Source organism: Rahnella sp. ChDrAdgB13 (genome assembly GCF_017655185.1).
In the GTDB taxonomy this organism is placed as follows: Bacteria; Pseudomonadota; Gammaproteobacteria; order Enterobacterales; family Enterobacteriaceae; genus Rahnella; species Rahnella contaminans.
Genome location: NZ_JAEMGT010000010.1, coordinates 1 through 56,566, shown reverse-complemented (window position 1 = coordinate 56,566; position 56,566 = coordinate 1). Strand labels below are relative to the sequence as shown.

The following is a 56,566-nucleotide window of genomic DNA, read 5'->3' as shown; positions in this document are numbered from 1 at the left end:
GCCAGCCAGCGCGGCGTGAGCCTGCGCCGGTCAACATGTTGCCAGTAACGGGCAAACTGACGGCGTAAATCCAGCGGATAACCGGAACATGCCAGCCGGTGCAGTTTTGCCAGGCTCTGGCTGACGGGTTTCTGCCCCTGTGCGGAGACAAACGCCGCCTCACTGAGCGGCGTACCTGCAATCCATTCCACCAGTAACCACGGCGGTGAACTGAGTCTGACACAAGGCCCCAAAGTCTGCCGCGCAATATGCCGCAAAATGGCATGTTCACGCTGTCTTTCCACCCCGGCGTTCCGGCGTTCACCTGACTGATGACGCGCCAGCATATCGCCTGCCGGAGAAGTAATTTTCCAGCTTTCGCCCGTCAGACCGGCCACGGGTGATAAATGAAAACCGGCGGTTTTCACCGCCGGATAATGTTGCTCAATCATTTGCTGTAGCTGATTTTCAGGGCTGAGTTCAGCCTTAATTTTGAACCGCACCGCGACCTGACCAGACAATTTCGCCGCTCGGCGCTGTCAGTAAACGCATCGACATTGTCGGCGCTTTCACATCCCCGCTCACCGTGCTGTAAAGCACGTACTGCGCTTTTACGATGTTGGCCAGCCCGATGGCTTTGCTCACAGACGACAGGCTGTCATCCGGCGATAAGCCGAGAGACTGCTTGGCGGAAGCCAGTTGATCCGCAGGCACCAGCTGGAACGTTGTGTTATTAGCCAGCGCACTGCGTAAAGCATCGGTCGCTTTGGAGGTTTGCAGTGTGCCATTGGTACTGTTTTTCACGCCATCCACCAGCAGCACGCTGCCAGCCTGAACGCCATTGGCTTTGAGCATTTTCGCCAGCATCGGCTCAACGGTGGAAGTCCAGTCAATGCTGGCCAGTTTCGGCGGCTGCGGAACCGGCTGAATCTGCGGCTGCTCAGGAACCGGCGGATTGACCGGCGGCAGGGGTTGTTGCGGCTGCTGAGGTTGTTCAGGCTGCTGTGGCTGCGTTTGTTGTTGGTTTGGCAGAGTACAACCGCCCAGAATCAGTGCGGCCATCGCCACAATGAGAAAATACTTTTTCATCAACCTTCTCCGTACGGGAATTTAGAGATAAAGGTACAAACGCACACTGTGCGCATCAAGATTGCCATTGGTCGAACTGATTTCCACACTGCTGTTCGCAGGAACAGTGACAGTGCGGGATTCCGCGATCGGCAATAAATCCAGCCCCTGTTTATCATACCAATAGAACCGGTAATGCAGTGTGACAGGATGTGGCTGGTTATTATCCAGCGTACTGGTGGCTTTTTTCTGCCCGCCGGAGTCAGACACGGATGGCGAACCCGGGATGATCCCTGCCGTCAGCACGGGAGATTCCATCACCACCCGTTGCTGATTGTTCAGTGCAATGCCCGGCTTGCTGCTACAACCTATCAGCAAAACGACCGGCAATAACGCCATCAATAAACGCATGTTTACCCTTACTGACGTGACAACAATGGACCGAGCGCCCGGCCACCGACCAGATGCATGTGGATATGATAAACCTCCTGCCCTGCGTCACGGTTACAGTTGACGATCAGACGGTAGCCGCTTTCAGCAATCCCTTCCTGTTCGGCGATTTTCGCCGCGACAGTCATCATGCGCCCGAGAGCGGCTTCATGACTGGCATCAACATCGTTCATCGTGGGGATCAGGACATTCGGGATAATCAGAATATGGCTTGGCGCCTGGGGAGAAATATCGCGGAACGCCGTGACTAATTCATCCTGGTAAACCACATCGGCAGGGATTTCACGGCGAATAATTTTGCTGAAAATTGTCTCTTCGGCCATCTTAACTGTCCTTAACAAAGTAAAAAGCGTTGTACGCAGTATGGGTTAGAATTTCCATTCCTTTCAACCTGATTACGCTTTTTGATGCTTAATTGACGCAGAAAACGCCACCCGAAGGCGGCGCTGTCTTTATCCACAAACCGCAGGCATGAAAAAAGGAGGCCGGAGCCTCCTTTCTCAGAACCAGACAACGTTCACCATTAATGGTTACGCATGTACTCGTCCATGTCTGTTTTCAGGTTATCGGACTTGGTGCCGAAAATTGCCTGAACACCAGAACCTGCCACAACCACACCTGCGGCACCCAGTTTTTTCAGACCCGCCTGATCCACTTTAGAGACGTCGGCTACGCTGACGCGCAGACGCGTGATACAGGCATCGAGGTTAGTGATGTTTTCTTTACCGCCGAAAGCCTGAACCAGAGATGCTGACATTTCAGAACCCCCCTGAGCAGAAGTTTCGCTGGTAGCGTCTTCACGGCCAGGAGTTTTCAGATCCAGTTTAGCAATCAGGAATCGGAAGATGCTGTAGTAAATCACCGCATACACCGCACCAACAATTGGGAACAGCCAGATTTTGCTGCTGTTGCCGCTCAGTACGATGAAGTCGATCAGACCGTGGGAGAAGCTGGTACCGTCACGCATGCCCAACAGGATACAAATTGGGAATGCCAGACCGGCCAGAATCGCGTGGATCACATACAGGATCGGCGCCACGAACATGAAGGAGAATTCGATTGGCTCGGTAATACCGGTCAGGAACGCGGTCAGAGCAGCGGAGATCATGATGCCGCCGACTTTGGCACGGTTCTCAGGTTTCGCTGAGTGCCAGATAGCAACAGCCGCTGCTGGCAGACCGTACATTTTGAACAGGAAGCCGCCTGACAGTTTACCTGCAGTTGGGTCACCCGCCATGTAACGTGGGATATCGCCGTGGAAGACCTGACCGGCAGAGTTCACATACTCACCGATTTGCATCTGGAATGGAACGTTCCAGATGTGGTGCAGACCAAACGGAACCAGCGCACGTTCAACCACACCGTAGATACCGAACGCAACAACCGGGTTCTGATAAGCAGCCCATTGTGAGAAGGTCTGGATACCTGTACCGATTGGCGGCCAGATGAAGGACAGAACTACACCCAGAATGATGGCAGCCAGACCAGAAATGATCGGAACAAAACGTTTACCCGCGAAGAAGCCCAGATATTCAGGCAGCTTGATGCGATAGAAACGATTGAACATGTATGCCGCGATCGCACCGGAGATGATACCGCCCAGTACGCCGGTATCCGCCAAATGCTTAGCTGCGATTTCTTCAGCCGGCAAATGCAGAACCAGAGGTGCGACAACCGCCATGGTTTTCACCATGATGCCGTACGCAACAACCGATGCCAGTGCAGATACACCGTCGTTATTGGTAAAGCCTAACGCTACACCAATAGCGAAAATCAGAGGCATGTTAGCGAAGACTGAACCACCGGCTTCGGCCATAACATGGGAAACGATCATTGGCAGCCAGCTAAAGTTTGCAGAACCGACGCCCAGCAGGATACCTGCGATTGGGAGTACGGAAACTGGCAGCATTAGCGATTTACCGACCTTTTGAAGGTTTGCAAACGCGTTCTTAAACATAATTGAGTGTGCTCCTGAGTAATGATGCTTTTTGATACTTCATGCGATTTCGCTTAATGGCAAACCGCTTTGCAAAGGCTCTGAAAGCCTTTTGCAGTCGGGTGTCTAAGCACCCCTTTTAATTTTTACGCAGGGTAAAATAATTCCCTTTGTTAATGTTTGATGGCAGTCACGTTTTTCTGAAAAATGCAGTAAGAGCGTATTAAAAACCCGCACTTACCCACACAAAATCCGAAAAACGCGGCCCTGGCACCGTGAAAAACGGTGCCAAGATACCTCAATATGGCGATTAATTACGAGATGAAAAATAAATCTGGAATATATGACTTAGCGAAAGCTTAGGTGAGAGAGGATGCATCGATGTGAAATAATCGTGAAAAGTTTGCTGTTGTCACTTCAGCCAGCTGTTCGACGCTGACGCCTTTCAAAACAGCCATGTAATCGGCCACATCGCGCACGTAGGCAGGCTGGTTTTCTTTACCACGATGCGGAACCGGTGCCAGATACGGAGAATCTGTCTCTACCAGAAGACGATCTAATGGCACATAACGGGCGACTTCGCGTAAGGATTCAGCATTTCGGAAAGTCAGAATGCCGGAAAAAGAGATGTAGAAACCGAGATCTAACAGGAATTCTGCGGTCGGAATATCTTCGGTGAAGCAGTGCAGAACGCCACCGCATTCGCCAGCTTTCTCTTCTTTCAGAATATCGAGCGTATCCTGACGCGCATCGCGGGTATGGACGATCACCGGTTTGTTCAGCTCGCGGCCAGTGCGGATGTGCTCACGGAAGGAATCTTGTTGCAGTTTCAGCTGATGTGCTTCTTTCTGATAAAAATAATCCAGGCCGGTTTCACCCATCGCCACCACTTTCGGGCTGGCGGCGAGACGGTGCAGCTCGGCAAAATCGTAGCCGTCATCAATGTTCAGAGGATGTACGCCGCAGGAAAAAGCCACTTCAGGACGATCGCCAATTAACTGCGCCATGGCCTCATATCCTGGTAATGTGGTCGCAACGGCCAGCATAAATTTCACATCACGCTCGCGGGCTTTTTCCAGCACGTTATCAACGCCGGAGTGCAGCTCGTTGTAATCCAGGCTGTCGAGATGGCAGTGGGAATCGATTAAAAACATAGTATTAACTCGTTACGGTCTGTTGATGATAATTCGGTTTCAGCGTATCAGTGACGAACTGAAAAATGAGGAAGGAACGGAGCCGCGCAACATTTGCTCCCATTCCAGCAATTGCTCGGTCAGCAGCAGTTCGCGATTCACGCCCACGATGGAAAGTAACTGCTGGCGGCAGTGCATCCACGCGTTAACGGATTGTTGCAACGAAGCATTGGATTGCGTACTGGCAAGCAAGCTTACCAGGGGCTGCTGATCGTGATTAATGATGAAATGCCCGGCCTGTTGTTGCCATTTGATGGCATCAAGCAACAGCGTTGCCAGCCAGTACAGCCGGTCAGCGGCGTCGTCATGATTCAATTGCGGCAGCAACGAGAGCATATCCTGCTGCTGGCATTGGGTATAAAGCTGCTGGCACAGCGCCACACGCAGTTTCCAGCGCTCCGGCTGTAATAATTCCAGCGCAGAAAGCGGCGCGCCATTAGCCAACCGCAATGCGGTCTTAATTGCCACCGAATCCGCGCTGAGCTGGCGATTGATCCACTGTACGGATAACGCCTCTTCCGGCACCGGCAGATGCCAGTAGAAACAGCGGCTGCGGATAGTTGCCAGCAGCGCAGAAGGCTCACGGCAGCCCAGCAGGAAATAAGTCCCGGAAGGCGGCTCTTCCAGCGTTTTGAGCAAGGCGTTGGCCGCGGCTTCCGTCAGCAATTCCATCTGCGGGATCCACACAACTTTCGCACCACCCTGCTGCGAGTAATTGTAGAGCGTTTCAATGAGCTGACGAACCGGGTCGATGCCCAGCGAATTTTTGCCTTTTTCAGGCAGCAAGGTATGCCAGTCAGGATGGTTTCCGGCGATCATCAGCTGGCAGCTGTGGCATTTACCGCAACTCTTTTCCCCCTCTTTATGCTGGCAAAGCAACCAGCGGCTCAGACCATAGACCAGTGCGTCATCGCCCATTCCCGCCGCAACGTGCATCAGCAGAGAATGATGACCACGCCCGGTCTGATATTGCCCGATTAACTGGCGGTAAGGGCCGCTGAGCCACGGATACCAGCTCATGACATCAGGCCTTTTGCTGCCTGTTCGTCGAACCAGTTTTTCAGCGTCAGTTCGATGGAAGCTTTAACCTGTTCAATGGTCTGCGACGCATCAATGGTTTTGATGCGTCTGTCGGCGGCGGCAAGTTCAAGGTAACGCGCACGCGTACGCTCAAAAAATGGCAGCGCTTCCTGTTCGATACGATCCAGCTCACCGCGCGCTCGGGCGCGTTGCAGGCCAATAGCCGGTGGCAGATCGAGATAAAGCGTGAGATCAGGACGGAAATCACCCAGCACGGTGTCGCGTAATGAACTCATCAGTTTTGCATCAATACCGCGTCCGCCGCCCTGGTAGGCTTGCGACGAAAGATCATGCCGATCGCCGACAACCCAGGCACCACGCGCCAGAGCAGGCAAGATTACCGTTTCAACCAGCTGGACGCGTGCGGCATAAAGCATCAGCACTTCAGCTTTCACTGTCGGCTTTTCACCCCCGACGCCGCGCTTGAATAAATCGCGCAATTTCTCCGCCAGCGGTGTACCGCCAGGCTCGCGGGTAAACACAATTTCTTCCACACCGTGCTGGCGCAATGCATCCACCACCACGTTATGAGCGGTGGTTTTTCCCGCCCCTTCAAGGCCTTCAATCACAATGAAGTTACTTTTCATTCTTATTCTTAAGAGCCTCTATATACACACGAACCGCCTTGTTATGGTTCTCAAGGTTAGTGCTGAAAGTATGCCCGCCTTTGCCGTCAGCGACAAAATAAAGATAAGGGGTTTTTGCAGGATGTGCCGCAGCCTGGAGCGAAGCTTCGCTCGGCATGGCGATTGGCGATGGCGGCAAACCGGTAATGACGTAAGTATTGTAAGGCGTCGGCGTTTCCAAATCTTTTTTGGTGATATTACCGGTGTATTTTTCGCCCATACCGAAGATGACCGTCGGATCAGTTTGCAGACGCATGCCGATACGAAGACGGTTAATAAAGACAGAAGCCACTTCCGGGCGTTCATCTTTTACAGCGGTTTCTTTTTCGATAATCGACGCCATCGTCACCATATCGGCGGGCGTTTTATACGGCAGTGAGTCCGCGCGCCCTTTCCAGATGTCGGCAACGGTTTTTTCCATCCGCACATGCGCACGTTTGAGCAGCGAAATGTCGGTCATCCCGGCGGTGTAATGATAAGTATCGGGATAGAGCCAGCCTTCAGCATTTTTAGTGTCGGTAATGCCTAATGCCGCCGCAATCTCTTCGCCACTCTTGCCGTTCAGCTCATGCTTCAGATATTCCGACTTCTCCAGCACTTTCATCCAGTCACTCAGTTTGAAACCTTCTACAAAGCGGATGCTGAACTGCGCTTCTTTGCCACTTTTCAGTAATTCCAGCATCTGACGAACGGTCATTCCCTTCTCGAGACGATACGTCCCCGCTTTGAACTCGCTCAGTTCAGGCTCAAGACGTAATAACCACGGGAACCAGTGACTTGATTTAATCAGTTTTTTATCAATGAGCAGAGTTTCCAGTGCCACACGTCCCGTACCGGCTGGCAAGGTGAAAATGGTTTCACTGCTGACGTTGATCGGGCGGTCGGCGAACTGCTTCACTTTATGGTAACTCAACGCCGCCAGCCCAAGCAGGATCAGGACAATCAGGGCGAAAAATTTCGTTTTTTTGTTCGTCATTGTTTATTCACTTTTTAAAAGCTCTGGTGCAGGAAATTGTACAAGTGCCGCCCGGTATAATGACGGTCACAGGCTTCTGTCACCGGTAAAATGGGCATCAGTGCATTACAAATCAGGATTTCGTCAGCATCCGATAGCGTTTCGGGCGTTTCACAGACCTGATGTAAAACCCAGGGAGAGGCTGATTCAATTACGCGGATAAGATGCTGACGCATAATCCCGTCGACGCCAGACTGCGATAAATCCGGCGTAAAGACCTGATTTCCTTTGCGCCAGAATAAATTGGCCGCACAGCATTCCACCAGGCAACCTGAGGTGTCAACCACCAGCGCCTCATTGGCGTCAGTCTGGTCAAGATGCATGCGGATCATGATCTGCTCAAGACGGTTGAGATGTTTAATTCCTGCCAGCAGGGGATTTTTGCTCAGCATCACCGGGTTTAACGCAAGTTTCACGCCGCGCTCGCGCCATTTGTGATACTGCGCCGGATAAGCCGATACCGACACAATACGGGTCGGGCCGCTGCATCCGGCAGTGCTGTAACCACGCCCGCCCTGCCCGCGCGTCAAAATGGCTTTCACTACCCCTTCTTGCTCAGACTGCGCGGCCCCAACAATTTCGCGCTCCAGCGCCTGCCAGTCCACGCCCTCAATTCGTAATACGGCAACCGCACGCTGCAAACGCTGCAGATGGGCATCCAGAAACTGGATTTCGCCGTTCATCACTCTGGCCGTCGTAAAACAGCCATCGCCAAATTGCACCGAACGATCTCCTGCCGGCAATGCAGCTTGCGCCACACCGTTAATCCACATGGTTACTTCCTCCGGGCGTTAATATTCTCTGACAGAAGAGCCTGCGCGAGCGGCCCAGCTGCATCAAGTGGAGCATTCCTACTTTATCGTACCGGGCCAGGCAGAGGGCTGGAACACGCACTTTGTTGAACTGCCGTTTGGCACAAACCGGACCTTTTATACAGACAGCAAAAAGGCCCAATAACGGGCCTTTTTCAGACGGACAGGTTTTTACCGGATTCAGATCTTGCGGAATACCAGCGAACCGTTGGTGCCGCCAAACCCGAACGAATTGCACAGTGAGTAATTCAGCGCTTTTACCTGACGCGCTTCATGCGCCACAAAGTCCAGATCGCAACCTTCATCCGGATTATCCAGATTGATGGTCGGTGGAACGGCCTGATCGCGTAAAGCAAGCAAAGTAAAGATAGATTCCACTGCGCCAGCCGCGCCCAGTAAATGTCCGGTCATGGATTTGGTCGAGCTGACCAGCACTTTCTTCGCATCAGCGCCAAAGACAGACTTAACTGCCTGCGCTTCAGCTTTATCGCCAGCAGCGGTAGATGTTCCGTGCGCGTTGATATAACCAATTTCTGAAGCAGAAATACCCGCATCGCGAAGTGCATTTTCCATAGCCAGCGCTGCACCCGCGCCATCTTCCGGCGGTGAAGTCATATGGAATGCATCGCTGCTCATGCCGAAACCAACAATCTCAGCATAAATTTTTGCACCGCGTTTGCGGGCGTGTTCGTACTCTTCCAGCACCATAATACCTGCGCCATCGCCGAGGACGAAACCATCACGATCTTTATCCCACGGACGGCTTGCCGCCTGAGGATTATCGTTACGTGTGGATAACGCGCGTGCAGCACCGAAGCCACCGACACCCAGAGGCGTACTGGCTTTCTCTGCGCCGCCAGCCAGCATCACATCTGCATCGTTATAAGCAATGATACGTGCTGCATGTCCAATATTGTGCACCCCTGAAGTACAGGCTGTAGCAATAGAAATACTCGGCCCACGCAACCCAAACATAATGCTCAGATGACCGGCAATCATGTTAACGATGGTTGAGGGAACGAAGAAAGGACTAATTTTACGAGGTCCGCCGTTAACCAATGAGGAATGGTTTTCTTCAATCAGACCAAGACCGCCAATACCAGAACCAATCGCCGCACCAATACGCGTTGCATTCTCAGCATTTACTTCAAGCCCGGAGTCTTGCATCGCCTGAATACCGGCAGTAATACCATACTGTATAAAGGCGTCCATCTTGCGTGCATCTTTGCGGGAGATGAAGTCTTCACAGTTAAAATCTTTAACTAAGCCAGCAAAACGCGTTGCATAGGCACTAGTATCAAAATGGTCGATTAGGCTAATGCCACTCTGACCGGCAAGGAGAGCGTTCCAAGTGGACTCTACAGTATTGCCGACAGGAGACAGCATGCCCAGTCCAGTCACTACAACTCGACGCTTAGACACGTGTGTCCTCCAGGGAGGGAAAAAGTAGTTATACCGTGGGATATAAAAAACTTAGGCGGTCGAATGACCGCCTAACTATCTAAACTTAAAGCATGTACGCTTACTGTTGGCTAGCGTTGATAAAATCAATAGCTGCCTGAACAGTAGTGATTTTTTCAGCTTCTTCGTCAGGGATCTCGGTATCAAACTCTTCTTCCAGAGCCATAACCAGCTCAACGGTGTCGAGAGAATCAGCGCCAAGGTCGTCTACGAAAGATGCAGCATTCACTACTTCTTCCTGTTTAACACCCAGCTGTTCAACGATGATTTTCTTAACGCGTTCTTCGATAGTGCTCATACTCTTAAATTTCCTATCAAAACTCGCTTTCGCGATGGTTTTCGTAGTGTATAAAATGTTGAAAAAGATGCAACTAAACCCAGGCTGGTCAAACCACGAATTTGCTCTATTTTGCGGTTTTTACCGCAAAAAACGCAAATAATTTCGTAATTTTTAAATCATGTACATGCCGCCATTGACATGTAATGTTTCACCCGTGATGTAGCTGGCCTCGTCAGAGGCTAAAAAAGCAACGGCGCTGGCAATTTCTTTGGCATCGCCCAACCGGTTGGCTGGAACTGATGACAAAATGCCTGCGCGTTGATCATCTGTCAACGCCCTTGTCATATCCGTCTCAATAAAGCCGGGAGCGACGACGTTGACAGTAATGCCACGTGAAGCGACTTCACGTGCCAAAGACTTACTAAAACCAATCAAGCCAGCTTTAGCCGCCGCGTAGTTCGCCTGCCCTGCGTTACCCATGGTGCCAACAACGGAACCAATTGTAATAATCCGTCCACACCGTTTCTTCATCATAGCCCGCATGACAGCTTTTGACAGCCGAAACACTGAAGTCAGATTCGTGTCCAGAATATCCTGCCACTCATCATCCTTCATTCGCATGAGAAGGTTATCACGGGTAATGCCGGCATTATTAACTAAAATATCAATTTCGCCAAATTCAGCTCGAATCGTCGCCAATACTTGCTCAATAGATGCAGAATCAACCACATTGAGCATAATACCTTTGCCGTTTTCGCCTAAATATTCGCCGATTGCTTCAGCGCCTTTTTCGCTGGTCGCGGTGCCGATCACTTTTGCGCCGCCAGCAACCAGCTTTTCAGCGATTGCGCGACCAATGCCACGGCTCGCACCCGTTACCAGTGCAATTTTGCCTTCGAAGCTCATACTCATCCTCTTAATTACTGCTCAAGCGCCGCTGTCAGGCTTGCCGTGTCGTTTACCGCGGCGGCCGTCAGGGTGTCTACAATACGTTTAGTCAGACCGGTCAGAACTTTACCCGGCCCCACTTCTAATAACTGTTCAACGCCTTGTGCTGCCATAAATTCGACAGATTCAGTCCAGCGAACCGGGCTGTATAACTGACGAACCAGCGCACTGCTGATCGCTTCCGGAGACGTTTCAACTTTCACGTCTACGTTGTTCACAACGGAATATTGTGGCGCATTGAAAGTAACATTTTCCAGCGCAACGGCGAGTTTATCAGCAGCAGGCTTCATTAATGCGCAGTGTGAAGGCACGCTGACAGGCAGCGGCAGAGCACGTTTTGCGCCTGCGGCTTTACAAGCAGCACCGGCACGCTCAACGGCTTCTTTGTTACCGGCAATAACGACCTGACCCGGTGAGTTAAAGTTTACCGGCGAAACAACCTGGCCTTGCGCAGATTCTTCACACGCTTTAGCGATTGCATCGTTGTCCAGACCGATAATGGCGTACATTGCGCCGGTACCCGCAGGCACGGCTTCCTGCATCAGTTTGCCACGCAGCTCAACCAGGGAAATAGCCTGTTTGAAATCCAGCACACCCGCGCAAACAAGCGCTGAGTATTCGCCCAGGCTGTGGCCGGCCATCAGAACAGGCTGAGTGCCGTTCTGCTGCTGCCAGACACGCCAGATAGCGACGGATGCTGCCAGCAAGGCAGGCTGTGTCTGCCAGGTTTTATTCAATTCTTCAGCTGGCCCCTGCTGCACCAACTGCCATAAATCATACCCCAGCACCGAAGAAGCTTCGGCAAATGTTTCTTCAACAATCGGGTGTGCTGACGCTAAATCAGCCAGCATACCGAGCGTCTGGGAACCCTGACCAGGGAAAACAACTGCAATTTTTGTCATTTTTATCTTCCTGTTAAATCAGAAACGTACCAGCGCCGAGCCCCAGGTAAAGCCACCGCCAAATGCTTCGAGCAGCACTAACTGCCCGCGCTGAATTCTGCCGTCACGCACAGCTTCGTCAAATGCTGCTGGCACAGAAGCCGCAGAAGTATTGCCATGACGATCGAGCGTAACCACGACTTTGTCCATTCCCATACCCAGCTTTTTTGCTGTCGCACTGATAATACGCAGATTCGCCTGATGCGGAACCAGCCAGTCAAGTGCAGTACGGTCAAGATTATTTGCCGTCAGGGTTTCATCCACAATGTGCGCCAGTTCAGTCACAGCCACTTTGAAGACTTCATTACCGGCCATGGTGACATAAGCAGGTTTTTCCGGCTCAGACTGACTTGGGTAAGCCAGCGTCAGCAGGTTGCCGTAATGACCATCTGCATGCATGTGCGTGGAAATAATGCCCTGCTCTTCGGATGCCCCCAGCAGTACGGCGCCAGCACCATCGCCAAAGAGGATCACCGTACCGCGATCTTCAGGATCGAGTTTACGGGACAACACGTCAGAGCCGATCACCAGCGCATATTTCACGGCACCGTTTTTAATGTATTGATCGGCAACGCTTAGTGCGTAGGTGAAACCTGCACAAGCGGCGGCCAAATCGAAAGCTGCAGAATCCTTGATGCCCAGCATATTCTGCACCTGGCAGGCTGAACTCGGGAATGCATGTGAAGATGAGGTTGTTGCAACAATGATCAGACCCACGTCGCTTGCGCTAACGCCGGCCATTTCAAGTGCTTTCTCTGCTGCGTGCAGGCCCATTGTGGCCACAGTCTCATCCGGTGCAGCGATACGACGTTCACGAATACCTGTGCGGGTGACAATCCACTCGTCGGAGGTATCCACCATTTTTTCTAAGTCGGCATTAGTCCGAACTTGCACGGGCAAATAGCTCCCCGTACCGAGAATTTTTGTATACATGTACGATCAGTCACTCTTGGGTAATACAGCTTCAAGGCGCGCGGCAATCCGCTGAGGGACCTGCCGCTGCACCGCCTGCACAGCCTGTTCGATAGCAACAGCAAACGCACGCTGGTTTGCTCCGCCGTGGCTTTTAATAACGATGCCCCGTAATCCTAACAAACATGCGCCATTATACTGGTCGGGGTTGAGGTGGCTAAAACGCTTTAGCAACTTCTTCTGAACTATCCGTCCCAACCATTTCAACCACCAGGCCTTCTTGCCACCCTCACCGGAGGATTTTAACAGTGACAAAAACATCCTTATTACACCTTCCATGGTCTTGAGCGTAACATTCCCGACGAAGCCGTCACACACCATCACATCTGTCTTACCGGTCAGAAGGTCATTGCCTTCAAGATAGCCGATATAGTTGATTAGTGCGGTATTTTTTAAAATGGCAGCGGCTTCACGGATGTTATCCAGCCCTTTACTTTCCTCTTCACCGATATTCAGCAAGGCAACACGGGGGTTATTAATACCTACCACCTGTTCGGCCATCACTGCACCCATAACGGCAAACTGGACCAGCATTGTGCTGTCGCACTCAACGTTGGCCCCCAGATCAAGTACCACGGTTTTACTGCGCTGCTGATTGGGCAATACGCTCATCAGCGCCGGGCGCTCAATGCCATCCAGAGGCTTTACAACCAGTTTGGCTAATCCCATCAGCGCTCCGGTATTCCCGGCACTGACGCACGCCTGCGCGTCACCACTCTTGATCAGTTCCAACGCCACACGCATTGAGCTTCCTTTACTGGCACGTATAGCTTGCGATGCGCGCATATCGCTGGCTATCACTGATTCAGCAGGAATTATCCGAATTCGTTCTGTTAAAGAAGGATCGGCTTTGACTAAGAAAGGTGTGATTGCGTCGGGATCACCGACCAGAAGAAGGTCTAATTCAGAATTAGAAATCAGTGCCTGCAATGAAGCAGGCACTGTGACGGAAGGACCGAAATCCCCGCCCATTACATCTAACGCGAGGGTTAGACGAGTCAAGGTATCGCCTTGCCAGCACTTATCACGTGAATAAGTTGCAGGCAAATATCAGCCGATTACCTTGCGACCGCGGTAGAAACCGTCGGCAGTGATGTGGTGACGCAGGTGAGTTTCACCAGAAGTCTTGTCCACAGACAGAGTGGAAGTGGTCAGAGCGTCATGTGAACGACGCATGCCACGTTTAGAACGGGTTGGTTTATTCTGTTGTACGGCCATGGACCTTACTCCTTAAGTACTTTTCTTTAAACTCGCTAATACGGCAAATGGATTTGGTTTCTCCGCCTCTGCAGGCAGTTTACCAAACACCATGTCCGCGTCGGACACTTCACAGTGTTCAGATTCATGTACCGGAACGACAGGCAGAGAAAGAATAATTTCGTCTTCAATCATTGCCAGCAAATCAACTTCGCCAAAATCATCGACTTCGATCGGCTCGTACGCTTCCGGTAATGCCTCAGCCTGCTCATCATTTTGGACAGGACTAAAACAATATGTTGTGTGAACCTGATGTTCAAACGTCTTACCGCATCTCTGGCATTCCAGAGTTACAGCAACATCAGAGTGGCCGGTAATCACCGCCAGACGCTGATTGTCGATATTAAACGACAATGAGGTTTGTATATCAGAATCCACACTGACCACTGATTGGGCAACGCGCGTAACCTGATCTGCAGTATAGACACCTGTATAGTCTAAACGCTTCTGGGCAGTGCGGACCGCATCAAGGGTCAGGGGTAATTTTACTTTTTGCATAGGGCGCGCATATTAACTTTGTAACGACAGAGAGTCAAAGAAAAAGGCCTCAAAACCGCACCTTTCACCAATATTCGCTTCCACAGCGGCCGACAGTTTAAAATGTGCGATTCAATAACGCTACGCTTTGTGAAAAAAAATTATGATTATGTCTTTACCAAAATTACTTTTAGCCTCGACCTCGGTCTACCGCAGAGCGTTGCTGGAGAAAACCGGCCTGACGTTTACCTGTGCGTCACCCAATATTGATGAAACTCCAGCTCCCGGTGAGAACCCGGCTGAACTGGTGAAACGCCTGGCACAATCGAAAGCCACTGCGCTGGCCACTGCCCATCCGCATCATCTGATTATTGGCTCCGATCAGGTTTGCGTGATTAATGGAAATATCACGGGTAAACCGTACACATTTGATAATGCCTTCAAACAGTTGCAGGCAGCCAGTGGCAAAACCGTCACCTTTTATACGGGCCTGAGTGTTTATGACAGCGATACAAAATCAGCGCAGACGTTATGTGAAACGTTTGACGTCACCTTCCGTTCTTTAACCGATGAAGAAATTACCGGATATTTGCATCGTGAAAAGCCCTACGACTGTGCGGGCAGTTTTAAATGCGAAGGATTGGGGATCACGCTCTTTGACAGTCTGACGGGGCGCGACCCAAATACGTTAATCGGATTGCCATTGATCGCCCTGCTCTCCTTACTGCGAAGACACGGCATCAATCCGTTACTTGAAAACCGTTAACTGAGAGGCATAAAAAAAGGCGCAACCCGTGCGCCTCTTTACAGGCTGATTTTTTTAACGGGCGGTCGTTTTGCCGCGTAAAATTTTCAGGCAATTACGCAGTTTGGCATCCATAGGCGCTTCAATACGCAGTGTTTCACCGGTGTTCGGATGTTCAAATCGCAAAGCCGCAGCGTGTAGGAATAAACGATTCAATCCCGTGCCTGCCAGTTTTGCGTCAAAATCACGCTCGCCATAGCGGTCATCAAAAGCGATCGGATGACCTGCATGCAGGGCGTGAACACGAATCTGGTGCGTTCTGCCGGTTACCGGGCTGGCTTTTACCAGTGTCGCGAATTCATAACGCTCTTCAATTTTGAATCGCGTTTCAGAGGGTTTACCTTCTGCATTAACACGCACAACGCGCTCGCCGCTTTGCAAAATGTTTTTCAGCAAGGGGGCCTGCACGACTTTACAATGTGACGGCCATTCACCGCGCACCAGCGCCAGATAATCCTTCTGCATGCTTTTCACGCGCAGTTGTTCGTGCAGGGAACGCAATGCTGAACGTTTCTTCGCAACAAGCAATACGCCTGAGGTATCACGGTCCAGACGATGGACTAATTCCAGAAAACGCGCTTCAGGGCGAAGTGCGCGTAATCCTTCGATAACACCAAAGCTCAGGCCGCTGCCACCGTGAACAGCGGTACCAGACGGCTTATTCAGAATTAATAAGTAATCATCTTCATACAATATGCAGTCGGTTAGTGCGGCAACTTTATCCAGTTTGGCAGAAACTGGCGCTTCATCCCTTTCGGCTACGCGAACAGGTGGCACACGCACTTCGTCGCCAGCTAATAATTTATATTCTGGCTTAATTCTTTTCTTATTAACCCGGACTTCGCCCTTACGCACGATGCGATAGATCATGCTTTTCGGCACGCCTTTCAGGATTTTGAGTAAGAAGTTGTCGATGCGCTGACCGGCTTCATCTTCAGAAATGGGGATTAATTGTACAGTTGGGTTCTCAGTTTTCATGGCTCGCGATTCTAAATATCCGGCACGGTTCGCGCCACTGATTTTTATGTGCTTAACTCTTACTTTACCAGTAACCGCCGAGGAAAACCTGCCTGCTTCACCCGTTTTTTAAGAATACAAATGTTAAGACAATGCGGCACATATCTCATTGAGGTAAATATCTTACCCGCATGGGAAAAGTCACCTTGCTATCAGAGTGCCTGCAATGGAATAATGAAGTCACTTTCGGCGTTGTTTCTCTTAAGTTAGGGAAAACGCAGGAATTATAGATTTGCCTGATCGCACAAAAACGCAGCAATGGCGTAAGACGTAATGTGAAATCAAGCAATTAGCGGGCTGCGGGTTGCAGCTTGGCCGGCGAACGGAATGAGATCTGTTAACGTAAATTCAGAAGCTATTCCCCTAATAAAAGTGCTGCTTTCATAACGCTGGTGTCTTTAATACAGCAAAAGCAGACTTACCGAAATAATGCGCCCCTATGCAAGCGACAGCCGTGAGGTTGACGATTTGCGAGAAGACTCGGGGCCAACGGTTTATCCGGTCATGAGGTCATTTTGCCCGCAGCTCTGTCAATAATGGAATAATAATGAGTAAGTTAAGATGAAAAGAATGTTGATCAACGCGACTCAGCAAGAAGAGTTGCGCGTTGCCTTGGTAGATGGACAGCGACTGTATGATTTGGATATTGAAAGTCCGGGCCATGAGCAGAAAAAAGCGAACATTTACAAAGGTAAAATCACCCGCATTGAACCAAGTCTGGAAGCGGCATTCGTAGATTACGGTGCGGAAAGGCATGGTTTCCTCCCTCTGAAAGAAATTTCCCGCGAATATTTCCCAAGTAACTATTCCTCTCATGGCCGCCCGAACATCAAAGATGTTTTGCGCGAAGGCCAGGAAGTGATCGTTCAGGTTGATAAAGAAGAGCGTGGAAATAAAGGCGCAGCGCTGACGACGTTTATCAGCCTGGCCGGTAGTTACCTGGTACTGATGCCAAACAATCCACGTGCTGGGGGAATTTCCCGCCGTATTGAAGGCGACGACCGTACAGAATTGAAAGAAGCCCTGTCTTCACTGCAATTACCTGATGGCATGGGTCTGATTGTTCGTACCGCAGGCGTTGGCAAATCTGCTGAAGCTCTGCAGTGGGACCTGACTTTCCGCCTCAAGCACTGGGATGCCATCAAGAAAGCCGCTGAAGGCCGCCCTGCTCCTTTCCTGATCCATCAGGAAAGTAATGTTATCGTCCGTGCATTCCGTGATTACCTGCGCCCGGACATCGGTGAAATCCTCATCGATAACCCTAAAATTCTCGATCTGGCAAAAGAGCACATTGCTGCACTTGGCCGTCCTGATTTCAGCAGCAAAATCAAACCTTACGTTGGTGAGATCCCGCTGTTCAGCCATTATCAGATTGAATCCCAGATTGAATCTGCTTTCCAGCGTGAAGTGCGCCTGCCTTCCGGCGGTTCGATTGTTATCGACAGCACAGAAGCCTTGACGGCTATCGACATCAACTCCGCACGTGCAACCCGCGGCGGCGATATCGAAGAAACCGCATTCAATACCAACCTTGAAGCCGCCGATGAAATTGCCCGTCAGTTACGTCTGCGTGACCTCGGTGGTTTGATTGTTATCGACTTCATCGATATGACGCCAGTTCGCCACCAGCGCGAAGTGGAAAACCGTCTGCGTGATGCCGTTCGTCAGGATCGCGCGCGAATTCAAATTGGTCGCATTTCCCGCTTTGGTTTGCTGGAAATGTCCCGTCAGCGCCTCAGCCCGTCACTGGGTGAATCAACACACCACATCTGCCCACGTTGCGCAGGTACAGGTACCGTTCGTGATAACGAGTCCCTGTCGCTGTCGATTCTGCGTCTGATTGAAGAAGAAGCGCTGAAAGAAAATACCAAAGAAGTTCATGCGATCGTTCCGGTTCCTATCGCTTCTTACCTGCTGAACGAGAAACGTGAATCGGTGAATGCCATCGAAAAACGTCAGGGCGGTGTTCGTGCGGTGATCGTTCCAAACGATCAGATGCAAACCCCGCACTACCATGTTCTGCGCGTACGCAAAGGCGAAGAAATCTCTGCACTGAGCTATCTGTTGCCACAAATTCACGAAGCAGAAATGCTGCAACCTTCTGAAGAGTTGCCGACTGAGCGTCGTCGCCCTGAGCAACCGGCACTGGCTGCGTTTGCCCTGCAAAGTGAAGCGCCCCCGTCCAGCTTTGAGCAGGAAACAGCTGTTGAAGAACCGGTTAAAACCCGTACCACAACGGTTAATGCGCCAGCCGCACCAGCAGCTGAGAAATCCGGCTTTGTCAGCCGTCTGCTGAGCGGGCTGAAAAGCTTGTTCGCAGCGCAGCCACAGCAGGAAGTTAAACCTGTTGAAGCGCCGAAAGAAGCTGAAGCCGCTGATACAGAAAATCGTCGCAACAACGAACGCCGTAACCAGCGTCGTCAGGGCGGACGTCGTGATCGCAACGGTGAACGTGGCGAACGCAATGACCGCGGCAACCGTGGTGAGGGTCGTGAGAATAATCGTGATAATCGTGGCGAAAGCCGTGACAACCGCGAAAATAATCGCGAGCAGCGTGATGATCAACGCCGCAACCGTCGTAACCAGGAGCCTGTAGTTAGCGAAAGCCGCAACGAAGACGTTGAAACTGCACCGCGTGAAGAGCAGCAGCAACAACCTCGTCGTGAGCGTTCGCGTCGCCGTTCTGAAGATAAGCGCAAAACACAGACTGAAGAAAAAATTCAGGATGCTGTTGTTGTAGAGCAAATCGCCGCGCCGGTCAGTGATGAAACGGAACAAGAAGATCGTCAGCCAGCTCAGCGCCGTCAGCGTCGCCAGTTAACGCAGAAAGTTCGCTTCGAATCAGAAGAAGTTGATCACGAAGCAGAAGCTGCTGCACAGTTACTGATTACCGGTACACGCCCTGCGGCTCCGGTATTTACTGAACAGGCACCTTCTGAAGCGGAAACAGTTAATACAACTGAAGGCGAAGAAAACCTGAATGACAACAACCGTGAAAACGGTATGCCACGTCGCTCACGTCGTTCTCCGCGCCACCTGCGTGTAAGCGGTCAGCGTCGTCGCCGTTACCGTGATGAGCGTTACCCGACTCAGTCGCCAATGCCTCTGACCGGTGCGTTTGTTTCTCCGGAAATGGCGTCAGGTAAGGTCTGGATCACTTACCCGGTTGCGCAGTCATCTGAACAACAGTTTGCAGAAACTGAAGCGCCAGAAGTGCTGACACAACAGGTTGAAACCGCTCAGGCCAATACGCCGGTTCTGAATGAAACAACTGAAGTTGAAGCCGCGCCGGTTGAGCAAACTCTTGCGGTTGAAGCACTTCCGGTTACTGAAGCAGTACAGCCGGAAGCACCAGCGGAAGAAAGTGTTGTGCCTGAAATTGCACAACCTGTTGCCGAAGAACCTGTTCTGGTTGAACCTGAAACTGCAGAGCCAGTTGAAGAGACACCGCGCGTAGAAGTTGCACCACAAGCTCACGAACCGGTTGTTGTTGAACCAGTGCCTGTTGTTGCTGAACCTGAAGTTCAGGCTCCGGTAGCCGCAGAACCTGAAGTTAACGCCGAGCCTGTTGCTCCGGTACAGCACGCCGCAGAAACAACGCCAGAGGTGAAAGCCCCTGCTCATGTTGAAACTGTTGTCTCTCAAGCTGTCGTTGCTGAACCACGCTTTAAACATCATGCCACTGCACCGATGACCAAAGCGCCAGCCCCTCAGTACGTTCAGGAACCTGCCCGTCACAGCGACTGGGTTCGTCCTGAATTCGGCTTCGAAGGTAAAGGTTCTGCAGGCGGCCATGCAGCAGTAAGCACTGCAACGGCACCAGCAACCAAACCTGAAATGCCTTCTGAGTGATGCGTTGAAAATGCTCTAAAAAAACCCGCCCCGGCGGGTTTTTTATTATTAAACAATAATGACTGACTGACTGATTGATTGAGACGTTTTCAGGCCAGGGTTTTCAGACGGCGAATAGTCAGTTCTTCCAGTTTACCTTCGAGACTTTTGGCGAAATGCTGAAAATGCTCTGTTTTGTTGTGCTGCTTCAGTGCATCTTCAGAAGCCCAGCGCTCGTAAAACACGAACGTCCCTTCCTTATCAAGATCTCCGTGCAGTTCATACTGCAGACACCCAACCTCCTGACGGCTGGGTTCAATAACGTCAAGCAAAGCCTCTGTTACCTGTTTTTTAAACTCTGGTTTAGCAACAATTGTGGCAACAACTCTGATTTCCATACTGGTTCTCCTGTCGTTTTTTGTCTTGCTTCCCCAGTGTCTGGAAGCACTTTGACTAAAATCTGCGTTCACTATGAACCTTTCGATACATTGATTTCAATACGAACTTTATTTAACAGATGCAACACAACGGTTTTACGCTTATTCTTGTTCCCCGCCGTTAATGCTCCCATTACCGCACCTGATTCCCAACATCTTGTCTCTCAATGCCGGAGTTTTGCCTGATGACCGCCACACCGCAAGTTTTGAAAATCCGCCGCCCAGATGACTGGCATATTCACCTTCGTGACGATGAAATGCTCAGCACCGTGCTGCCTTTCACCAGTGAAGTCTTTGGCCGCGCGATTGTCATGCCCAACCTGACGCCTCCGGTGACGACCGTCGCAGCGGCAATTGCCTACCGCGAACGGATTATGGTTGCACTGCCGAAAGAACATAACTTCACCCCATTGCTGACCTGCTACCTGACGGATTCTCTGGATCCTGATGAGATCTCTCAGGGTTTCGAGCAAGGTGTATTCACTGCCGCAAAACTCTATCCTGCCAATGCAACAACCAACTCTCAGCACGGTGTCTCCAATGTTAAGGCAATCTATCCGGTGCTGGAGCGCATGCAAAAAATTGGCATGCCTTTGCTTATCCACGGTGAAGTTACTCACAGCGATGTGGACATTTTTGACCGTGAAGCGCGCTTTATTGATGAAGTGATGGATCCGGTACGCCGCCAGTTTCCTGAACTGAAAATCGTGTTCGAACACATCACGACCAAAGAAGCGGCGCAATACGTTCTGTCCGGCAATCAGTACCTCGGCGCGACCATTACACCTCAGCACCTGATGTTTAACCGTAACCACATGCTGGTCGGTGGCGTACGTCCTCACCTGTTCTGCCTGCCAATCCTGAAACGTAATGTTCATCAGCAAGCCCTGCGTGACGTTATTGCCAGCGGCGCTGATCGTTTCTTCCTGGGCACTGATTCTGCGCCACATACCAAAGGCCGCAAAGAATCGAGCTGCGGCTGCGCAGGCTGCTTCAACGCACCACTGGCACTTTCCGCTTACGCGACCGTTTTCGAAGAAATGGATGCACTTCAACATTTTGAAGCTTTCTGTTCCCTCAATGGCCCGCGCTTCTACGGCTTGCCGCTCAATGAAGACTTCATTGAACTGACGCGTACGCCAGTCACTCAGCCAGAAGAAATTGCGCTGGGCGATGAATGCGTTGTGCCATTCCTTGCAGGGCAGACGCTCAACTGGAAAGTGACTTCGTACTAAAATACGATTCTCTTCAACTCTGTATTGCACCGCTCGTGATTTGACTGTATAAATATACAGTCAAATCTATTCAGGAGGTCCTATGCGTGTTGAAGTCACAATCGATAAAACCAAGCCTCTGCCTGCGGGTGCCTTAGACGCCTTATCGGGTGAATTGAGTAAAAGAATTAACAAACAGTTTTCTGATCGCGAAAATAAAATTCAGGTTCGCTACGCCGGCGCAAATAGCTTGTCCGTGCTGGGTGGAGCCAAAACAGATCGTGATCTTATCGAAGAAATTCTCCAGGAAACCTGGGAAAGTGCAGATGACTGGTTTTCAAATCAGAATGATGAGTAACTGCATGAATTTTCTCAGAACGTGCTCAGATTCAATACCTTATTAATAATAATCAGGTTTATTAAAACCCGCCGTAAGGCTATTTGCGTATTTCACCGGGCGTCGCAGTCCGGTTTTTTCATTCTTTTCGCTCGTATAAAAATTACCCAAATTAAAAAGTAATTTTGGTTAAACTCCAGATTATTCTGACTCCCGGATAATCAATACAAATTATTTACAATTAAAACCCCTTAAACCTCTCCATAAATTGCATTAACTGTTTATACTGAAATAGCTCACCTGATAATGAGCCGCATTGATCCTCAGATAGTCACTCACGTCAGTCACTACAATATAAGGGGTCTATATGGACAGAAATGATGAAGTTATTCAGACACACCCGCTTGTTGGTTGGGATATCAGTACCGTCGACTCTTATGACGCCATGATGATACGTCTTCATTACCTGTCTTCAAAAGACCAGACACCCGAGGATGCTCAGGTAGACAGAACTTTATGGTTAACTACCGACGTTGCCAGGCAGCTGATCAACATTCTCGAAGCCGGTATCGAAAAGATAGAATCTAACGAGTACGAATACAGTGATCACCGAAAACACTAAGCTATACCTGCCAGTCTGAGGCACCAGCGATTTCATCCTGGTGCCTTTTTCTTTGCCTCCGCTCCCTTGCCTTCCCAGCCGTAAACTCACTATCATGCCCGTAGTGAATATGTTAAAAAATTTCGACAGTGGAGCATTTGGTTATGGATTATGATCTCATCATCGTTGGCAGCGGTTCAGTCGGGTCGGCTGCGGGCTATTACGCCACGCGTGCCGGGCTGAAAGTACTGATGATAGACAGCGCAATACCTCCTCATCAGGCAGGCAGCCATCACGGCGAAACGCGGCTTATCCGACACGCGTATGGTGAAGGTGCCCGGTACGTTCCAATGCTGCTGAGAGCACAAATGCTCTGGAATGAGTTGGCAGAGCTAAGCGGTGATAAAGTATTTCACCGCAGCGGCGTGTTGAATATAGGTCCTGAAGATTCCGAATTCATCGGCAATGTGAAAGCTAGTGCAGAAACCTACAACCTGAACACACAGTCTCTCAGCGCGGCTGAAATCCGCGAAAAATGGCCACTGTTTACTTTGCCAGACGGCTATTGCGGCGTTTTCGAACCTGACTCTGGTTATCTGCAAAGCGAAATAGCCATCAGCGCCTACATACGCCTTGCGCGCGAAGCGGGTTGCGCGCAGCTGTTCAACTGCCCGGTCGACGATATCCGTTGGGTTGATGGCGGCGTTGAGGTCTCCACAATCGATGGCGTTTATCAGGGCAAAAAACTGGCAGTGACCGCCGGAACCTGGGTGACAAAAATCCTTCCGGAGTTGCCAGTGAAACCTTTACGCAAAGTTTTTGCCTGGTTTCATGCCGATGGGCGCTACAGCGAGGAGAATCACTTCCCGGCCTTCACGCTCGAAACCCAGCAAGGTGATCAGTATTACGGCTTCCCTTCCGTAAAAGATTCCTTAAAGCTCGGAAAACATAATGGTGGTCAGTGGATCACAGAGCCGCAAGAGCGCAAACCTTTCGGCGGATTTAGCCAGGACGGTACAGAATCCTTCAACTTTTTCCGCTACTTTTTGCCGGGTGTTGGGGTGAGTTTACGCGGCGCGTCATGCACTTACGACATGACCGCAGATGAAGATTTCATTATCGATACATTGCCGGGCAGAGAAAATACACTGGTCATTTCAGGTTTAAGCGGCCACGGATTTAAATTTGCCAGCGTATTAGGTGAAATAGTGACTCATTTCGCTAACAATCATCCTATTCCTTTCGAGCTTGAGCCTTTCTCCCTTTCCCGATTCAATTAATGTAAAGATGTTTCAACCGTCGTTTATATTCTTTCGACGGTTGTCATTTTATTTCCTCGAAGAGTCATTTTTAAGTTTCACTTTGAACGAGATCAATAGACCGGTATTTCCGAATTGACAGCATTATAGAAAAAAACCTATGCTAGATGCAGAAATCACAGGAGTGGTTTCCACGCGTAAATGATACGCCTGAACAAGGACGTCGAATGAAACTCTCTATTATTGAACCCTGTGGATTCACCCGGTTAGGAATTTTCTCTTATCTTGTTGAGAATAATAATCTCGACATTATTGATACTGTGAATATTTCTCAGGCACTCAATTCACTGACAGAATTTCAGCCTGACGTTATTCTCGTGAATATGACGCAGCATTGTCATAACGCTGAATTATCATTGGAATTGAAGGCTTTCTTTGAGTTCCGCCATACCGCCAGAATATACTGTTATATCGATGCGAATTATCCGGACAGTGATGCGCCGATTGCCATCACCCGCGAAGTTTTCGTTCTCAATAAACAGTCATTAACGCAGTTATTACAAGATATTGCCGCAGACCCGGAATCCTTTATGCCTGAAAATAACTTCGGCATTCCAAGAACCCTGTTCAGCGATCAGGAAATTCTTGTGATGGGATACTGGATGTCAGAAATGCCGAACTACCGGATTGCCAGAAAATTAAATATCAGCAGCCGCACCGTGTATGTTCATAAGCGCCATCTGGCTCAGAAAATTAAAGTCCGGAACCGGCTTGAATTCTGTTTTATTTACAATCTGATCAAGTATTTATTCTGGCCGATAGATGACATTTCCGCGACACCCATTAGCCGTCAGATTAAAGACGATCTTTTAATGATTTACAAAGCACACAGCTAAATCATTCACATAATGCCCTGAACAATCAGGGCATTTTTATATTATCGCCTTCCTGTTTTTCCATTAAGTTTCACTCACTCAGACATCCGCGGTTTACGCGGTTGCACTCTGACGACAGAGGCATACAATAAGTTTAAAATTAGCAGCCTTATCTTGAGTAGCCTCATAAAATGAAACACTCCGCTTCTGAAGATGTCACCCCAACAGAAATTACAGAAACGTTGCTTTCCGTAATCCGTCTGATGCGCAAACAAGTGGACGCGGCAATGTCTGCGCAGGGCCTTTCCCTGGCTCGCGGAAAACTATTGTCGGCCATCGCGCATGAAGGTACCTGCCGCCCCGCAGAACTGGCTCAGGTGCTTCAACAATCTCCCCGAACCATTACCGATGCGATTGATGCCATGGACCGGGACGGTTTGCTGGTGCGCAAACGTCATCCGACAGATCGCCGTTCACAATTGCTGGAATTAACGGAAGCGGGAAAACAGGCGTTAGAGCAGACTAAAAAACCGAAGAAGGATGCCATCGACCGGTTATTTCACGGGCTGGATTTACCCGCCCGTCAGCAACTCATGGCCTCTTTGAAAAGCATTGAAACGCACGCAGTGCGCATTGAAGAGTTAAACAAACTTTAGCGTTTTTGTGCGGCGCCATCGCCCAACAGTACAGCAATCTTATGCCCGGCAGCCGTCGGTTCCAGCGCTATTTTCAGTACAATAGTCAGCGGCACGGAGAGCAGCATTCCGACCGGGCCCATCAGCCATCCCCAGAAAATCAGGGACATAAAGACCACCAGCGTCGAAAGCCCCAACCCGCGCCCCAGAATTTTGGGGTCGATAATGCTGCCAAAAACAAGGTTGATCAGCACATATCCGCCTGCCACGATAATCCCTTCACTGAAGCCGTTGAACAAGAACGCCTGAATAACCGGCGGGATTGCCGCCAGAAAAGAACCGATATTGGGAATGTAATTCAGCGCAAACGCCAGCATTCCCCACAAAAACGCAAACCGGATCCCCGTCGCTGCCAGCAGCGCCCAGACCGCCAGCCCGGTGACCACGCTGATTAACGTTTTGATCACCAGATAACGCGTCACGCTGTCGAGCGCACGCTGAACATTTGCCATCCCCTTTCCCGGTTCATCCGACATCTGTTCAATTTTGTACGGCAGCTGCGGCACTTCGAGCAGCATAAAAGCCACCGTCATTAGTAACAGAAACAAACCCGCCATCGCGTTAGATAAATAGCTGATGAGTTTGCTGACCAGGTTCAACGTCGCTGCCGGGTCGATATAACTGGCCAGCTGTTCAGGCGCTAACGTCAGGTCGCTTTGCCCGGACAGCTCTTCGAGATAACTCAGCTTCTCAACAATCAGCCCGCGATACTGTGGCAACGTGCGGGCAAATTCATTAAGCGTCACCAGCAGTTTAGTGGTCATGAAAACCATCAGGCAAATCACCAGCGTCGCCACCAGCAAAACGGCAAGTGCGCGCGGCACCCGACATTTCCCCAGCAGCACAATCAGCGGATTCAAAACAAAAGCCAAAAACAGCGCCAGAATGAACGGTACGATGATGTCCGCCGCAGATTTAATTCCCGCGAAAATCACCACCAGCATCGCCATCATTACGACGATTTTGAGTCCCTGAGTCGTCACGATCGTTTTACGCAAATCTTCCTCCTGATGCGGCCCGATTTCTTAACGGGATTTCACCCATTCCCGCAGACGCTGAACATGCACATACAGCGACGGGATAAACAGGATCCCCACGGTCGTGGACAACAACATTCCGCTAAATACCGTGACACCAATGATGTGCCTGCTCATGGCGCCAGCACCCGACGCCAGTACCAGCGGCAAGACGCCCAGAATGAACGAAATTGCGGTCATCATGACAGCGCGGAATCGTTGCTTCGCACCGTCCTGCGCCGCTTCGCGGATAGTGGCGCCCCCTTCCCTTCTGGCTTTCGAAAACTCGACAATTAGTATGGCATTTTTCGCCGCCAGCCCGATGAGCAACACCATACCAATCTGAGCATATACGTCGTTGCTGAGGCCTGCCAGATGCAGGCCTCCGACCGCGCCGAATACCGCAAAAATCACCGAAATCATCACCACCAGCGGTATGCTCCAGCTTTCATACTGGGCGACCAGGAACAGATAGGCGAAAAGCAGCGCCGCGGCATAAATCACAATAGCCTGACCGCCCGCCTGAATCTCCTGCAACGACATCCCGGTCCACTGGTAACCATAACCGGCGGGCAGTTTCTCGTTCAGGATATGTTCCATTTGCGTCATCGCTTCCCCGGAACTCACGCCTGGCGCAGCAGAACCGCTGATCGCCAGTGACGGGAACTGGTTATATTGCGTAATAAACGGTGCGCCGAGAGACGGCGTCAGGCTGACCATTTTCCCCAGACTGACGAGAGAACCGTTATCGCTGCGCACGGTCAGCGTCGAGATTTGATCCGCACGCTGGCGATCTTCCATCTCATTTTGCATCTGCACGTTGAACAAACGGTTGTTGATAATGAAATCGCTGACGTTAATCCCGCCGAGCGATGTCTGCAACGTACCGAAGATCCTGCTGACCGGAACCTGCAATTGCGCAGCACGATCGCGATCCACGCTGAGTGCAATTTCAGGAACGGACGCACTGAATGTTGTGAAGACGCGGCTCAGATGCGGATCCTGATTTGCCGCCTGAATCAGCGCCTGTCCGGTCGCCGCCAGTTCCTGCGGTGATTGTCCGCGTAACGCCTGTAAGCGCAAATCCAGCCCGGAAGCCGTACCCAGCCCGGAAATGGCTGGCGGGTTTATCGCCATAATCATCGCAGAAGGAATGCCTGCCATCGCAGGTTGCAACCGTCCGATGACCTGATCCACACTGCTGCGCTCACCCCAGGGTTTCAGCAAAACAATACCAAAGGCAGAATTCGGTGAGCTCCCGCCGCTCAGCAGGCTGAATCCGCTGATCGCGATGACATCTTCAACCGCGTCATCTTTGCCAAGAATTGCCTTCATCTGCCCGAGAACCGTATCGGTACGGTTAAGGGACGCGCCGTCCGGTAGCTGCACATTCACGAAGAAATACCCCTGATCCTCATCCGGCAGGAAAGATTTCGGCAAACTGCTGTAACCCCATGCGCACAAACCGGCGATCACAATCACGCTCACAATACTGGTCAGCACATTTCTGCTGATCCCACGCGCGGCTTTGACATAGGTATCGCGCACACTGTCCAGCCCGTTATTGAAGAGCTGGAAGAAGCGCGCAGGTTTCTCCGGACGGGGCTTGAGTAATGTTGCGCACAGCGCCGGAGTCAGCGTTAATGCGTTAATACTGGAAAGCACTACCGCCGCAGAAAGCGTCACCGCAAACTGACGATACAGCGCACCGGTAATCCCCGGCAGCACGGCAATTGGAACGAATACCGCCAGCAGAACCACGGTAGTAGCAATAACCGGTCCGGCAATTTGTTTCAGTGCCAGACGGGTTGCAGCTACCCGCCCGAGCGACGGATCTTCGACCATCAGCCTTTCGACATTTTCGACCACGACAATCGCATCATCGACCACGACCGTCAGCGCCAGAATAATAGCGAACAGACTCAGTGTATTGGCCGAATAGCCAAAGATGTAAAGCACGGCAAATGTGCCGAGCAAAGAGACAGGAATGGTCAGCGCAACAATGAATGTGGCGCGCAAACTTTGCAGGAACAGGAAAACAATGGTCAGAACGACGATGAACGTCAGCACCAAGGATACGACGATTTCATCCAGCGTCGCGCTGACAAACCGTGTGGAGTCGAATTTGATTTCATAAGTCAGATCGTCCGGGAAGTAACCCGCCTGACGTTCCATTTCCGCGCGCACCGCATTGGCCACATTCAGCGCATTGGCACCCGGTGCCGGATAAACTGACAGAAAGGCGGACGGCGTCTGATTCAGCGTGGCGTTTACCTGATAATCCTGCGCACCCAGCTCAATGCGGGCGACGTCATGCAAACGCACCGTCCCGCCGTTGGCATTTTTACGCACAATAATATTGCCGAACTCTTCCGGCGTACTCAAACGTCCGGCCCCGCTGATGGTGAGCGTTTGTTGCTGCATGGACGGACTTGGCGAAGCGCCAATCTGACCGGCCGCCGCCTGCACGTTCTGGCTCTGGATTGCCGAACTGATTTCCATGCTGCTGACATCCAGCCCTTCCATTTTGCGGGGATCGAGCCAGATTCGCATGCTGTAATCGCGGGAACCAAACACGCGGACATCGCCGACGCCGTCGATACGCGCTAAAGCATCACGCAGCTGAATGCTGGCGAAGTTACTGATAAACAGCATGTCGTGAGTATGTTTCGGGGATAACAGGCTGATCCCGAGTAAAATATTGGATGCCTGCTTACGCACGGAAACGCCAGTATTCAGCACTTCCGGCGGGAGCTGAGAGCTGACCTGAGAGATACGGTTTTGCACTTCAACCGCCGCAGTATCAGGATCCGTTCCGCTGGCAAACGTAATCGTCAGCGAGTAACTGCCGTTATTGCCGCTGTTAGAGGACATATACAGCATATTGCTGACACCGTTGACCTGCGCTTCAATGGGCGCAGCAACAGATTCAGCCACGTCACGCGCACTGGCGCCGGGGTAAACCGCGCTGACAGAAACAACGGGCGGCGTGATGTCCGGATATTGTTCCACCGGGATCACCTTGAGCGCCACGGCACCAATCAGTGCCGTGACCAGCGCGATGACCACCGCAAAGCGCGGTCTTTTAATGAATTGCTCGAGCATAGTTATTCCTTAACCTTTTTTTGCCGGCGTCGCCAGAGCACCCGAGGCGTCCCGCGTCTTCACTTTCATCCCTGGCTGGATCCACTGCAGCCCTTCGGTGACCACTTTTTCTCCTCCCTGCAAACCTTCCAGAACGAAATATCCCTGTCCGGTCTGCGCCCCCAGGCGGACTGGCCGTTTCTCAACCTGCTGCTCAGCATTTACCAGCAAAACAAAGTGGCCGGTGGCATCCTGCTGTAAAGCCGCGGCTGGCAGAACCGGAAGTTTCTGTCCGGAGCGCGGTGCTGCCAGCACGTTAACGGAGCCACCCGGTAATAAACGGTGATCCGGATTCTCAACGGTCAGCCTGACGGGCAACGTGCCGGTTTGCGTATCAATGCGGTTTCCCAGGGATTCAAACTTCGGTGTTTTCAGGTACGGCGAACCATCTGATAGACGCAGCGAAAGCGTCATGTTATCCGCCGCGAAAGCGCCCTCAAGCGAACCGCTGCTCTGGCTGGCACTGAGTACATCGCGCTCGTTAACGGAAATCACCACACGAACCGGATCGAGCTGAACAATTTCAGTCAGCGCGCCGCTCGCCGGATTCACCAGACTGCCGGTGTGATAATGGCTCACGCCAATCCGCCCGGAAATAGGTGCGGTAATGCGGGTAAAGCCCAGCTGTAATTCCTGAGTTTTCAGGGCGGCCTGAGCCTGCGCGACGGCGGCCCGGGCGGTATCGCGTGCGGCAAGTGCGGTATCGACATCGGACTGGCTGACCGTCCGCGCATCGCCCAGACGCTGAATGCGGTTCAGATGCGTCTGCGCATGTCGGGCCGTGGCGTTCGCACTGTCGAGCTGCGCTTTCGCCTGCGCGACTGCGGAGTGATGCAGCGCGGGGTCGATTTCGTAAAGGACATCCCCCTCTTTAACCAGCTGACCTTCCTGGAAAGCTCTCCTGGAAATAAAACCTTCCGTGCGGCTGACAACATTCACCGCCTGAACAGCCTCAAGGCGGCCGAGATAAGTGCGGCTGACGCCATCAGTTTGCGTTGCGATAGTCGATGTTGTAACCGTCGGAACAGATTGCGCTGTTGCGACAACCGGAAGGGATAAAAACAGGGCCAGCAGTGGGAATAAAACTGCATGACGGCATACTGCAGGAAACATAGTGTCACTCTCCGTGTCAGGTCGGATGCCGGTTATGTTGGGTCAGGAAAGTGCACGCACCGGCTCATATCCATTTTAGTAGATAAAAAAATTCCTAATCAGAATTTTCGGAGATTATAGAGGTGATAACTTTCCATAAACTGATCCCGATCAGTTTGCATAATATCCCGTGATTTCTTTACGTTATATTTAAGGAATATTTATAATTAATATTCCGAAGAGTGCTATCCGCTAAATCAGATAACGTTTTTCATTTTAGTTATTATCCAAAAATAACAATCACGGATGAAATCAATTTTTTTACTCAAATTTTTAGTAATAAAACAAACTTTACCGTCGATGACAAAACCTGACAAACCCGCATCCAGACTGAACCCCAGCCCATCCCAGCCTTCCTGACGAATCAAAAACGAATAAGCTGAACAAGATAACCATAATCAGTTCAAAAATAGTGAACAAGTTAAATTAATCATCTATTTTGCAAATAATAGTTTGCCAGAATGTTTCCAAATGTTTACTTTCCAAAAATAACTCTCACAATGAGCGGCCAAATTATGTTTTGGAAAAATACGACTGTGCGCTTCGGGCATATTTCAATTCTGATCCACTGGATTGTTGCGCTGGCCGTTTATGGCCTTTTCGCCCTGGGATTATGGATGGTCGGACTGGGCTATTACGACACCTGGTATCACCGGGCGCCGGAAATTCATAAAAGCATTGGCGGGCTGGTTTTCGCGGCCATGGTATTCCGGCTGGCCTGGCGCTTTATTTCACCGCCACCAAAACCGCTGGACAGCTACAGCGCCAAAACCCGGCTCGGGGCGTGGCTCGCGCATGTTCTGCTCTTTGCCGGTCTGTTCGGGATCCTGCTCAGCGGCTATCTCATTTCGACCGCCGAAGGCCAGCCGGTCAGCGTTTTCGGTTGGTTTGATATCCCGGCCACGCTGTTCGGGCTTGAGCAACAGGCGGACATCGCCGGCACCGTACATCTGTGGATGGCGTGGGGAATTGTGATTATCTCTGCGTTCCACGCGCTGGCCGCACTCAAACATCATTTCATCGACCGCGACAGCACGCTGACACGCATGCTGGGCCGCTGAACTGTTTCACCTTGCGATTCACTTAATGGATAAATGGAGAATAACCATGCTGAAAAAAACCACTCTGGGCCTGACACTGGCATCCCTGTTGTTAGCCGCAGGCACCGCAAGTGCGGCGAATTACAAAATCGACAAAGAAGGGCAGCACGCGTTTATTGAGTTTCGCATCAAGCATCTGGGCTACAGCTGGCTTTACGGCAGTTTTAACGATTTTGACGGCGGCTTTACCTTTGACGAGAAAGACCCGGCAGCGGATAAAGTGAACGTGAGCATCAACACCACCAGCGTGTTCACGAACCATGCCGAGCGTGATAAACACCTGCGCAGCGCGGAATTCCTCAATGTGAGCAAGCATCCGCAGGCCACGTTTAAATCCACGTCGGTGAAAAAAGAGGGGGATAACCTGGCCGTTACCGGTGATTTCACCCTGAATGGCGTGACGAAACCGTTAACCCTTCAGGCGAAATTGCTGGGTCAGGGTAAGGATCCGTGGGGCGGTTATCGCGCCGGGTTTGAAGCCGCAGGCACGATTGCGCTGAAAGATTACGGGATCACCACCGATCTCGGCCCTGCTTCGCAGGATGTTGAGCTGATCATTTCCGTGGAAGGCGTGCAGGAGAAGTAATCCACATCGCCAAAACAAAAGGCCCTGACGGTATTAAATCGTCAGGGCCTTTGTTACGACGGATCGGCAGTTCAGTCGTTTTCCGGTGCCGGAATGTGCATGGTTGTTTGCAACAGCCCTTTGGACTTGTTGAAAATCTTGATCCCATTTTCACGGCCAGCACGCAGCGCACGCTGTTCTTCAACCGGCAGTTTCAGCTCAGTCATACAGATTTCGCTGCAACAACCGTCGAACTTCGCCGCACAGGTCGGGCACTGAATGAACAGCAAATGGCAGCCGTCATTTTTACAGTTGGTATGGTTATCACACGCCGCGCCACACTGGTGACAATGCGCGATCACATCGTCAGAAATGCGTTCGCCCATGCGCTCATCAAAGACGAAGTTTTTACCTTTGAATTTAACCGGCAAACCCTGCTCTTTCGCTCGGCGCGCATATTCGATAATGCCGCCTTCCACGTGATACACGTTTTTAAAACCGTTATGCAGCATGTAGGCGCTGGCTTTTTCACAGCGAATACCGCCGGTGCAGTACATGACGATTTTCTTGTCTTTGTCTTCTTTCAGCATATCAACGGCCATTGGCAGCTGATCGCGGAAAGTGTCAGACGGGACTTCAATCGCTTTATCGAAATGCCCCACTTCATATTCGTAGTGGTTACGCATATCGACAAACAGCGTGTCCGGGTCGTCAATCATGGCGTTGACCTGCTCGGCTTTCAGGTACTCACCGATATTCGACGGATCGAACGACTCATCATCGATGCCGTCCGCCACAATACGGTCACGCACTTTCAGACGCAGAACCCAGAAGGATTTGCCGTCATCTTCCAGCGCCACGTTCAGGCGGATGTTATCCAGCGCCGGATGGCTGGAAAACAGCTCGGTTTTGAACGCGTCAAACTGGCTTTGCGGAACGCTGATCTGCGCGTTAATCCCTTCTTTTGCCACGTAAATACGGCCAAACACATTCAGGCGAGTCAGGCTGATATACAGGGCATCGCGAAAAGCTTTCGGGTCTTCGAGCTGGAAATACTTATAAAAAGAAACAGTCGTGCGGGGCTCGGTTTCAGCCAACATGCGCGCTCTGAGTTCCTCATTAGAAATACGGTTATGTAACACTGGCATGGTGTACGTTCCTGTCTTTCAGGGGGATTTAATTATTGGAAACCAATTAGCTACTTTTGAAGCGGCAAGATTATACATTAAAGCAACACGGACGACATCTTCCGTTGCAAATTCATGATAAGAAAAACACCTGCTGCGTCTTGCCTTTTCTCTAAATGCGGTAACCTATTCTCAGATGTTATCCATACTTGTGATCTATCCACCACACTGATTTTTTAAAGGGCAGGAAACATGAGCAAGCTTTTTGAACCGATTTCTCTGGGCGGCCTGACGCTCCCTAACCGCATTGTTATCGCACCAATGTGCCAGTATTCCTCCGACGAGGGGAAAGCGACTTCGTGGCACCACGCGCATCTCGGGCAATTGTCATTTTCCGGTGCCGGTTTGCTGATCCTCGAAGCCACAGCGGTGGAAGCCGTCGGGCGCATTTCTGCGCAGGATTTAGGGCTGTGGGATGATGAAACCGAAGCCGCGCTGAAAGGACTGGTCGACGGCCTGCGCGAAAACAGCAACATTCCTCTCGGTTTACAGCTCGGCCACGCAGGACGCAAAGCCTCTCACGCCGCACCGTGGAAAGGGGGTGCGCAAATACCTCAGGCCGCCGGTGGCTGGCAAACCGTCGCACCTTCCGCTATTCCTTTTGCCGAAGGAACGGAAGCGCCCGTCGCGCTTTCTGCTGAACGCATCAGCGAACTGAAAAAAGCGTACGTGGATAGCGTACGGCGCGCCGACCGCCTCGGGTTCGATCTGCTGGAACTGCACGGTGCGCACGGTTATCTCCTGCACCAGTTCCTGTCCCCGCTTTCCAACCAGCGCACCGATCAGTACGGCGGTTCTCTGGAAAACCGTATGCGCCTGCTGCTGGAAATCTTCCAGGAAATTCGCGCGGCCTTCCCGGCTGATAAACCCATCGGCGTGCGTATTTCCGCCACCGACTGGGTAGAAGGAGGTTGGGATCTGGAGCAATCTGTCGAACTCGCCAAAGCACTGGATAAGCTGGGTTGCAGCTATATTCATGTGTCCAGCGGCGGCCTGAGCCAGCACCAGAAAATCACCGTGGGGCCAAATTATCAGGTGCCCTTCGCTGACAGCATTAAACAGCACGTCAAAATGCCGGTGATCGCCGTTGGCTTAATCACTGAACCGGAACAGGCCGAAGCCATTGTCGGCACCGGACAGGCAGACATGATCGCACTGGCGCGTGGTATTTTGTATAACCCACGCTGGCCATGGCACGCCGCTGCCAAACTCGGTGCAAAAGTTTACGCACCGAAACAATACTGGCGCAGCGAGCCTCATAGCGTGAAAGGATTATTCCTGCCGGAATAATACCGGGCAGTTTAATAAACGTGATCACGGACAGCCCCCGGGCTGTCCGTTTCATTGACAAAAAGCCATTCTCTGCGGATATTTGATTCGAAGACTCATGGAGAAAACAGCTGAATTGTTCATAAATAAATCACATTGTTTTTCATTCATGCAGTCCATAAGTTAAATGAGGTATTAGTGCCGTGAATTTTCACCTAATACCAAAAAAGTGCCACAATATGTCACTTTGCTACTAAAAATAACGGATAACACGCGCTCCATATCGGAATGTGGACGTATTTCTGTAGCGGGCTGCTGCATTAGACAGAGCTTATAAACTTTCTACTTCGATCCATTGACGCAGAGATTCTATGACTCAGGTACCTACCTTTAATCGTTCGTTATTGCATCCACGCTACTGGATCACCTGGATAGGTCTGGGGTTGTTGTACGCGCTGGTCTTATTACCTTATCCGGTCATTTACCGCATCGGTACCGGGCTTGGGCGCTTCTCAATGCGCTTTCTGAAACGTCGCTACAAAATCGCCCAGCGTAATATCGAACTGTGTTTCCCCGACATGCACCCTGAACAGCGGGAAGACATGGTCGTGAAAAATTTCGAATCAGTCGGCATGGGTTTATTTGAAACCGGCATGGCCTGGTTCTGGCCTGACTGGCGTATTGAACGCTGGTTTAAAGTCAGCGGTCTGGAACACATACAGCGCGCCCGCGATAACAAACAAGGCGTGCTGCTAATTGGCGTTCATTTCCTGACGCTGGAACTGGGTGCGCGTATTTTCGGTATTCATAATCCGGGCGTCGGTGTTTATCGCCCGCATGACAATAAGCTGATGGACTGGATCCAGACTAAAGGCCGCATGCGTTCAAATAAAGGGATGCTGGATCGCAAAGACCTGAAAGGAATGATCCGCAGCCTGAAACAAGGCGACATTATCTGGTACGCGCCGGATCACGACTACGGCCCGCGCGCCAGCGTGTTTGTACCCTTCTTTGCCGTGGATAAAGCCGCGACAACCACCGGCACCTATCTGCTGGCACGAATGGGCAAACCGGCCATCATTCCGTTTACACCGCGCCGTCTGGCTGGCGGAAAAGGCTACGAGATGATTATTCATCCGCAGGTCGCTGATTTCCCGCTGGATGATGAAGTGGTTGCCGCCGCGTACATGAACAAAGTGGTAGAAGACGAAATTCGTCAGGCGCCCGAGCAATACATGTGGCTGCATCGACGCTTCAAAACGCGTCCCCAGGGCGAGCCTTCGCTGTACAAAGCCCTCAGCGAATAAACTTAAAGGCCGGCTCAGCGCATCCTGAACCGGTTTTATTTATTTGCTTCGACAATTTTTTTGACAGACTTCTTCAAAGTTATCAGATTTTATCCTATCCGGTTTAGGCCAATACTCTCCCCATGATTTCTCCACGTGATTACCCCCTCACTTCTTGGGAGCCGCGTGGCCACTTTGTGACCTTCAAAAGGAATACATTATGTTGGCTAAAATGAACACTGCTTTTACCCGCGTTACCGATCACCCTGACTTTGGTAAGTTACTGTTACGTCTTACTTTCGGGATTTTGATTTTATTCCACGGCGTGGCGAAAATGGAAAATGGCGTGGGCTGGATTGCCAAAATGTTGCAGGCTGCTGGCTTACCGGGATTCATCGCTTATGGCGCATACATCGGTGAAGTAATTGCACCGGTTCTGATTATTCTGGGTATTTTTACCCGCCCTGCCGCGCTGGTGATGGCATTCAACATTTTAGTGGCAGTTTTGCTGGTGGTTGCGGGTAAATTCTTCACCGTGACCGACGTCGGCGCCTGGGGTCTGGAAGGCGAAGCACTGTACTTCTTTGGCGGGCTGGTGATTATGTTCCTGGGCAGCGGCCGTTATTCTGTGATGAAAAACGCAGCCCTGCGTTAAACCCTGTTTTTGCTGTGTCTGTCTTTTGGTTTTTATTTTAATTCTGTGTCTGACGCGGCCGGCCTCATCGCTGGCCGTATTTTTTTGCATTTTCGCTCCTCAGTTGATCTCCTTCACTACACCTCTCGCGATAAAACGGTATTTTACTTTCGTTGTTACAGTTCATTAACATCATTGAAGTGGATGATAATTAGGCGCATAATTATCCAGCCAATTGATTGTTACTTGTGCTCTGCCTTGCTCCCATCTGTCATTCCAGAGCTAATCTGACCTCTTTTTTCGGTAATTTATGACTTCGGCATCTGAATCTGAAACCGCACCAGAACCCATAAACTGGAAACGAAATCTGTATGTTGCCTGGATTGGCTGCTTCCTTACCGGTGCCGCGTTCAGCCTGATCATGCCTTTCCTGCCGCTTTACGTCGAAACTCTGGGTGTCACCGGCCATGAATCCCTGAACATGTGGTCGGGTTTGGTTTTCAGTATTACCTTCCTGTTTTCCGCGATTGCTTCGCCCTTCTGGGGCGGCCTGGCTGACCGTAAAGGCCGTAAAATCATGCTGCTGCGCTCGGCGTTGGGCATGGCGATTGTCATGATGCTCATGGGCTTTGCGCAAAACATCTGGCAATTCTTAGTCCTTCGCGCGCTGCTGGGTTTGCTCGGCGGCTTTGTACCGAATGCCAATGCGCTGATTGCCACACAAATTCCCCGCAATAAAAGCGGCTGGGCGCTGGGAACACTCTCCACAGGCGGCGTCAGCGGCGCACTGCTTGGCCCGCTGGTCGGCGGGTTACTGGCAGATAACTACGGTTTACGCCCGGTATTCTTCATCACCGCAGCCGTACTTTTTCTCTGTTTTGTGATGACGCTGTACTGCATCCGCGAACAGTTTGTCCCTGTAAATAAGAAAGACATGCTCAACCGCAAACAGGTTTTTGCCTCGCTGAAAAATCCCAAGCTGGTATTGTGCCTGTTCGTCACCACAATGATTATTCAGGTGGCGACCGGATCGATTGCGCCGATACTCACGCTTTACGTGCGTGAACTGGCCGGTAATACGCAGAATCTGGCGTTTATCAGCGGGATGATTGCGTCGGTGCCCGGCGTGGCAGCACTGATGAGTGCGCCGAGGCTGGGAAAACTGGGGGACAGAATCGGGCCTGAAAGGATTTTGGTGGCCATGATGGGGTTATCCGTCCTCTTGCTAATCCCGATGGCATTCGTGCAAACGCCGCTTCAGTTAGGCATTTTACGTTTTCTGCTGGGGGCAACAGACGGCGCGCTGCTCCCGGCGGTGCAAACGCTGCTGATTTATAACTGCACCAATCAGGTGGCGGGAAGGGTCTTCAGCTATAACCAATCGTTCCGTGATGTCGGGAATGTCACCGGCCCTCTGCTGGGTGCGGCAGTTTCGGCAAGCTACGGGTTCCGAACGGTATTTTGCGTCACGGCGCTGGTGGTGATGTTTAATGCCGTTTATTCCTGGTGGTGTTTGCAACGCCGGCCGAGTCAGGCGATGGTCGATTAATTCCGGCCAGCGTGTAAAACACTTTACTTGGCTTTTTCTGCCTGCGGAGGCATCGGCAGGTGGTCAGGCACTTCGACAACCGCCAGACGGACTTCATAATGTTTGCCCGCCGTTGTCGCCGGAAGCACCGAAGTCAGTTTCTGAATTGTTTCCGTTGGATTATCGCTAGCCATGCTCGCACAGAATAGTGCGCCCGGATGGCAGAGCCCCATCATCACCGGTGGCGGAGGCAGCATGCCTTCATGGTCGGATGGCGGCATACCGTGCGGATATTCCATCGGCGGTTGTGGATGCGTACTGTCAGCCGCCATACCGGCGACACTGAAAAACAGGCCAAGACCACACAGCGGCATAAGCAAAGTACGGGAAAAAATCTTCATAACAGTAACCTTTTTCTTGAAAGTTCACCGTCACTCTACCCCCCAATTCTTCCCCGGGCTGGCGGTTTGCTAAACTTTTACCCTCTGCCACCGTCCTCTTTGCAAAGCTGAATCTCTTCTGACATTTCTCTCTACACGGTCCAGTCACGTGAAGCCAGCACCACGCGATAACCGTCTAAATCTTCAAACGTTTGACCATTTTCATCCCAGTACGGATTGTACGAAGGAACGGCAATAAATCCGGCTTGCAGCATCGCGTCACACTGCGCCTGCCATTGCGCATCCTCCGGGATATAAAACACCAACAGGCTATCCTGCGTTGGCGCGCGCCCGACGGTTGTTCCCCGGTGATGTGTAAATTCCAGGTGATAGTGATGATGCGGATGGCCGATCAGAACGCCATCAAAATTCTGATGGTCGCTGAAACCGCCGATCACCTCAAAGCCCAGTCCCTGACTGTACATCGCCGCAATCCGCTCCAGATTATCGGTCGGACGGGCAACCCTCAGCACTGCGTTTCGTGAAACCATAGACGCCATAACTCCTTCAACTTACCGTGTTCCGGCATTAAGACTCAGAGAATAGCAGAAGAAAGGCGACCTGTTTTTTCATCTCAAAACTTGCATCCTGTCAGTTATCGACAACAATCATTTAATCAGAGTTTTCACTGTCAGATGGCTGTTACTTCTTCATTCCTAACGCTATTTACTATCAAGACTATTGATTATTTCCCCTTATTCAACTCAGGAGACAACAATGAGCATGTACGCAACGCTTGAAGAAGCTATTGATGCCGCCCGCGAAGAATTTCTCGAAGCCGCACAGGAAAGAGTTCAGAACGATGAAGAGCCCGTTCCGGATCAGTTCAACCTGCAAAAGTACATCATGCAGGATGGCGATGTGATGTGGCAGGCAGAATTTCTCAGCGATGAAGGCGACGCCATCGATGCGCTGACGTTCCGCAGCGGCGCGGCCGCGCAGGCTATCTTCGATGAAGATTACGATCAGATTGAACTCGAAGAAGAATGGCAGGAAGAAGCGACGCTGTATGAATGGGATGAAGGTGAATTCCAGCATGAGCCGCAGCTGGATACGGAAGAAGGCGAAGCCGCCGCCGAAGAGTGGGATGACGAGGACGATTATCCGGGACGGGATATTGACTAAACGTTTATAAAAGATTTATTCGTAAGGCCCGTGGCGGGCGTCAATCGGCAACATGAAGGTATCGACAATCATGGACAGCGGGACATCAATAACAGTGATATACCGCCACGGGCTGTCACGTAAATCCCACTGCACGCCGGGATAATACTGGTTGCCATGCCCCTGCCCTGGCACGGCCCGGCTGATAATGCTGCCACAACCTGTGAGCGAGGTAGCCAGTAGCACCAGTACACATCCACGAAAAATTACGCGATTAATCACTTACCCAACCTGTCGATTCAAATCAAAAGAAGCTCTTTTTAAGCGCTGAACAGCGCGCTCAGAATAGCACGCGCGTCATGTTCCCTGATGTTAAGGGGACGTAAAACTTTATACGCTGCGGGCCTGAGAGTCACCTGTTGTCTTTGCGGCGTGATGGCCTGTGCGGGCCTGTGATCATGAAGCAATAAAAAGGGCAGCATGTTTTCACATACTGCCCTTTCCGTCCGCTATTTAACTCAGGCGGATTTAACTTCCAGCGTCTGCGTCACAGGGAAAGCCTGCACGTTACGCGGAAGCTGGTCGTAATAAGCTCCCCACGCCTGCTGATCGGGTTGCGTCCACACCGCGGAGTGTAAACGCGCCATCAGCACCGGGTCGCTCAGCAAGACCAGACGGTCAGCTTTGCCCAAATCTTTTGGCCCGGTTTTCAGGGCCTGCTCCAGACGAGCCCGACGACCGTTTTCTACAGTTTCACGCAACAGATGACGGGATGTTGCCATTGCCGTAGCCAGTGCGTTGAAGCCCGGATCAAACACCGCATGCATAAAGCCGTTTTGCAGCTTACGTTCACGGTTCAGTGCCAGATATTCTTCAGTCGCAACCAGCTCGCGCGGCGGATCGTACTCTTCCGGGATCAGGAACAGCTTGGCTTTCTTACTCTTAATCCCCAGCGTTGCACGGCTCGACAGAACCGAAACAATCGGTGACAGGATCAGAGAGAAGACGATTGGCGCCAGCCACCACAGGAAGCGCAAGTCCAGCCATGCCATACCGGCAGCCCAGACGGCACCGAGCAGAAGCTGCGAACCATGGCGTTTAAATGCTTCACCCCACGGCGTGTCATCATCATCACGCTGCGGAGAGTTCCAGACCACTTCCCAGCCCAGGAATGCGCTGACCACAAAAACGGTGTGGAACAACATACGCACCGGTGCGAGCAGCACCGAGAACAGCATTTCCAGGAACATGGAAACCAGCAGACGGAATGCACCACCAAATTGCTTCGCTCCCTTCGCCCAGATCAGGACGATACTCAGCAGTTTTGGCAGGAACAACAGAACCATTGTTGTCGAGAACAGGGCAATTGCCAGCTCAGGACGCCATTGTGGCCAAACCGGGAATAACTGCCGCGGTTGCAGGAAGTACGTCGGTTCCATCAACGTATGCACGACCTGTAATGCCGTGGACAACGCAAGGAACGTAAACCACAGCGGCGCAGAAAGATAGGACATCACGCCGGTCAGGAAGACAGCACGGTGAACCGGGTGCATGCCTTTGACCAGGAACAGGCGGAAGTTCATCAGGTTACCGTGACACCAGCGACGGTCGCGTTTCAGCTCGTCGAGCAGGTTTGGCGGTAATTCTTCATAGCTACCCGGCAGGTCGTAAGCAATCCACACCCCCCAGCCCGCACGGCGCATCAGCGCAGCTTCCACAAAGTCGTGAGACATGATGGAACCGGCAAATGAACCTTCACCCGGCAACGGCGCAAGCGCACAGTGCTCGATGAACGGTTTCACGCGGATTATGGCGTTGTGCCCCCAGTAGTGGGATTCACCCAACTGCCAGAAGTGCAGACCGGCGGTAAACAGCGGGCCGTAAACGCGTGTCGCAAACTGCTGGCAACGCGCATACAGCGTATCCATGCCCGACGCTTTTGGCGCAGACTGAATAATACCGGCGTTCGGATTCGCATCCATCAGACGAGCCAGACCGGTCAGACATTCGCCGCTCATGACGCTGTCCGCATCGAGGATAACCATGTAGGCATATTCCCCGCCCCAGCGACGGCACCAGTCATCAATGTTTCCGCTTTTACGCTTCACACGGCGACGGCGACGGCGATAGAAGATACGACCATGACCGTCTACGTCGCGGCATACTTCCATCCAGGCTTTCTGTTCAGCGACACAAATATCCGGATCGTAGCTGTCACTCAACACATAGATATCAAACTGATCCAAATCACCGGTAGCTTTAACAGATTCGTAAGTAGCACGCAGGCCCGCGAAAACGCGTTCCACGTCTTCGTTACAAATCGGCATGATCAGCGCAGTACGGTTATTCGGGTTCAGCGGCTCATCGCCCTTAGTCGAGGCGGTGATGCTGTATTTGTCGCGCCCGATAAGCAATTGTAAAAAGCCCATAAGCGCGGTCCAGAAACCGGCCGAAACCCAACAGAACAGAATCGCAAACAACACCAGAATCCCGGTCTGCAACACGTACGGCAGCAATTGCAGAACCGACTGCAACCAGTCCTGATTCAGCATATCTGCGGGGTCGATCAGCGCCCACCCCTGATAAGGCAGGATGGTTTTCATGTACCAGGTTGCGATCGCCGTCTGAACCAGCATCAGAACCAGCAGGACATATCGACGAACCGAACCGGCATGACGCCAGCGCTTTTCTGACTCCGGCATATCGGCAACCGTATGACGCGAAGCCGCGCTGCGTCCCATCAGATTGTCCCAGAAACGCCCTACCGGGTTGGTACGCCAGACATCCGGGAACATACTTGAACGCTTCACTGGCGGCATTGCGCTGGCGATGGTGCGCCCTTCGTTGTCCACTTCGTCCAGAGAACCGTTGGCCAGCGCATCCGGCCAGCTTGCGCCGACGCGCGCTTTCACCGAGAGCAAAGGTGCATCCGGTTCAGGGGCATTAGCAGAGGCTGTCACATCGCCGCCTAAGCGGTGATGTACGGTAGCAAAAGCCTGCTCATCTTCAGCGGGAAGCTGCTGAGTGAGCGCCGCTTTCTGATCATCAGTAAGCGGCAAAGCTTCTACATAATCATGAGTAGAGTGCGTTGACTTATTCATTTGCAGGCAGCTGATAGCTCCAGGTTTCACTCAGTGTTTTATCGCCATTAGCCAGAGAAGCGCGCATTTCGATCGCTTTCTTCGGATCTTTCACTTTCAGGCGCAGCGTCAGACGCCAGCCTTTGGTTACCGGATTATAGCGGACAGTGTTTTCAACCAGTTCACCGTTGTCACCCACGCTGACCTGAGACGCCACCGGAGTGTCGCTTTTCAGGGCTTTCAGATTTGGGCCGACAAAATCAACCAGGAAAGCCACGCTGCCGTCAGGTTCACGGATCAGATTCGACTGTTTCACATCACCGGTAGAACGCATGGTACGTTCAACCCACGCCAGATCAGGAGAATGTAATTTTTCTTCTTCACGGGTGAAATGCAGACGATAGTTCAGGCTCAGCGGTTTACCGGCATCCGGCAATTGTTCCGGCGTCCAGAACGCGACGATGTTGTCGTTGGTTTCGTCTGCGGTTGGAATTTCCACCAGCTCAACTTTACCTTTACCCCAGTCGCCTTTGGTCTCGACCCAGCCACTCGGACGCAGGTCGTAACGATCGTCGAGATCTTCAAAGTTTGAGAAGCTGCGACCCCGTTGCAGCAGACCGAAGCCTTTCGGGTTCTCCATAGAGAACTGGCTGACAGCAAGGTGTTTCGGATTGTTCAGCGGACGCCAGATCCATTCACCGTTACCGGCATGGATAGACAGACCATTGGAATCATGCAGCGCCGGACGATAGTTCATCACCGGAGAGGGCTGATTCGCGCCAAACAGGAACATGCTGGTCAGCGGAGCGATACCCAGTTTGCCGACTTTGTCACGCAGATAAACTTGTGACTGCACGTCAACGGTCGCTTCCTTGCCCGGATACACATCCAGACGATAAGCACCGGTCGCACGCGGCGAATCGAGCAAGGCATAAATGACTAAATGTTTTTCGTCTGGATTTGGACGTTCAATCCAGAACTCGCGGAAACGCGGGAATTCTTCGCCGGAAGCCAGCGCGGTGTCGATCGCCAGACCACGGGCAGACAAGCCATAAACCTGGCCTTTACCGATGACGCGGAAGTAGCTGGCACCCAGCACACTCATAATTTCATCATCTTTGTCTGCTTTATTGATCGGATAAAGCACTTTGAAGCCAGCAAAACCGAGGTTTTTGACTGAGTCAGCGTCATGTTTGACGTTGCCAAAGTTAAAGTAGTCCGGGCTGTATTTGATTTCTTTTACGGAGTCTGCCGTCACTTCGTTGATTTTTACCGGAGTGTCGAAGTACATCCCCTGATGGTAGAACTCAAGCTTGAAAGGCGTATTCAGGTTTTTCCAGTACGCTTTGTCATGATTGAACTGAATTTGTTGGTAATCTGCGAATTTAAGATCGCGGAATTGAGACGGAAGATTGCTTTTCGGCGCTTCGTAACCTTTATCGGCTAATGCCTTCGCTTGTTTGGCAACATCATCTATAGAAAAAGCCCAGGCAGATGAGGTGAACATGGTCATCAACACTGCGGCACTTAGCAAACGGACTTTGATCATACGTGACCCTATGGAAAAATTTTTATCCGACACTTTGTCTCCTATGCGCGCTTCAATCATTCACTGTAACTATTTTATGGGAAGTGTCAGGTTTCCGACAACTTGAGCAGTCGATGGTTCAGCCATTGATGAACCGTTTAAGCGCAACAGGGTACAAGGATATCAATTCGTTGAAACTCCGGCTATGGAAACTTGTCCTATAACAATGCATGTTTTAAGGTGAGAAACTAAACTAATGTCAACGACAGTCATTTTTGGTTACCTGAGAAATTAGCCCGAATACAAACTACGCTCTAAAATTAGGATGAGCCACATACAACGGATACGTAATGAAACCACAAAAACCACAACGTGAGTTTTTCCTGGACTCTATCCGCGCATATTTGATGCTGCTGGGTATTCCTTTCCATATATCATTGATTTACTCCAGTCATATCTGGGCGGTAAACAGTGCGGTGCCTTCGCACGGCCTGACAATTTTCAATGATATTATCCATGCCTTCCGGATGCAGGTTTTCTTTGTCATCTCCGGGTATTTTTCTTATATGCTGTATGAGCGCTACGACTCGCACCAGTGGCTCAAGGTACGTCTGGAGCGGGTTGCCATCCCACTGGTAGCGGCCTTCCCGCTGATTACAATCCCGCAGCTCTATTTCCTGATGAAATTCACCAGTAAATTCTCAGACTGGGGAAATATGGATTTCTATCAAAAGATTAACATTACCGTCTGGGAATTAGTGTCCCATTTATGGTTCCTGTTAACGTTAGTTATTCTGACCAGTATTTGTTTTTACCTCTTCAAATTTATTAAAGAAATTAAGACTAGTCGTATTCAATTAATAAAAACCCGGACAAACACGTTAGGAAAACTCTCAATTGTATTTTTATTTATCGGCTTAATTTACGCCGCGTTTAACCGCGGGCTGTATCTTTTTGCACCTAATTTACTTTCCAACGGTGCGTTTAATTTCGTCGTGATGCAGACATTGTTTTATCTGCCATTTTTCATCATCGGCGCGTTTGCTTATAAATTCTCCTGGTTGAAAGAGCTGTTCCTGAAGCCTTCAGCAACTGCCGGCGTGGTGAGTATCTTCCTGTTCGCCGCTTACATGTTTAATCAGCACGTGAATACTCCGCAGCTGTACTCGATGGAAATCGACGCCATCATCACCACGCTGTTGGGGATCCTGATGGTTAATGTGGTGTTCTCATTCAGTCACTACCTCCTCAATTTCCAGGCGCCGTGGATTACTTATCTGGTGAACTCGTCGCTGTTTATCTATCTGATTCACCACCCGTTAACGCTGATTTACGGGGCATTTATCACGCCGAAGATCCACAGCGACTGGCTGGGTTTCTGGCTGGGTCTGGTGTTCGTATTCGGTATTGCGTTTATCTTGTACGAAGTACACAAACGCATTCCGATTCTGCGATTCCTGTTCTCGGGTAAACCGCAGCATCCGGCGAAGAAGGATTCATCGGACGCCACGCCACCGCAGAATCAGGCGTCCTGACACTTCAGGTGAAGCGAAAACAAAAAGGGCCGTGCGGTTAAGCATGGCCCTTTTGCTTTCAGTGGGCTGATTTTTGACGCAAAGAAAGACAAACGAAAATCAGCGTGACGCAGTATCTATCGTCGGGATCACCGACATTCCGACTTTCAGCCGCTTCGCATCGGCCTGATCTTTATCCAGCACAATTTTCACCGCCAGACGCTGCACCACTTTGGTGTAGTTACCGGTTGCATTATCCGGTGAGATCGGCGAAAACGTGACACCCGTGGCCGGAGAAATACTGTCCACTGTCCCTTTCAGCGTCACGCCCGGCAATGCGTCGATTTTGATATCAACTGGCTGATTTTGCTGCACATCACCCAGCTGCGTTTCCAGATAATTCGCCACAATATAGGCATCGTGAAGCGGCACGACTGCCAGCACACGGGTTCCTGCGCTGACATAGCCGCCGATGCGCAGAGAACGCTGGCCGACCACGCCGTCAACCGGCGCCGTGATTTCTGTATAGGAAAGATTGAGTTTCGCCTGCGCCAGCGCGGTGACAGCAGAATCAATCGCCGCTTTGGCCTGCGCCTGCTCCGCTTTCAGTACGTCAACCTGCTTTTCAGCGGCCTGCACGGCGGCCATATCACTTTGCTGGGAAGCCAGTTTTGAGCGCAAACTGGCATCTGATTCATCACGAGCATCCGCCGTGCCGGAGCCATTTTGCAGCAAACGTTTGTAACGGTCAGCACTCTGGCGTGCATACGCAATACTGGCAGAATCCGCATTCACCAAGGCCTGCGCCTGTAAAATAGTCTGCTGCTGTTTCGCAAGTTGCGCGTTCAGGCTGAGCATTTGCGCATTCGCCGTTTCGAGGCTGGCCTGCGCGGTGAGCACGGCGTTGCGGTAATCGCGATCGTCAATTTTTGCCAGCACATCGCCCGCTTTAACACACTGATTATCCTTAACATACACATCAGCAATCGTACCGGAAATCCGCGGTGCAACCAGTGTAGAGTCTGCCGACACAAAAGCGTCATCGGTTTCCGGTGCGCTCCCTGAAGACAACGTCCAGAAGGCAATCACAATCAGTAATACCACCACCACGGCGGCAACCAGCCAGCTCAGGCGGACAGGCGATGTTTTTATCATGATGATTTTCTCTCGTACTTTCTTATAGTGAAATTCATTCGTTCAGGTGATGCTTCATTCAGGGGCGTTTAACCAGAGACTGAGGCGGATAAGAGCGTTTGGGCAGGATTGAGGCCAGCACAATCAGCGCAAGCGCCAGGCCGATAATCAGCATGTAAATATCAGCCAGGCTCATAACCAGTGCCTGCTTCCTGACCAGCGTGGAAAACTGCGTAATGACTTCCGTTGAAATCGCAGAACCGTCAGTGTTCAGCGGTGCCAGAAAACTGCTGCCACCGCCATAAGGCTGGGAAAGCAGATAATTCACACCGCCAATGTGATTGAGTAAAACGTTAGAATGGAACTGCTCACGGTCGCTGACCATCACGCCCAGAAGGGCACTTCCCGCAATACTCCCCATTCCGCGCGTGGTATTAAACATCGCTGCGGCAAAGGGGCCTTCCTGCGGTTGAACGACGCTGGTTGCGCCCAGCAAAATGGGCAACACCGCCATCGGCTGGCCGAACGCCTGCATAATCTGAATCACATAAAAGTTATCACGTGCCCAGATGCTGGTGATATGCGTTCCCCAGTAACAGGAAACCCCCACCAGCCCCAGCCCGCAAGCCAGAACCCAGCGGCTGTCTACCCAACGAATAGTCAGGAAAAATGCCACCAGCGGAGCCAGAAGCAGCTGCGGCAAACCGATCGTCAGCGCCAGCGGCCCGACCTGCACCGCACGAAATCCCCCCACCTGCTGCATGAAACTCGCCGGTAATGCCGAGCCGGATAAAAACAGGAACATCAGCGCAAACAGCGTGATTAAACCGTGCGCCAGATTGTGGCGTTTCAGCATTTGCAATTTGAACAGCGGCAACGGGTGATGCCATTCGTTAACCAGAAAAATCGTTAGCAGCGCCAGCGAGGCGAAAAACATGACGGTAATCAGCGGCGAGTTGAACCAGTCCAGCCGTTCGCCCTGTTGAAGAACCAGCACCAGCAAGGAAATGCCGCTGCATCCCGTCACCATGCCGACAATATCCATCTGTTTAAATCGCTCAAAACGCTGCGGATCTTGTGGCAATCCGTAACCAATCAGTAAATACCCCAGCACACACGGTGGAATAACCTGCCAGAACACCCACTTCCAGCCGACATAATCGGTCCAGATGGCTGCCATGGAGGTCGCGATGTTCGGCCCAAAAGTAGCGGTCAGCGCATAAGCACTCAGCCCGTAAAGTTTGTACTGCGGCGGCATAAAGCGCAGCGCCGCCGTCATCAGCAAAGGCGGCATCGCCCCGCCAAACAGTCCCTGAACCGCACGCAGCGTAATAAACACCGGCAGGTTGGGTGAATACGGTAAAACGGCGGCGACCAGCAAAAAGCCCAACGTTACGAACAGCGTGAAGCGGCGCAGCGAAAACGTCACCGCCAGCCACGGAGCAATCATCATGGCCGCCACTTCCGCAGCCTGATAGGAGCCGATCAGCCATGAACCGGCATCATTACTGATACTTAAAGCGCCACGAACATCAGCCAAAGCAATATCCGTGACACGGTCGTTCAGGCCGGAGCAAAGTGCGACGATCAATACGCCCGCTAATCCGGTGACCAGCCTCGCGGTAAACGGCGGTGGTCCGGACATTCCGGCGCTGCTTGCGGCCGGTGCCTGTGCAATTGGCTGATTCATAGTTGTACTCATTAACTTCGCCGCTTTATGGTGCGCCGATAGTGAGAAGGCAGGTCTGCGCCGGGAAAGCACAGTTCAGTGAGCGATGTCACTCATATTTCGATGCAATGCACCGCATCGTGATACACACCAAAATACTATAATACGGTACAGTGTATTGCAATGTGATTAGGAATTGTTTTTCACCGGTTCAGCCATTACATTGGCAAGACAAGGTGTTGGCGGATGACACCGGATAATGAAGAAGGAAAAAGAATGGCGCAGGATATTCCGGCAGACGAAGAGCGCAGCGGTGGGATCCAAGTGATCTCGCGGGCAGCATCGGTACTTAATGCACTGGGCAAACATCCTCAGGGCATGAGCCTGGGAGCCATCGCGAATGATGTCGATCTTCCGCGCTCGACGGTTCAGCGCATCGTTGCAGCACTGGCAGAAGAAGGGCTGGTACGTTCGGAAGGCAACGGCGGTGTCCGGCTCGGGCCGACGTTGCTGAAACTGGCGTCAACAGTACACACCGACATGATCGCCATTGCCACACCGTTTCTCCGTCATCTGAACGAAATTACCGGGGAGACCGTCGCCATTGGCCGCGCCAGCGGTCGTCAGATTGCCAATATTCACTGCATTGTGTCGGAAAAAGAGTTACGCATTGTTCCCCGCGTGGGCCTGAATTTGCCGATATACAGCACTTCCTCAGGGCGTGCGCTGCTGGCGTTAAAAACCGATGAGGAAATTCGAATTATTGTCGGTGAAGTGCTGGAGCCGGCGACGAAAAATACCGTCGGCACGCTCGGCGCACTGCTCGATATCGTTGCCGACGTTCGCCGTAACGGTTACTCGATTGAAACGGGCGAAACGGTAGAAGGTGTATCCACTATTGCGATTGCCATCGACACGATTTTGGGGCGCTATTCAGTTTCCGTTCTGATTCCCACTCCGCGCCTTGAGGCTAAACAGGACGTGATCCGCACCGCTTTGCTTGAGTGCAAAGAAGCGCTGACCAGTGAAATTGGCAAGTAACACCGAACCTTAAAAATCAGGCTGTATAAGGAATACAAATGTTTGACGTCATTTTGTTAGCCGTAGATGGCTCCAGACAAACGGGATTTGTAGTGGATCTAAGCCGTCAGCTTGCCACCGGCCATAACTCAACGGTCTATGTCACCTGTTGCATCGATGAGTCTTATGCACTGGAAGAAAACGGGGATATGCCCGGCGAAATCATCGAATATCCTCCTGCGGAGGAAGAACAGACTACCGCCCGCGCCGTGGTCGGTCAGGCATTGAAAACGCTCGCAGAAGCAGGGATTCAGGCGAAAGGCAATATCATTGTCGGTAACGCCGGAGAAGCGCTGGCGGCAGAAGCCGTGAAAAGACAGGCGTCGGTCATTGTGATGGGCCACCGGCAGCTTTCAGCTTTTGGCCGCATCATCAAAGGTTCGGTCAGCGCAGAGGTTATCGCGCGTTCGCCCTGCCCGGTGATGGTAGAAGTGCGGGGAAACTGATTCTTCTGTCATCCGCACAAGTAAAAATGCAAAAAGCGCCCGAAGGCGCTTTTTTAATGTCGGGAAAGCAATACTATTTCGTATTCATCAATCCCATCGATTTTGCCCATTCTGTAATGTGTTCACGATAGAAAAAGGCAATATCAAATTCCAGCGAACATTCTTTGGAAGGCGTGACCGTTCCTAAACATGGATATTCCTGCGGACGGCATTCAAATAAAAACTCATCCATCTCTTCGTCGGTCAGCAACGTATCGCCTTCTATCTTATCCTGATAAAAATAGGCATCCAGCATCCAAAGACGGAACTCAAAATCGTTTTTAATCAGGCGCATAGCGGTAATCTCAGTAAATGACAAATAGCGCACCTGAGTAAAAATTCCATAACACTTCAATATGATATCAGGCACGCATTGCGTTCAGGCCTTCCATTGCTGATCTCATATAACAAGAAATTAACACAATAGTGACACTTAGCAAGCAGCACTTTCTCTGAAAAGTTTATGGGATAAGCGTTTATTGCTATTCCTCGCAATAATCGGTTTAAAATATAATTCTCATGAATGGTTTATATTTTAAATATTCAGCATGCGATTAATTTTGCAGGAAATTATCAGCAGCGGAGGTTTTAAAATGATTAAAAACGAAAGGAACAGAACTGACATTGGGGATGCTTTGCATCGCCACTGCCAGCCCTGTTCCCAAAATCTGTCGTTACTGTTCTTTCGTGTTCTGACTCTTAGCCGTTCAGTAAAAAGTGATTACCAGCGGCCAGGAGGCGGGCCTTCACGCCAGTGCCCCGGAGGACCATCACGCCAGTAGCCGGGAGGCGGACCTTCATGCCAGTGCTCGTGATGCCAGTAGCGCGGCGGTGGCGGTGGAGCCGGTTCGTAATAAACCCAATGCCCGCGGCCTTCATCACGATAATGGTTATCCCACCAGCCTGGCGGACGCCAGTCACCACCGTCCCAGTAATATCCACGATTATCGCGGTCACCGACATGCAGTGACAACCCCGGCATATTAAGCCCTACCTCGACGTCTGCCTGTGCGATAGCGGGCAAAGTGAGCAAAACGGCGAGAACAAAAATTAGTTTTTTCATTGTGAACCTCACGACCTGCTTATCAGGTGGTAACAAAGTACCGCCAGCTATCTTCCTGTTCTATAGGAATTTATCCCAAAAAAAATGTCCTGACGTTATCCTTACAGTTGCGTCAGAAGCGATGTCGGGAGACTGCGATGCAACACTATGTCGGTAAAGGAGATTCAGCCAGAAGTGCCAGAAAAGGAATAGATGACAGATACAAAAAAACCGCCGAAGCGGTTTTCTGTTTGCTGCTAAGTTGTGCAAAATCAGATTTTGCAGCCTTCGCAGTCGCTTTCGTCCTGAACGGCTTCAGGCACTTCTGCTGCTTTTTCAGCCGCTTTTACTTCAGCAGTTTCTAGTGCAGCATCAATGTCAAAATCAAAAATATCGTCGCTCATTCTCATCACCTTAATTGTTCAAAATCGCGTTCAGTATAAACGACAGTCCCCGCCGGGTGCCGGTTTTTTTGTGCCCTGCACCGGCACTAATCATGGAATTTCTGCCCTATCCTGCCTCGCAGATTTGCATTAACCCCGCGCAGAAACCATAGTTAACCTGAATATGATGGTGTCATGGAGACACCGTTGCGCAAAAATACGAGGAGAACCGGATGACGACGTCAAACATCAAAGCCTGGGCCAACACACGTGAAACCTCTCATGAAATCGCTGAAGCCATTTTCGAACTGGCTAAAAATGATGAGAAACTGGCGCAGAAAATTTGGGAAGAAGGCAGCGATGAAGTCTTGCCCATCGCGTTCGCAAAAACCAAGGACGACTATTTGTTCTGGGGTGAAGAGAAAATCGACAGGAAAAATGTCTGATCAGTAGCCCGGCCATTCGCCAGGAAACCCTGGGACCTTCCCGGGGTTTTTGCGTTAACCGGATGCGCCGTTAGCTGTCAAAACCAAAGCCCATTTTGTGTGCCCACTCAAATACCTGTTCTTTATAAAAGAATCGGGGTTCGCATACGCCAGGCTCACCGGGCGTCTGAATCATCACTGCGACGCAGGGATAAGCCACCGGACGCGCGTCAAAGATAAAATCTTCCACTTCCTGATCGGCAAACTCAGAGGTTTCGCCTACCGCGCTTGCCTGGAATATTTCGTCCATGATCCACTGGCGGTATTCAAATTCGTTACTGATAAATTTCATCATTCCCCCCTGTTCGGCTTTTACTTAACATGCGGTCAGGCCCGGATTTATTCAATGGTGCAGGGCATCGCCACCGCAGCAAGGGCACACTTCAGCGCGGGAAACCGACATTGCGGCGCTGCCGTCGCTGTCCCATTCCACACGTAAAGGTTTGCCATTGTCGTTGTCGGCTTGGATAAAGCGATCAAAATGCATCGCCTGCCCGGTCATTGTTTCAGTCAGCAACAGTTCATCGCCAGCATAAATGCGCGCAGTCGCCTGTGCATCCTGTTTTTCACCGGAAATGATTTTGTGCAGATGATGAATTGTAAGTTTGATTCGTTCCACTGTCGCTCCTGTAACGGCTGGCATCATTTTTCGCATGTACGATTCATTCACGAAAATGATACCTAGCCACTATTTTATCAGAGCATGCAGGGTAACGTCATGGGCAGAAGCCATGTTTAAGGGCGCGATCAGTGAGCTAACTGTGCTGTTCTGGTGGGATCTTGCTGCTGATTTTCCAGACGAGCCAGATCGTATACATCATAAAAGTCGATCGAGCCTTTGTTACGTACGATCGATTCAATACGATTTTTGATGTGCGAACTTACGCTGCCGGCGCTCAAAATTTGCTTAACCGCATCACCGGATAATTCACGGCTGAAATACCATTCGCCGTTATAGCAAACGCGAAGATCTAACACGCCGATGTCCTCGTAACGGTAAACCGGTTTGATTTCGAGCAGCAGCATCGCCGACATAAACACCAGAAATGCGGTGAAGCCGATAAACCAGCCCATGCCCATGTACGGTGAAACATACATCACCACGCCGACGGCGATATAGCCGACCAGCATCGCCAGGCATAACCATGGATGGTTCACGAAGAACTCTCCATTAATGCGCGCCTTTCCGTCACGGCCTTCCTGACGATTGATCCGATCAATTTCACTGTTTAATACGTTTTTGATTACGTCCATCTCATAACCTCACTGCGTCACGACTATAATGCAATCTGATTACATAATTTTATCATGACAACTGTTATAGCGCGTAGAGCAGTTACCGTGAGTAAAACGGTGAACTGTTATAGATAAGCTTGGCATTGACGTTTTTACCCACATGGAAACCACCCAATCTATGTCAGATAAAAGGAGATCATCGTGGCATTATCAATCGTAGAAAGACCGGCCAAAAAGCTGGTGAGCTACCGGGTTGTCGGCCCTTATCAGCAGTCAATCCACAGCGGCTTTCAGCAACTGACCAAATGGGTTGCGCGGCATCATCAGCCGCGTACCGAATGGCTGACCTGGTTTCATGATAACCCTGATACCACACCGGCAGAGGCTTTGCGGGCCGATCCTTCGGTTTGCGTTGCCGATAATTTTATTCTGGATGAAGCAGAAGGTCTGTCGCTGCAAACGTTGCCAGGAGGCACTTATGCGGCCTATCACACCACTATTGCCGACGGTGATTTTGAGAAAGCCTGGCGCGATTTTTATGCTCAGTTGCTGACCAGTGCGCACTACCGGCCGGACGGAAAAGCCTGTTTCGAACACTATCTCAGTGATGGTTCGAAAAGTGGCATCTGGGAAGTTGTACTTTATCAGTCTGTGGAGAAAATTCCCGCTATCCGCTAAAAGGCTCAGACCAGAAGCGGAATGTCAGACTGACTGCAAAAATCGAGATAAGCCCGCGGTGGCTCAGCGTCGCTGACCAGTATATTGAATCGGGCAAGAGGTGCGATTGCCGCCGGTCGCACCTGATCAAACTTCGTGCTGTCTGCCACCAGAATACTTTGCGCAGAACGCTCCATCGCCTGATGTTTCATCAACAACTCATCAAAATTGTAGCAAGTGACGCCGTGTTCAATACTGACACCGGCCGCCGAAATAAAAGCTTTGGACGGACGGATATAATCCAGCTCACTGCTGCGCCCTAACGGGGTAAAAATACTGTTGCTGGATTTGAACGCGCCGCCACACAAAATCACTTCACAGTGAGGCTTTTCCTGCAATGCGAGAAAGGTATTGAGCGAATAGCAGATTGCCGTAAAAACGAGGGTTTCGGGAATGCTTTCGATGACGTAAGGCATTGTGGTGCCGCAATCAAAAAACACCGTGTCGTTCGTCTGAATCAGCCCCGCTGCGCGTGAGGCCAGGCGTTTTTTCTCCGCAACCTGACGCATTTTCTGTTCGCTGACGAAATAATGTGTCGCCGGGTTATTCTTAGGATCCATGACAATGTAGCCACCCAGCAAAATAACCGGCGCAGGTTCCACGTTAAGGTCACGGCGTATGGTCATTTCGGAAACATTGAGCAGTAAAGACGCTTCTTTCAGATGAATTTTGTCGGTCTTTTTTAATGCCAGCAACAAACGCTGGATCCTGTCTTCACGCTTATTTTCCATGGTGTTATCTCACGCCTTTCCCGTTCGCAGCCGCTCACTATACCTTTGCCGCGCAACCACCGCAAACCCGCCTGCAGCCTGATATTATTGCAATTGCCGTATCGTCAGATAACCACCAAAGACCGCGCCGGTATCAATATAAAACAGGTTCGCAAATTGCAGTGCAGGTTCAACCGGCGTATGTCCGAAATAGAAAGCATCAGCGCCGGATATCGGCCCGTAACGTCCGGCAAGCGCAGAGTTAATACGGTCGCGGTTCCAGATAGTTTCATAACTGTCGAGCGGCTTTCCGAAAACATATTCGTCCGAAACGTAATCCGCATGCGCAATGACGATGCGTTTTCCTTCGCGCGTGTTGAGTTCGAGAACGTGTGGCAATTTGTCTGCCTGCAAAATCAGCGCTTTTGCCTGCTCCTGAATCTCATCTTCCAGTGCGTAAAACCAGTCGCCGCCGTTACGCAGCCATCTTGAAACATTCTCTTCATGTATCGCGTCAATCGCCATCTGTTCGTGATTGCCGCGGACACAGGAAAACCACGGCTCATTGATCAGGCGCAGGCACCCGACACTGTCAGGGCCGCGATCGGCAAGATCGCCGACAGATAACAGTAAATCGCGTTGCGGATCGAACGCTATCTTTGCCAGTTCATGCCCGAGCAGGCTGAGACATCCGTGCAGATCCCCCACGACAAAAATGCGGTGGTAAAGCGAGCCATTGATACGCTGATACAAAGCAGGCGTCATACGAAACAGAAATCCATTTAAGCAGTGAATTCTTTAAGTGTAACGTATGAGAAGAAGGAGGAAAGAATGCGTGCGGCCGGGAGGAAAATTTTCACTGCCCGTCAGCGGTTTGAGCGCTCTTTACACGTAGTTGGCGCTGAAATCCACTGATAATTAAATTATCGTTAAGTAACTGCCGCCTTTTTGTGCTAGACTACTGCCCGCTCTAAGTAAAACCGGAGGTTTTATGAGTTCCACCGTTGTAAGCGCTCAAGACGAGTGTCCGTTGTGCCAAAGCACGAATAAAACGTCGGTGAATATGTCGGCGAAAATTGTCACTGTGACCTGCACTTCTTGCGGCCGTTACAGTATCTTCCGCAAAACTATGGAAGAAATTTCTATAGACCGGAAGAAACGCGTTGCCCTGCAGGCGTTTTTTACCAGCCAGCCTAACTACCATCTGCCTTTATCTATCAGGGCACTGAGCAACACTGATTCACCGGGTGAATTTTAACCCTAAAAACGCCCCTCGGGGCTGTTTTAATTCCCTTCTCTGCACTTACTCCCCTGCACGCCACACGAAAAAGCATCATTGTGCATTCTTGTGGCTTGCCGAATTTCAGGCATAAAAAAACCACCCGAAGGTGGCTATAACGACATTACTACTTTATTGCTTTTGATTATTCAGCTAATTTTCCATGGTACCCGGGACGAGACTTGAACTCGTACAGCCATAAGCCGAGGGATTTTAAATCGTGCGCTGACTGC

General features: G+C 51.1%; 60 protein-coding genes (1 of these 60 cut by a window edge). 21 read left to right on the top strand and 39 right to left on the bottom strand.

Annotated features, from left to right (window positions below; genetic code table 11):
- The 18 genes from J8X26_RS04235 to yceD all read right to left on the bottom strand — a co-directional run.
- A protein-coding gene (locus J8X26_RS04235) for a phosphotransferase (protein ID WP_208950237.1) crosses the window boundary here: on the bottom strand, positions 1 to 431 show its 5' portion. The gene continues 403 nt to the left of window position 1, outside the view; only the first 431 of its 834 coding nucleotides appear in the window; it begins with the start codon at positions 429 to 431; its stop codon lies off the left edge, out of view.
- Between the two features lie 34 nt (positions 432 to 465).
- Entirely contained in the window at positions 466 to 1,068 is a 603-nt protein-coding gene (gene lpoB / locus J8X26_RS04230) for a penicillin-binding protein activator LpoB (protein WP_208950236.1), read from the bottom strand.
- A 21-nt stretch (positions 1,069 to 1,089) separates the two neighbouring features.
- The gene (locus tag J8X26_RS04225; RefSeq protein ID WP_165059627.1) at positions 1,090 to 1,458 is read right to left on the bottom strand and encodes a YcfL family protein; all 369 of its coding nucleotides are present in this window, start codon (positions 1,456 to 1,458) and stop codon (positions 1,090 to 1,092) included.
- Between the two features lie 8 nt (positions 1,459 to 1,466).
- Entirely contained in the window at positions 1,467 to 1,820 is a 354-nt protein-coding gene (gene hinT, locus J8X26_RS04220; RefSeq protein ID WP_152325607.1) for a purine nucleoside phosphoramidase, read from the bottom strand.
- A 200-nt stretch (positions 1,821 to 2,020) separates the two neighbouring features.
- Positions 2,021 to 3,454, bottom strand: coding sequence for a PTS glucose transporter subunit IIBC (gene ptsG, locus J8X26_RS04215; RefSeq protein ID WP_095921346.1), 1,434 nt, complete (start codon positions 3,452 to 3,454; stop codon positions 2,021 to 2,023).
- 338 nt (positions 3,455 to 3,792) lie between these two features.
- Positions 3,793 to 4,587 (bottom strand): metal-dependent hydrolase, encoded by a 795-nt coding sequence (locus J8X26_RS04210; RefSeq protein WP_208950235.1) that lies wholly within the window; start codon positions 4,585 to 4,587, stop codon positions 3,793 to 3,795.
- A gap of 39 nt (positions 4,588 to 4,626) precedes the next feature.
- Positions 4,627 to 5,646 carry a DNA polymerase III subunit delta' gene (holB, locus tag J8X26_RS04205; RefSeq protein ID WP_208950234.1) on the bottom strand — a complete coding sequence of 340 codons (1,020 nt, stop codon included), beginning with the start codon at positions 5,644 to 5,646 and terminating at the stop codon, positions 4,627 to 4,629.
- Positions 5,643 to 6,293, bottom strand: coding sequence for a dTMP kinase (gene tmk / locus J8X26_RS04200; protein ID WP_152325604.1), 651 nt, complete (start codon positions 6,291 to 6,293; stop codon positions 5,643 to 5,645). The genes holB and tmk overlap by 4 nt, the downstream gene beginning before the upstream one ends.
- Entirely contained in the window at positions 6,283 to 7,308 is a 1,026-nt protein-coding gene (gene mltG, locus J8X26_RS04195) for an endolytic transglycosylase MltG (RefSeq protein WP_208950233.1), read from the bottom strand. The genes tmk and mltG overlap by 11 nt, the downstream gene beginning before the upstream one ends.
- 14 nt (positions 7,309 to 7,322) lie before the next feature.
- A complete protein-coding gene (gene pabC, locus J8X26_RS04190) occupies positions 7,323 to 8,120 on the bottom strand; it encodes an aminodeoxychorismate lyase (protein WP_152325602.1) in 798 nt (265 codons plus the stop codon).
- A 219-nt stretch (positions 8,121 to 8,339) separates the two neighbouring features.
- On the bottom strand, positions 8,340 to 9,581 hold the full coding sequence (gene fabF, locus J8X26_RS04185; protein ID WP_152325601.1) for a beta-ketoacyl-ACP synthase II: 1,242 nt from the start codon (positions 9,579 to 9,581) through the stop codon (positions 8,340 to 8,342).
- Positions 9,582 to 9,681: 100 nt separating this feature from the next.
- On the bottom strand, positions 9,682 to 9,918 hold the full coding sequence (acpP, locus tag J8X26_RS04180) for an acyl carrier protein (protein WP_015690190.1): 237 nt from the start codon (positions 9,916 to 9,918) through the stop codon (positions 9,682 to 9,684).
- 153 nt (positions 9,919 to 10,071) lie between these two features.
- Positions 10,072 to 10,806 (bottom strand): 3-oxoacyl-ACP reductase FabG, encoded by a 735-nt coding sequence (fabG, locus tag J8X26_RS04175; protein WP_013576245.1) that lies wholly within the window; start codon positions 10,804 to 10,806, stop codon positions 10,072 to 10,074.
- Between the two features lie 14 nt (positions 10,807 to 10,820).
- On the bottom strand, positions 10,821 to 11,750 hold the full coding sequence (gene fabD / locus J8X26_RS04170; protein ID WP_165059620.1) for an ACP S-malonyltransferase: 930 nt from the start codon (positions 11,748 to 11,750) through the stop codon (positions 10,821 to 10,823).
- 18 nt (positions 11,751 to 11,768) lie between these two features.
- A complete protein-coding gene (locus J8X26_RS04165; RefSeq protein WP_152325599.1) occupies positions 11,769 to 12,722 on the bottom strand; it encodes a beta-ketoacyl-ACP synthase III in 954 nt (317 codons plus the stop codon).
- A gap of 6 nt (positions 12,723 to 12,728) precedes the next feature.
- Entirely contained in the window at positions 12,729 to 13,763 is a 1,035-nt protein-coding gene (plsX, locus tag J8X26_RS04160; protein ID WP_208950232.1) for a phosphate acyltransferase PlsX, read from the bottom strand.
- Between the two features lie 48 nt (positions 13,764 to 13,811).
- On the bottom strand, positions 13,812 to 13,979 hold the full coding sequence (gene rpmF, locus J8X26_RS04155) for a 50S ribosomal protein L32 (RefSeq protein ID WP_013576249.1): 168 nt from the start codon (positions 13,977 to 13,979) through the stop codon (positions 13,812 to 13,814).
- Positions 13,980 to 13,991: 12 nt separating this feature from the next.
- Positions 13,992 to 14,516 (bottom strand): 23S rRNA accumulation protein YceD, encoded by a 525-nt coding sequence (yceD, locus tag J8X26_RS04150; RefSeq protein ID WP_152325597.1) that lies wholly within the window; start codon positions 14,514 to 14,516, stop codon positions 13,992 to 13,994.
- A 148-nt stretch (positions 14,517 to 14,664) separates the two neighbouring features.
- On the opposite strand from yceD, the gene J8X26_RS04145 reads away from it, so the two are divergent.
- Entirely contained in the window at positions 14,665 to 15,261 is a 597-nt protein-coding gene (locus J8X26_RS04145; protein ID WP_208950231.1) for a nucleoside triphosphate pyrophosphatase, read from the top strand.
- Between the two features lie 54 nt (positions 15,262 to 15,315).
- On the opposite strand, the gene rluC is transcribed toward J8X26_RS04145, so the two are convergent.
- Entirely contained in the window at positions 15,316 to 16,278 is a 963-nt protein-coding gene (gene rluC / locus J8X26_RS04140) for a 23S rRNA pseudouridine(955/2504/2580) synthase RluC (RefSeq protein ID WP_152325595.1), read from the bottom strand.
- Positions 16,279 to 16,878: 600 nt separating this feature from the next.
- Between rluC and rne the strand changes: the two genes are divergently transcribed.
- A complete protein-coding gene (gene rne, locus J8X26_RS04135; RefSeq protein WP_208950230.1) occupies positions 16,879 to 20,169 on the top strand; it encodes a ribonuclease E in 3,291 nt (1,096 codons plus the stop codon).
- Positions 20,170 to 20,258: 89 nt separating this feature from the next.
- On the opposite strand, the gene J8X26_RS04130 is transcribed toward rne, so the two are convergent.
- Entirely contained in the window at positions 20,259 to 20,546 is a 288-nt protein-coding gene (locus tag J8X26_RS04130) for a putative quinol monooxygenase (protein ID WP_152325593.1), read from the bottom strand.
- A 224-nt stretch (positions 20,547 to 20,770) separates the two neighbouring features.
- On the opposite strand from J8X26_RS04130, the gene pyrC reads away from it, so the two are divergent.
- The 6 genes from pyrC to J8X26_RS04100 all read left to right on the top strand — a co-directional run bounded on the left by pyrC (position 20,771) and on the right by J8X26_RS04100 (position 25,527).
- A complete protein-coding gene (gene pyrC, locus J8X26_RS04125; RefSeq protein WP_208950229.1) occupies positions 20,771 to 21,820 on the top strand; it encodes a dihydroorotase in 1,050 nt (349 codons plus the stop codon).
- Between the two features lie 82 nt (positions 21,821 to 21,902).
- Positions 21,903 to 22,157 carry a DNA damage-inducible protein I gene (gene dinI / locus J8X26_RS04120; protein ID WP_013576257.1) on the top strand — a complete coding sequence of 85 codons (255 nt, stop codon included), beginning with the start codon at positions 21,903 to 21,905 and terminating at the stop codon, positions 22,155 to 22,157.
- A gap of 346 nt (positions 22,158 to 22,503) precedes the next feature.
- A complete protein-coding gene (bssS, locus tag J8X26_RS04115) occupies positions 22,504 to 22,758 on the top strand; it encodes a biofilm formation regulator BssS (protein ID WP_013576258.1) in 255 nt (84 codons plus the stop codon).
- A gap of 143 nt (positions 22,759 to 22,901) precedes the next feature.
- Positions 22,902 to 24,017, top strand: a complete 1,116-nt coding sequence (gene solA, locus J8X26_RS04110) for an N-methyl-L-tryptophan oxidase (RefSeq protein WP_208950228.1) — start codon at positions 22,902 to 22,904, stop codon at positions 24,015 to 24,017.
- A gap of 146 nt (positions 24,018 to 24,163) precedes the next feature.
- A complete protein-coding gene (locus J8X26_RS04105) occupies positions 24,164 to 24,892 on the top strand; it encodes a LuxR C-terminal-related transcriptional regulator (protein WP_244370331.1) in 729 nt (242 codons plus the stop codon).
- A gap of 170 nt (positions 24,893 to 25,062) precedes the next feature.
- Positions 25,063 to 25,527 carry a MarR family winged helix-turn-helix transcriptional regulator gene (locus J8X26_RS04100; RefSeq protein WP_152325590.1) on the top strand — a complete coding sequence of 155 codons (465 nt, stop codon included), beginning with the start codon at positions 25,063 to 25,065 and terminating at the stop codon, positions 25,525 to 25,527.
- Here J8X26_RS04100 and J8X26_RS04095 read toward each other — a convergent pair.
- Genes J8X26_RS04095 through J8X26_RS04085 form a run of 3 tightly spaced genes read right to left on the bottom strand, consistent with a single transcriptional unit; the run spans position 25,524 to position 30,839 of the window.
- Entirely contained in the window at positions 25,524 to 26,564 is a 1,041-nt protein-coding gene (locus J8X26_RS04095) for an AI-2E family transporter (protein WP_208950227.1), read from the bottom strand. The genes J8X26_RS04100 and J8X26_RS04095 overlap by 4 nt on opposite strands.
- Positions 26,565 to 26,591: 27 nt before the next feature.
- Complete coding sequence (locus tag J8X26_RS04090; RefSeq protein WP_208950226.1) at positions 26,592 to 29,687, bottom strand: efflux RND transporter permease subunit; 3,096 nt, start codon at positions 29,685 to 29,687, stop codon at positions 26,592 to 26,594.
- Between the two features lie 9 nt (positions 29,688 to 29,696).
- Positions 29,697 to 30,839 carry an efflux RND transporter periplasmic adaptor subunit gene (locus tag J8X26_RS04085; protein ID WP_208950225.1) on the bottom strand — a complete coding sequence of 381 codons (1,143 nt, stop codon included), beginning with the start codon at positions 30,837 to 30,839 and terminating at the stop codon, positions 29,697 to 29,699.
- Between the two features lie 554 nt (positions 30,840 to 31,393).
- Between J8X26_RS04085 and J8X26_RS04080 the strand changes: the two genes are divergently transcribed.
- Positions 31,394 to 31,939, top strand: coding sequence for a cytochrome b (locus J8X26_RS04080; protein WP_208950224.1), 546 nt, complete (start codon positions 31,394 to 31,396; stop codon positions 31,937 to 31,939).
- A gap of 46 nt (positions 31,940 to 31,985) precedes the next feature.
- Positions 31,986 to 32,564 carry a YceI family protein gene (locus tag J8X26_RS04075; RefSeq protein WP_152325586.1) on the top strand — a complete coding sequence of 193 codons (579 nt, stop codon included), beginning with the start codon at positions 31,986 to 31,988 and terminating at the stop codon, positions 32,562 to 32,564.
- 71 nt (positions 32,565 to 32,635) lie between these two features.
- Here the strand turns inward: J8X26_RS04075 and J8X26_RS04070 are convergent, their stop codons facing one another.
- Entirely contained in the window at positions 32,636 to 33,691 is a 1,056-nt protein-coding gene (locus J8X26_RS04070; protein WP_101077224.1) for a rhodanese-related sulfurtransferase, read from the bottom strand.
- 231 nt (positions 33,692 to 33,922) lie between these two features.
- On the opposite strand from J8X26_RS04070, the gene J8X26_RS04065 reads away from it, so the two are divergent.
- From J8X26_RS04065 to mdtG, 4 genes are all read left to right on the top strand, one after another.
- Entirely contained in the window at positions 33,923 to 35,020 is a 1,098-nt protein-coding gene (locus tag J8X26_RS04065; protein WP_208950223.1) for an NADH:flavin oxidoreductase/NADH oxidase, read from the top strand.
- Positions 35,021 to 35,370: 350 nt separating this feature from the next.
- A complete protein-coding gene (locus J8X26_RS04060; RefSeq protein ID WP_152325584.1) occupies positions 35,371 to 36,306 on the top strand; it encodes a Kdo(2)-lipid IV(A) acyltransferase in 936 nt (311 codons plus the stop codon).
- A gap of 199 nt (positions 36,307 to 36,505) precedes the next feature.
- Positions 36,506 to 36,940 (top strand): DoxX family protein, encoded by a 435-nt coding sequence (locus J8X26_RS04055; protein WP_152325583.1) that lies wholly within the window; start codon positions 36,506 to 36,508, stop codon positions 36,938 to 36,940.
- 289 nt (positions 36,941 to 37,229) lie between these two features.
- Positions 37,230 to 38,468: a multidrug efflux MFS transporter MdtG gene (mdtG, locus tag J8X26_RS04050; RefSeq protein ID WP_208950222.1), complete on the top strand. Its 1,239-nt coding sequence runs from the start codon at positions 37,230 to 37,232 to the stop codon at positions 38,466 to 38,468.
- 23 nt (positions 38,469 to 38,491) lie between these two features.
- Here the strand turns inward: mdtG and J8X26_RS04045 are convergent, their stop codons facing one another.
- Positions 38,492 to 38,848: a hypothetical protein gene (locus J8X26_RS04045; RefSeq protein ID WP_152325581.1), complete on the bottom strand. Its 357-nt coding sequence runs from the start codon at positions 38,846 to 38,848 to the stop codon at positions 38,492 to 38,494.
- 131 nt (positions 38,849 to 38,979) lie between these two features.
- A complete protein-coding gene (locus J8X26_RS04040) occupies positions 38,980 to 39,378 on the bottom strand; it encodes a VOC family protein (RefSeq protein ID WP_152325580.1) in 399 nt (132 codons plus the stop codon).
- Between the two features lie 226 nt (positions 39,379 to 39,604).
- On the opposite strand from J8X26_RS04040, the gene J8X26_RS04035 reads away from it, so the two are divergent.
- Positions 39,605 to 40,012, top strand: coding sequence for a MysB family protein (locus J8X26_RS04035; RefSeq protein WP_152325579.1), 408 nt, complete (start codon positions 39,605 to 39,607; stop codon positions 40,010 to 40,012).
- Between the two features lie 15 nt (positions 40,013 to 40,027).
- Here the strand turns inward: J8X26_RS04035 and J8X26_RS04030 are convergent, their stop codons facing one another.
- From J8X26_RS04030 to J8X26_RS04020, 3 genes are all read right to left on the bottom strand, one after another.
- Positions 40,028 to 40,273, bottom strand: a complete 246-nt coding sequence (locus J8X26_RS04030) for a YceK/YidQ family lipoprotein (RefSeq protein ID WP_208950221.1) — start codon at positions 40,271 to 40,273, stop codon at positions 40,028 to 40,030.
- Between the two features lie 236 nt (positions 40,274 to 40,509).
- Positions 40,510 to 43,092 (bottom strand): glucans biosynthesis glucosyltransferase MdoH, encoded by a 2,583-nt coding sequence (gene mdoH / locus J8X26_RS04025; protein ID WP_152325577.1) that lies wholly within the window; start codon positions 43,090 to 43,092, stop codon positions 40,510 to 40,512.
- Positions 43,085 to 44,620 (bottom strand): glucan biosynthesis protein G, encoded by a 1,536-nt coding sequence (locus J8X26_RS04020; RefSeq protein WP_152325576.1) that lies wholly within the window; start codon positions 44,618 to 44,620, stop codon positions 43,085 to 43,087. Before J8X26_RS04020 ends, mdoH begins: the two co-directional genes overlap by 8 nt.
- Before the next feature lie 329 nt (positions 44,621 to 44,949).
- Between J8X26_RS04020 and mdoC the strand changes: the two genes are divergently transcribed.
- Entirely contained in the window at positions 44,950 to 46,134 is a 1,185-nt protein-coding gene (gene mdoC / locus J8X26_RS04015) for a glucans biosynthesis protein MdoC (RefSeq protein ID WP_165059593.1), read from the top strand.
- Between the two features lie 99 nt (positions 46,135 to 46,233).
- Here mdoC and J8X26_RS04010 read toward each other — a convergent pair whose 3' ends face one another.
- Together J8X26_RS04010 and J8X26_RS04005 are read right to left on the bottom strand one after the other, a co-directional pair.
- Complete coding sequence (locus J8X26_RS04010; protein ID WP_208950220.1) at positions 46,234 to 47,268, bottom strand: HlyD family secretion protein; 1,035 nt, start codon at positions 47,266 to 47,268, stop codon at positions 46,234 to 46,236.
- A 58-nt stretch (positions 47,269 to 47,326) separates the two neighbouring features.
- A complete protein-coding gene (locus tag J8X26_RS04005; RefSeq protein ID WP_208950219.1) occupies positions 47,327 to 48,937 on the bottom strand; it encodes an MFS transporter in 1,611 nt (536 codons plus the stop codon).
- A gap of 255 nt (positions 48,938 to 49,192) precedes the next feature.
- Between J8X26_RS04005 and J8X26_RS04000 the strand changes: the two genes are divergently transcribed.
- Entirely contained in the window at positions 49,193 to 49,957 is a 765-nt protein-coding gene (locus J8X26_RS04000) for an IclR family transcriptional regulator (protein WP_208950251.1), read from the top strand.
- Positions 49,958 to 49,995: 38 nt separating this feature from the next.
- Entirely contained in the window at positions 49,996 to 50,442 is a 447-nt protein-coding gene (locus J8X26_RS03995) for a universal stress protein (RefSeq protein ID WP_152325572.1), read from the top strand.
- Positions 50,443 to 50,515: 73 nt separating this feature from the next.
- Here J8X26_RS03995 and J8X26_RS03990 read toward each other — a convergent pair whose 3' ends face one another.
- The 3 genes from J8X26_RS03990 to J8X26_RS27865 all read right to left on the bottom strand — a co-directional run bounded on the left by J8X26_RS03990 (position 50,516) and on the right by J8X26_RS27865 (position 51,927).
- On the bottom strand, positions 50,516 to 50,809 hold the full coding sequence (locus J8X26_RS03990) for a hypothetical protein (protein ID WP_307803329.1): 294 nt from the start codon (positions 50,807 to 50,809) through the stop codon (positions 50,516 to 50,518).
- 393 nt (positions 50,810 to 51,202) lie between these two features.
- Complete coding sequence (locus J8X26_RS03985) at positions 51,203 to 51,544, bottom strand: DUF2502 domain-containing protein (RefSeq protein ID WP_152325571.1); 342 nt, start codon at positions 51,542 to 51,544, stop codon at positions 51,203 to 51,205.
- A 251-nt stretch (positions 51,545 to 51,795) separates the two neighbouring features.
- Positions 51,796 to 51,927 carry a hypothetical protein gene (locus J8X26_RS27865; protein ID WP_013576285.1) on the bottom strand — a complete coding sequence of 44 codons (132 nt, stop codon included), beginning with the start codon at positions 51,925 to 51,927 and terminating at the stop codon, positions 51,796 to 51,798.
- 212 nt (positions 51,928 to 52,139) lie between these two features.
- Here J8X26_RS27865 and J8X26_RS03980 point away from each other — a divergent pair, with 212 nt between their 5' ends.
- Positions 52,140 to 52,352: a YccJ family protein gene (locus tag J8X26_RS03980; RefSeq protein ID WP_152325570.1), complete on the top strand. Its 213-nt coding sequence runs from the start codon at positions 52,140 to 52,142 to the stop codon at positions 52,350 to 52,352.
- A gap of 70 nt (positions 52,353 to 52,422) precedes the next feature.
- Here the strand turns inward: J8X26_RS03980 and J8X26_RS03975 are convergent, their stop codons facing one another.
- From J8X26_RS03975 to J8X26_RS03965, 3 genes are all read right to left on the bottom strand, one after another.
- On the bottom strand, positions 52,423 to 52,686 hold the full coding sequence (locus J8X26_RS03975) for a hypothetical protein (RefSeq protein WP_226790063.1): 264 nt from the start codon (positions 52,684 to 52,686) through the stop codon (positions 52,423 to 52,425).
- A gap of 48 nt (positions 52,687 to 52,734) precedes the next feature.
- On the bottom strand, positions 52,735 to 53,010 hold the full coding sequence (locus J8X26_RS03970; protein WP_208950218.1) for a hypothetical protein: 276 nt from the start codon (positions 53,008 to 53,010) through the stop codon (positions 52,735 to 52,737).
- Positions 53,011 to 53,138: 128 nt separating this feature from the next.
- Positions 53,139 to 53,645 (bottom strand): YlaC family protein, encoded by a 507-nt coding sequence (locus J8X26_RS03965; RefSeq protein WP_165059588.1) that lies wholly within the window; start codon positions 53,643 to 53,645, stop codon positions 53,139 to 53,141.
- A gap of 183 nt (positions 53,646 to 53,828) precedes the next feature.
- Here J8X26_RS03965 and J8X26_RS03960 point away from each other — a divergent pair, with 183 nt between their 5' ends.
- Positions 53,829 to 54,305 carry a GyrI-like domain-containing protein gene (locus J8X26_RS03960; protein WP_152325567.1) on the top strand — a complete coding sequence of 159 codons (477 nt, stop codon included), beginning with the start codon at positions 53,829 to 53,831 and terminating at the stop codon, positions 54,303 to 54,305.
- A gap of 5 nt (positions 54,306 to 54,310) precedes the next feature.
- Here the strand turns inward: J8X26_RS03960 and deoR are convergent, their stop codons facing one another.
- Together deoR and J8X26_RS03950 are read right to left on the bottom strand one after the other, a co-directional pair.
- Complete coding sequence (gene deoR / locus J8X26_RS03955) at positions 54,311 to 55,075, bottom strand: DNA-binding transcriptional repressor DeoR (protein WP_208950217.1); 765 nt, start codon at positions 55,073 to 55,075, stop codon at positions 54,311 to 54,313.
- Between the two features lie 84 nt (positions 55,076 to 55,159).
- Positions 55,160 to 55,819, bottom strand: a complete 660-nt coding sequence (locus J8X26_RS03950; protein ID WP_152325565.1) for a metallophosphoesterase — start codon at positions 55,817 to 55,819, stop codon at positions 55,160 to 55,162.
- 226 nt (positions 55,820 to 56,045) lie between these two features.
- Between J8X26_RS03950 and J8X26_RS03945 the strand changes: the two genes are divergently transcribed.
- Positions 56,046 to 56,312: a hypothetical protein gene (locus tag J8X26_RS03945; protein ID WP_152325564.1), complete on the top strand. Its 267-nt coding sequence runs from the start codon at positions 56,046 to 56,048 to the stop codon at positions 56,310 to 56,312.
- Positions 56,313 to 56,566 lie beyond the last annotated feature (254 nt).

Excerpts from the sequence above, each read along its gene's own strand:
- lpoB (WP_208950236.1), bottom strand. The coding sequence starts at position 1,068 with ATGAAAAAGTATTTTCTCATTGTGGCGATGGCCGCACTGATTCTGGGC.
- J8X26_RS04225 (WP_165059627.1), bottom strand. The coding sequence starts at position 1,458 with ATGCGTTTATTGATGGCGTTATTGCCGGTCGTTTTGCTGATAGGTTGT.
- hinT (WP_152325607.1), bottom strand. The coding sequence starts at position 1,820 with ATGGCCGAAGAGACAATTTTCAGCAAAATTATTCGCCGTGAAATCCCT.
- ptsG (WP_095921346.1), bottom strand. The coding sequence starts at position 3,454 with ATGTTTAAGAACGCGTTTGCAAACCTTCAAAAGGTCGGTAAATCGCTA.
- J8X26_RS04210 (WP_208950235.1), bottom strand. The coding sequence starts at position 4,587 with ATGTTTTTAATCGATTCCCACTGCCATCTCGACAGCCTGGATTACAAC.
- holB (WP_208950234.1), bottom strand. The coding sequence starts at position 5,646 with ATGAGCTGGTATCCGTGGCTCAGCGGCCCTTACCGCCAGTTAATCGGG.
- tmk (WP_152325604.1), bottom strand. The coding sequence starts at position 6,293 with ATGAAAAGTAACTTCATTGTGATTGAAGGCCTTGAAGGGGCGGGAAAA.
- mltG (WP_208950233.1), bottom strand. The coding sequence starts at position 7,308 with ATGACGAACAAAAAAACGAAATTTTTCGCCCTGATTGTCCTGATCCTG.
- pabC (WP_152325602.1), bottom strand. The coding sequence starts at position 8,120 with ATGTGGATTAACGGTGTGGCGCAAGCTGCATTGCCGGCAGGAGATCGT.
- acpP (WP_015690190.1), bottom strand. The coding sequence starts at position 9,918 with ATGAGCACTATCGAAGAACGCGTTAAGAAAATCATCGTTGAACAGCTG.
- fabG (WP_013576245.1), bottom strand. The coding sequence starts at position 10,806 with ATGAGCTTCGAAGGCAAAATTGCACTGGTAACGGGTGCGAGCCGTGGC.
- fabD (WP_165059620.1), bottom strand. The coding sequence starts at position 11,750 with ATGACAAAAATTGCAGTTGTTTTCCCTGGTCAGGGTTCCCAGACGCTC.
- J8X26_RS04165 (WP_152325599.1), bottom strand. The coding sequence starts at position 12,722 with ATGTATACAAAAATTCTCGGTACGGGGAGCTATTTGCCCGTGCAAGTT.
- rpmF (WP_013576249.1), bottom strand. The coding sequence starts at position 13,979 with ATGGCCGTACAACAGAATAAACCAACCCGTTCTAAACGTGGCATGCGT.
- yceD (WP_152325597.1), bottom strand. The coding sequence starts at position 14,516 with ATGCAAAAAGTAAAATTACCCCTGACCCTTGATGCGGTCCGCACTGCC.
- J8X26_RS04145 (WP_208950231.1), top strand. The coding sequence starts at position 14,665 with ATGTCTTTACCAAAATTACTTTTAGCCTCGACCTCGGTCTACCGCAGA.
- rluC (WP_152325595.1), bottom strand. The coding sequence starts at position 16,278 with ATGAAAACTGAGAACCCAACTGTACAATTAATCCCCATTTCTGAAGAT.
- rne (WP_208950230.1), top strand. The coding sequence starts at position 16,879 with ATGAAAAGAATGTTGATCAACGCGACTCAGCAAGAAGAGTTGCGCGTT.
- J8X26_RS04130 (WP_152325593.1), bottom strand. The coding sequence starts at position 20,546 with ATGGAAATCAGAGTTGTTGCCACAATTGTTGCTAAACCAGAGTTTAAA.
- pyrC (WP_208950229.1), top strand. The coding sequence starts at position 20,771 with ATGACCGCCACACCGCAAGTTTTGAAAATCCGCCGCCCAGATGACTGG.
- dinI (WP_013576257.1), top strand. The coding sequence starts at position 21,903 with ATGCGTGTTGAAGTCACAATCGATAAAACCAAGCCTCTGCCTGCGGGT.
- bssS (WP_013576258.1), top strand. The coding sequence starts at position 22,504 with ATGGACAGAAATGATGAAGTTATTCAGACACACCCGCTTGTTGGTTGG.
- solA (WP_208950228.1), top strand. The coding sequence starts at position 22,902 with ATGGATTATGATCTCATCATCGTTGGCAGCGGTTCAGTCGGGTCGGCT.
- J8X26_RS04105 (WP_244370331.1), top strand. The coding sequence starts at position 24,164 with ATGCAGAAATCACAGGAGTGGTTTCCACGCGTAAATGATACGCCTGAA.
- J8X26_RS04100 (WP_152325590.1), top strand. The coding sequence starts at position 25,063 with ATGAAACACTCCGCTTCTGAAGATGTCACCCCAACAGAAATTACAGAA.
- J8X26_RS04090 (WP_208950226.1), bottom strand. The coding sequence starts at position 29,687 with ATGCTCGAGCAATTCATTAAAAGACCGCGCTTTGCGGTGGTCATCGCG.
- J8X26_RS04085 (WP_208950225.1), bottom strand. The coding sequence starts at position 30,839 with ATGTTTCCTGCAGTATGCCGTCATGCAGTTTTATTCCCACTGCTGGCC.
- J8X26_RS04080 (WP_208950224.1), top strand. The coding sequence starts at position 31,394 with ATGTTTTGGAAAAATACGACTGTGCGCTTCGGGCATATTTCAATTCTG.
- J8X26_RS04075 (WP_152325586.1), top strand. The coding sequence starts at position 31,986 with ATGCTGAAAAAAACCACTCTGGGCCTGACACTGGCATCCCTGTTGTTA.
- J8X26_RS04070 (WP_101077224.1), bottom strand. The coding sequence starts at position 33,691 with ATGCCAGTGTTACATAACCGTATTTCTAATGAGGAACTCAGAGCGCGC.
- J8X26_RS04065 (WP_208950223.1), top strand. The coding sequence starts at position 33,923 with ATGAGCAAGCTTTTTGAACCGATTTCTCTGGGCGGCCTGACGCTCCCT.
- J8X26_RS04060 (WP_152325584.1), top strand. The coding sequence starts at position 35,371 with ATGACTCAGGTACCTACCTTTAATCGTTCGTTATTGCATCCACGCTAC.
- J8X26_RS04055 (WP_152325583.1), top strand. The coding sequence starts at position 36,506 with ATGTTGGCTAAAATGAACACTGCTTTTACCCGCGTTACCGATCACCCT.
- mdtG (WP_208950222.1), top strand. The coding sequence starts at position 37,230 with ATGACTTCGGCATCTGAATCTGAAACCGCACCAGAACCCATAAACTGG.
- J8X26_RS04045 (WP_152325581.1), bottom strand. The coding sequence starts at position 38,848 with ATGAAGATTTTTTCCCGTACTTTGCTTATGCCGCTGTGTGGTCTTGGC.
- J8X26_RS04040 (WP_152325580.1), bottom strand. The coding sequence starts at position 39,378 with ATGGTTTCACGAAACGCAGTGCTGAGGGTTGCCCGTCCGACCGATAAT.
- J8X26_RS04035 (WP_152325579.1), top strand. The coding sequence starts at position 39,605 with ATGAGCATGTACGCAACGCTTGAAGAAGCTATTGATGCCGCCCGCGAA.
- mdoH (WP_152325577.1), bottom strand. The coding sequence starts at position 43,092 with ATGAATAAGTCAACGCACTCTACTCATGATTATGTAGAAGCTTTGCCG.
- J8X26_RS04020 (WP_152325576.1), bottom strand. The coding sequence starts at position 44,620 with ATGATCAAAGTCCGTTTGCTAAGTGCCGCAGTGTTGATGACCATGTTC.
- mdoC (WP_165059593.1), top strand. The coding sequence starts at position 44,950 with ATGAAACCACAAAAACCACAACGTGAGTTTTTCCTGGACTCTATCCGC.
- J8X26_RS04010 (WP_208950220.1), bottom strand. The coding sequence starts at position 47,268 with ATGATAAAAACATCGCCTGTCCGCCTGAGCTGGCTGGTTGCCGCCGTG.
- J8X26_RS04005 (WP_208950219.1), bottom strand. The coding sequence starts at position 48,937 with ATGAATCAGCCAATTGCACAGGCACCGGCCGCAAGCAGCGCCGGAATG.
- J8X26_RS04000 (WP_208950251.1), top strand. The coding sequence starts at position 49,193 with ATGGCGCAGGATATTCCGGCAGACGAAGAGCGCAGCGGTGGGATCCAA.
- J8X26_RS03995 (WP_152325572.1), top strand. The coding sequence starts at position 49,996 with ATGTTTGACGTCATTTTGTTAGCCGTAGATGGCTCCAGACAAACGGGA.
- J8X26_RS03985 (WP_152325571.1), bottom strand. The coding sequence starts at position 51,544 with ATGAAAAAACTAATTTTTGTTCTCGCCGTTTTGCTCACTTTGCCCGCT.
- J8X26_RS27865 (WP_013576285.1), bottom strand. The coding sequence starts at position 51,927 with ATGAGCGACGATATTTTTGATTTTGACATTGATGCTGCACTAGAAACT.
- J8X26_RS03980 (WP_152325570.1), top strand. The coding sequence starts at position 52,140 with ATGACGACGTCAAACATCAAAGCCTGGGCCAACACACGTGAAACCTCT.
- J8X26_RS03975 (WP_226790063.1), bottom strand. The coding sequence starts at position 52,686 with ATGATGAAATTTATCAGTAACGAATTTGAATACCGCCAGTGGATCATG.
- J8X26_RS03965 (WP_165059588.1), bottom strand. The coding sequence starts at position 53,645 with ATGGACGTAATCAAAAACGTATTAAACAGTGAAATTGATCGGATCAAT.
- deoR (WP_208950217.1), bottom strand. The coding sequence starts at position 55,075 with ATGGAAAATAAGCGTGAAGACAGGATCCAGCGTTTGTTGCTGGCATTA.
- J8X26_RS03950 (WP_152325565.1), bottom strand. The coding sequence starts at position 55,819 with ATGACGCCTGCTTTGTATCAGCGTATCAATGGCTCGCTTTACCACCGC.
- J8X26_RS03945 (WP_152325564.1), top strand. The coding sequence starts at position 56,046 with ATGAGTTCCACCGTTGTAAGCGCTCAAGACGAGTGTCCGTTGTGCCAA.